General features: G+C 71.0%; 48 protein-coding genes (2 of these 48 running past the window's edge). 23 read left to right on the top strand and 25 right to left on the bottom strand.

The window, feature by feature from the left end; all coding sequences use genetic code 11:
• The 3 genes in view from ACYQ77_RS40485 to ACYQ77_RS40475 are tightly spaced (at most 9 nt apart) and all read left to right on the top strand, a layout consistent with a single transcriptional unit that may run on beyond the window.
• Window positions 1-1726, top strand: partial view of a hypothetical protein gene (locus ACYQ77_RS40485; protein WP_459722052.1) — the 3' portion only. The gene continues 89 nt to the left of window position 1, outside the view; only the last 1726 of its 1815 coding nucleotides appear in the window; its start codon lies beyond the left edge, outside the window; its stop codon occupies window positions 1724-1726.
• Between the two features lie 9 nt (window positions 1727-1735).
• On the top strand, window positions 1736-2107 hold the full coding sequence (locus ACYQ77_RS40480; protein WP_459722049.1) for a hypothetical protein: 372 nt from the start codon (window positions 1736-1738) through the stop codon (window positions 2105-2107).
• Window positions 2104-2859, top strand: coding sequence for an ESX secretion-associated protein EspG (locus ACYQ77_RS40475; RefSeq protein ID WP_459722047.1), 756 nt, complete (start codon window positions 2104-2106; stop codon window positions 2857-2859). Before ACYQ77_RS40480 ends, ACYQ77_RS40475 begins: the two co-directional genes overlap by 4 nt.
• Here ACYQ77_RS40475 and ACYQ77_RS40470 read toward each other — a convergent pair.
• On the bottom strand, window positions 2856-5207 hold the full coding sequence (locus ACYQ77_RS40470) for a polysaccharide lyase family 8 super-sandwich domain-containing protein (protein WP_459722044.1): 2352 nt from the start codon (window positions 5205-5207) through the stop codon (window positions 2856-2858). The genes ACYQ77_RS40475 and ACYQ77_RS40470 overlap by 4 nt on opposite strands.
• Before the next feature lie 221 nt (window positions 5208-5428).
• On the opposite strand from ACYQ77_RS40470, the gene ACYQ77_RS40465 reads away from it, so the two are divergent.
• Window positions 5429-5821: a hypothetical protein gene (locus ACYQ77_RS40465; protein ID WP_459722042.1), complete on the top strand. Its 393-nt coding sequence runs from the start codon at window positions 5429-5431 to the stop codon at window positions 5819-5821.
• On the opposite strand, the gene ACYQ77_RS40460 is transcribed toward ACYQ77_RS40465, so the two are convergent.
• The 7 genes from ACYQ77_RS40460 to ACYQ77_RS40430 form a co-directional block, all read right to left on the bottom strand.
• Window positions 5808-6830, bottom strand: coding sequence for an Lrp/AsnC family transcriptional regulator (locus tag ACYQ77_RS40460; protein ID WP_459722039.1), 1023 nt, complete (start codon window positions 6828-6830; stop codon window positions 5808-5810). The two genes, ACYQ77_RS40465 and ACYQ77_RS40460, sit on opposite strands and share 14 nt — an antisense overlap.
• Window positions 6827-7708, bottom strand: a complete 882-nt coding sequence (locus ACYQ77_RS40455; protein WP_459722037.1) for an alpha/beta fold hydrolase — start codon at window positions 7706-7708, stop codon at window positions 6827-6829. The genes ACYQ77_RS40460 and ACYQ77_RS40455 overlap by 4 nt, the downstream gene beginning before the upstream one ends.
• A 155-nt stretch (window positions 7709-7863) precedes the next feature.
• Window positions 7864-9042: a M24 family metallopeptidase gene (locus tag ACYQ77_RS40450; RefSeq protein ID WP_459722034.1), complete on the bottom strand. Its 1179-nt coding sequence runs from the start codon at window positions 9040-9042 to the stop codon at window positions 7864-7866.
• A complete protein-coding gene (locus ACYQ77_RS40445; RefSeq protein ID WP_459722080.1) occupies window positions 9039-9929 on the bottom strand; it encodes an ABC transporter permease in 891 nt (296 codons plus the stop codon). Before ACYQ77_RS40445 ends, ACYQ77_RS40450 begins: the two co-directional genes overlap by 4 nt.
• Window positions 9930-9931: 2 nt before the next feature.
• Window positions 9932-10897, bottom strand: a complete 966-nt coding sequence (locus ACYQ77_RS40440; RefSeq protein ID WP_459722031.1) for an ABC transporter permease — start codon at window positions 10895-10897, stop codon at window positions 9932-9934.
• 16 nt (window positions 10898-10913) lie between these two features.
• Window positions 10914-12527, bottom strand: a complete 1614-nt coding sequence (locus ACYQ77_RS40435; protein ID WP_459722028.1) for an ABC transporter substrate-binding protein — start codon at window positions 12525-12527, stop codon at window positions 10914-10916.
• On the bottom strand, window positions 12524-13732 hold the full coding sequence (locus ACYQ77_RS40430; RefSeq protein WP_459722025.1) for a dipeptidase: 1209 nt from the start codon (window positions 13730-13732) through the stop codon (window positions 12524-12526). The genes ACYQ77_RS40435 and ACYQ77_RS40430 overlap by 4 nt, the downstream gene beginning before the upstream one ends.
• 170 nt (window positions 13733-13902) lie before the next feature.
• Here ACYQ77_RS40430 and ACYQ77_RS40425 point away from each other — a divergent pair, with 170 nt between their 5' ends.
• Both ACYQ77_RS40425 and ACYQ77_RS40420 read left to right on the top strand, forming a co-directional pair.
• A complete protein-coding gene (locus tag ACYQ77_RS40425; RefSeq protein WP_459722022.1) occupies window positions 13903-14889 on the top strand; it encodes an ABC transporter ATP-binding protein in 987 nt (328 codons plus the stop codon).
• Window positions 14879-15856, top strand: coding sequence for an ABC transporter ATP-binding protein (locus ACYQ77_RS40420; RefSeq protein WP_459722020.1), 978 nt, complete (start codon window positions 14879-14881; stop codon window positions 15854-15856). Before ACYQ77_RS40425 ends, ACYQ77_RS40420 begins: the two co-directional genes overlap by 11 nt.
• Window positions 15857-16888: 1032 nt before the next feature.
• Here ACYQ77_RS40420 and ACYQ77_RS40415 read toward each other — a convergent pair.
• The gene (locus tag ACYQ77_RS40415) at window positions 16889-17263 is read right to left on the bottom strand and encodes a hypothetical protein (RefSeq protein WP_459722018.1); all 375 of its coding nucleotides are present in this window, start codon (window positions 17261-17263) and stop codon (window positions 16889-16891) included.
• Window positions 17264-17491: 228 nt separating this feature from the next.
• Here ACYQ77_RS40415 and ACYQ77_RS40410 point away from each other — a divergent pair, with 228 nt between their 5' ends.
• From ACYQ77_RS40410 to ACYQ77_RS40400, 3 genes are read left to right on the top strand one after another with little or no spacing between them, the layout of a single operon-like run.
• Entirely contained in the window at window positions 17492-18223 is a 732-nt protein-coding gene (locus ACYQ77_RS40410) for a hypothetical protein (protein ID WP_459722016.1), read from the top strand.
• A complete protein-coding gene (locus ACYQ77_RS40405; RefSeq protein ID WP_459722013.1) occupies window positions 18220-18624 on the top strand; it encodes a phage holin family protein in 405 nt (134 codons plus the stop codon). Before ACYQ77_RS40410 ends, ACYQ77_RS40405 begins: the two co-directional genes overlap by 4 nt.
• Window positions 18621-19229 carry a DUF3618 domain-containing protein gene (locus ACYQ77_RS40400; protein ID WP_459722011.1) on the top strand — a complete coding sequence of 203 codons (609 nt, stop codon included), beginning with the start codon at window positions 18621-18623 and terminating at the stop codon, window positions 19227-19229. Before ACYQ77_RS40405 ends, ACYQ77_RS40400 begins: the two co-directional genes overlap by 4 nt.
• Window positions 19230-19251: 22 nt before the next feature.
• Here ACYQ77_RS40400 and ACYQ77_RS40395 read toward each other — a convergent pair whose 3' ends face one another.
• The 6 genes from ACYQ77_RS40395 to ACYQ77_RS40370 all read right to left on the bottom strand — a co-directional run bounded on the left by ACYQ77_RS40395 (window position 19252) and on the right by ACYQ77_RS40370 (window position 28960).
• Complete coding sequence (locus ACYQ77_RS40395) at window positions 19252-20235, bottom strand: anti-sigma factor RsbA family regulatory protein (protein ID WP_459722008.1); 984 nt, start codon at window positions 20233-20235, stop codon at window positions 19252-19254.
• 65 nt (window positions 20236-20300) lie between these two features.
• Window positions 20301-20810 (bottom strand): hypothetical protein, encoded by a 510-nt coding sequence (locus ACYQ77_RS40390; RefSeq protein ID WP_459722006.1) that lies wholly within the window; start codon window positions 20808-20810, stop codon window positions 20301-20303.
• Window positions 20807-21448 (bottom strand): hypothetical protein, encoded by a 642-nt coding sequence (locus ACYQ77_RS40385; protein ID WP_459722003.1) that lies wholly within the window; start codon window positions 21446-21448, stop codon window positions 20807-20809. The genes ACYQ77_RS40390 and ACYQ77_RS40385 overlap by 4 nt, the downstream gene beginning before the upstream one ends.
• A 58-nt stretch (window positions 21449-21506) precedes the next feature.
• Window positions 21507-27233 carry a ThuA domain-containing protein gene (locus ACYQ77_RS40380; RefSeq protein ID WP_459722001.1) on the bottom strand — a complete coding sequence of 1909 codons (5727 nt, stop codon included), beginning with the start codon at window positions 27231-27233 and terminating at the stop codon, window positions 21507-21509.
• Between the two features lie 152 nt (window positions 27234-27385).
• Complete coding sequence (locus ACYQ77_RS40375) at window positions 27386-28639, bottom strand: ROK family protein (RefSeq protein ID WP_459721998.1); 1254 nt, start codon at window positions 28637-28639, stop codon at window positions 27386-27388.
• A gap of 135 nt (window positions 28640-28774) precedes the next feature.
• On the bottom strand, window positions 28775-28960 hold the full coding sequence (locus ACYQ77_RS40370; protein WP_459721995.1) for a PspC domain-containing protein: 186 nt from the start codon (window positions 28958-28960) through the stop codon (window positions 28775-28777).
• 218 nt (window positions 28961-29178) lie between these two features.
• Between ACYQ77_RS40370 and ACYQ77_RS40365 the strand changes: the two genes are divergently transcribed.
• A complete protein-coding gene (locus ACYQ77_RS40365; RefSeq protein ID WP_459721992.1) occupies window positions 29179-30096 on the top strand; it encodes a PfkB family carbohydrate kinase in 918 nt (305 codons plus the stop codon).
• On the opposite strand, the gene ACYQ77_RS40360 is transcribed toward ACYQ77_RS40365, so the two are convergent.
• On the bottom strand, window positions 30093-30302 hold the full coding sequence (locus ACYQ77_RS40360; protein WP_459721989.1) for a putative signal transducing protein: 210 nt from the start codon (window positions 30300-30302) through the stop codon (window positions 30093-30095). The two genes, ACYQ77_RS40365 and ACYQ77_RS40360, sit on opposite strands and share 4 nt — an antisense overlap.
• A gap of 182 nt (window positions 30303-30484) precedes the next feature.
• Here ACYQ77_RS40360 and ACYQ77_RS40355 point away from each other — a divergent pair, with 182 nt between their 5' ends.
• The 4 genes from ACYQ77_RS40355 to ACYQ77_RS40340 all read left to right on the top strand — a co-directional run bounded on the left by ACYQ77_RS40355 (window position 30485) and on the right by ACYQ77_RS40340 (window position 34269).
• Window positions 30485-31843, top strand: coding sequence for an NAD-dependent succinate-semialdehyde dehydrogenase (locus ACYQ77_RS40355; RefSeq protein ID WP_459721986.1), 1359 nt, complete (start codon window positions 30485-30487; stop codon window positions 31841-31843).
• A gap of 176 nt (window positions 31844-32019) precedes the next feature.
• The gene (locus tag ACYQ77_RS40350; protein ID WP_459721984.1) at window positions 32020-32709 is read left to right on the top strand and encodes a polysaccharide deacetylase family protein; all 690 of its coding nucleotides are present in this window, start codon (window positions 32020-32022) and stop codon (window positions 32707-32709) included.
• A gap of 5 nt (window positions 32710-32714) precedes the next feature.
• A complete protein-coding gene (locus ACYQ77_RS40345; RefSeq protein ID WP_459721981.1) occupies window positions 32715-33962 on the top strand; it encodes an SGNH/GDSL hydrolase family protein in 1248 nt (415 codons plus the stop codon).
• Between the two features lie 160 nt (window positions 33963-34122).
• A complete protein-coding gene (locus ACYQ77_RS40340) occupies window positions 34123-34269 on the top strand; it encodes a hypothetical protein (RefSeq protein WP_459721979.1) in 147 nt (48 codons plus the stop codon).
• Between the two features lie 776 nt (window positions 34270-35045).
• Here ACYQ77_RS40340 and ACYQ77_RS40335 read toward each other — a convergent pair.
• Entirely contained in the window at window positions 35046-36428 is a 1383-nt protein-coding gene (locus ACYQ77_RS40335; protein WP_459721977.1) for a glycosyl hydrolase family 18 protein, read from the bottom strand.
• A 332-nt stretch (window positions 36429-36760) separates the two neighbouring features.
• Here ACYQ77_RS40335 and ACYQ77_RS40330 point away from each other — a divergent pair, with 332 nt between their 5' ends.
• Entirely contained in the window at window positions 36761-38179 is a 1419-nt protein-coding gene (locus tag ACYQ77_RS40330) for a glycoside hydrolase family 28 protein (protein ID WP_459721974.1), read from the top strand.
• Here the strand turns inward: ACYQ77_RS40330 and ACYQ77_RS40325 are convergent.
• Genes ACYQ77_RS40325 through ACYQ77_RS40315 form a run of 3 tightly spaced genes read right to left on the bottom strand, consistent with a single transcriptional unit; the run spans window position 38176 to window position 39586 of the window.
• A complete protein-coding gene (locus tag ACYQ77_RS40325) occupies window positions 38176-38547 on the bottom strand; it encodes a VOC family protein (RefSeq protein WP_459721971.1) in 372 nt (123 codons plus the stop codon). The genes ACYQ77_RS40330 and ACYQ77_RS40325 overlap by 4 nt on opposite strands.
• Window positions 38544-38828, bottom strand: a complete 285-nt coding sequence (locus ACYQ77_RS40320) for a DUF1905 domain-containing protein (protein WP_459721969.1) — start codon at window positions 38826-38828, stop codon at window positions 38544-38546. Before ACYQ77_RS40320 ends, ACYQ77_RS40325 begins: the two co-directional genes overlap by 4 nt.
• Complete coding sequence (locus ACYQ77_RS40315) at window positions 38825-39586, bottom strand: ArsR/SmtB family transcription factor (protein WP_459721966.1); 762 nt, start codon at window positions 39584-39586, stop codon at window positions 38825-38827. The genes ACYQ77_RS40320 and ACYQ77_RS40315 overlap by 4 nt, the downstream gene beginning before the upstream one ends.
• Window positions 39587-40184: 598 nt before the next feature.
• Here ACYQ77_RS40315 and ypfJ point away from each other — a divergent pair.
• Both ypfJ and ACYQ77_RS40305 read left to right on the top strand, forming a co-directional pair.
• Window positions 40185-41078 carry a KPN_02809 family neutral zinc metallopeptidase gene (ypfJ, locus tag ACYQ77_RS40310; RefSeq protein WP_459721964.1) on the top strand — a complete coding sequence of 298 codons (894 nt, stop codon included), beginning with the start codon at window positions 40185-40187 and terminating at the stop codon, window positions 41076-41078.
• Window positions 41079-41208: 130 nt separating this feature from the next.
• A complete protein-coding gene (locus ACYQ77_RS40305) occupies window positions 41209-44808 on the top strand; it encodes a family 78 glycoside hydrolase catalytic domain (RefSeq protein WP_459721962.1) in 3600 nt (1199 codons plus the stop codon).
• On the opposite strand, the gene ACYQ77_RS40300 is transcribed toward ACYQ77_RS40305, so the two are convergent.
• Both ACYQ77_RS40300 and ACYQ77_RS40295 read right to left on the bottom strand, forming a co-directional pair.
• Window positions 44795-46066, bottom strand: coding sequence for an SGNH/GDSL hydrolase family protein (locus ACYQ77_RS40300; RefSeq protein WP_459721959.1), 1272 nt, complete (start codon window positions 46064-46066; stop codon window positions 44795-44797). The genes ACYQ77_RS40305 and ACYQ77_RS40300 overlap by 14 nt on opposite strands.
• Before the next feature lie 112 nt (window positions 46067-46178).
• A complete protein-coding gene (locus ACYQ77_RS40295; protein WP_459721957.1) occupies window positions 46179-46751 on the bottom strand; it encodes a TetR/AcrR family transcriptional regulator in 573 nt (190 codons plus the stop codon).
• A gap of 68 nt (window positions 46752-46819) precedes the next feature.
• Between ACYQ77_RS40295 and ACYQ77_RS40290 the strand changes: the two genes are divergently transcribed.
• Window positions 46820-47392 (top strand): dihydrofolate reductase family protein, encoded by a 573-nt coding sequence (locus ACYQ77_RS40290; protein ID WP_459721954.1) that lies wholly within the window; start codon window positions 46820-46822, stop codon window positions 47390-47392.
• A gap of 72 nt (window positions 47393-47464) precedes the next feature.
• Here the strand turns inward: ACYQ77_RS40290 and ACYQ77_RS40285 are convergent, their stop codons facing one another.
• Window positions 47465-48382, bottom strand: a complete 918-nt coding sequence (locus tag ACYQ77_RS40285) for an SDR family NAD(P)-dependent oxidoreductase (protein WP_459721952.1) — start codon at window positions 48380-48382, stop codon at window positions 47465-47467.
• A gap of 212 nt (window positions 48383-48594) precedes the next feature.
• Between ACYQ77_RS40285 and ACYQ77_RS40280 the strand changes: the two genes are divergently transcribed.
• From ACYQ77_RS40280 to ACYQ77_RS40265, 4 genes are all read left to right on the top strand, one after another.
• A complete protein-coding gene (locus ACYQ77_RS40280) occupies window positions 48595-49092 on the top strand; it encodes a mycothiol transferase (protein ID WP_459721950.1) in 498 nt (165 codons plus the stop codon).
• A 24-nt stretch (window positions 49093-49116) separates the two neighbouring features.
• Window positions 49117-49911: a tetratricopeptide repeat protein gene (locus ACYQ77_RS40275; protein ID WP_459721947.1), complete on the top strand. Its 795-nt coding sequence runs from the start codon at window positions 49117-49119 to the stop codon at window positions 49909-49911.
• 807 nt (window positions 49912-50718) lie between these two features.
• Window positions 50719-54402 carry a CARDB domain-containing protein gene (locus ACYQ77_RS40270; protein WP_459722077.1) on the top strand — a complete coding sequence of 1228 codons (3684 nt, stop codon included), beginning with the start codon at window positions 50719-50721 and terminating at the stop codon, window positions 54400-54402.
• 1020 nt (window positions 54403-55422) lie between these two features.
• Entirely contained in the window at window positions 55423-55989 is a 567-nt protein-coding gene (locus ACYQ77_RS40265) for a DUF4240 domain-containing protein (RefSeq protein WP_459721946.1), read from the top strand.
• Between the two features lie 15 nt (window positions 55990-56004).
• On the opposite strand, the gene ACYQ77_RS40260 is transcribed toward ACYQ77_RS40265, so the two are convergent.
• Window positions 56005-56565, bottom strand: coding sequence for a DinB family protein (locus ACYQ77_RS40260; protein ID WP_459721945.1), 561 nt, complete (start codon window positions 56563-56565; stop codon window positions 56005-56007).
• A 35-nt stretch (window positions 56566-56600) separates the two neighbouring features.
• On the bottom strand, window positions 56601-57011 hold the full coding sequence (locus ACYQ77_RS40255) for an STAS domain-containing protein (protein WP_459721942.1): 411 nt from the start codon (window positions 57009-57011) through the stop codon (window positions 56601-56603).
• A 336-nt stretch (window positions 57012-57347) separates the two neighbouring features.
• Here ACYQ77_RS40255 and ACYQ77_RS40250 point away from each other — a divergent pair, with 336 nt between their 5' ends.
• A protein-coding gene (locus tag ACYQ77_RS40250) for a winged helix-turn-helix domain-containing protein (protein ID WP_459721939.1) crosses the window boundary here: on the top strand, window positions 57348-57671 show its 5' portion. It continues 180 nt past the right edge of the window; the window shows 324 of its 504 coding nt (coding positions 1-324); the start codon lies at window positions 57348-57350; its stop codon lies beyond the right edge, outside the window.

Raw genomic sequence — 57671 nt, 5'->3', positions numbered from 1 at the left:
GGCGACGCTGCGCAGGGAGCTGACCCGGACGTGGCACGGCGTGTTCGGCTCCCCCACCATGCCGGGCGGCACCAACTGGAACGCGTACAGCCACGAGGAGCTGTACGCGATGGTCCACGACGGCGCGGACCCCGGCCAGGTCGGTGAGCAGGCCGCGGTGCTGGACGGCCTCGGCCGCGGCGCCGCGGAGGCCGCGGACGACCTGTCCGCCCGCCGCGGCCAGGTGGGCGAGGTCTGGGCGGGCCAGGCGTCGTCCGCGTTCGGCAGCACCCTCGGCGAGCACAGCGCGGGCGGCGCCGCCGTCGCGGAACACGCGGCGGCGCTGTCCGCCGCGGTCTTGCGGGCGTCGGAGGCGCTGAGCAGGGCACAGGCGACCATGCCGCACCCGGTGGACGTGGCCGCCGCGACCGCGTACGGCGCCGCGGCGCCGGGCCCGAACTTCGCGCTCGGCGCGGTCACCGGCGCCGGGGCGAGCTGGTTCGCCGCCTCACTCGCCGCCGCGAACAAGAAGGCGGAGGCCGTCGAGGTCATGCAGGCGTTCGAGGCGAGCCTCAACGCCGCCGACCCGCCGGACGCCCCCGCGAAGCTGCCGCCGGGCGTGCCGGGTGGTGTGCCGCTCCCCGCACCGCGCCCGGAGGTGGCCGCGGTGGCGGCGGCTGCGTCCATCCCCCGCCCGGCCACCCCGGCCAGGACGACCCGCGCCACCGCTGCCCGCCCGGCGGGCTCCACTCCTGCCCAGACCCGCGTGCCTGTTGGACGAGCCCCGGCCACCGCCACACGCGGCCTTGCTTCCGGCACACCCGCCCCGGCGACCACCACCCACGGCCCCGCAAACCCGGGCCCGACAGCCACACCCACGCCTGGCCAAGCCACCCTCGGCCCAGCCGCCACCCCCGGCCCGGCGAGCATCACCCACGGACCCGCAAACCCGGGCCAGGTGACCACCGCCACACTCGGCCAGGCAACGCCCGGCCCAGCCGCCACACCCGGCCAGGCGACCGCGTTCGGCTCCGCAAGCCGCGGCCTGGCTTCCGCCACCCGTGGCCAGGCAACCACCACCCACGGCACCGCAAACCCCGGTCCGGCAGCCACCCCCACACCCGGCCAAGCCACCCCCGGCCAAGCCGCCACCCCCGGCCCGGCAACCACGTTCGGCTCCGCAACCTCCGGCCTGGCTTCCGCCCCGCTCGGCCGGGCGACCGCGACCGCGGCCTTCTCCGCCACCCCCGGCCCAGCCGCCACACCCGGCCAGGCAACCCCCGGCCCGGCGACCACGTTCGGCTCCGCAAGTCCCGGCCTGGCTTCCGCCACCCCCGGCCCGGCGACCGCGACCGCGGCCTCCTCCGCCACACCCGGCACCGTCGGCACCGGCCAGAGTCCGGCCGGTGCCGCCCCCGTCGCCTCCCCCGCTGCCGTGGGAGGCGCCGCACCGATCGGCGCGCCGTCGGGCAGCGGTGCGCGTCGCGGGTCTGCCAGGCCGTCCGGGTGGGCGAGCGGGCCGGACGGGCGCGCGAGCGGGCGGCCCGTCGCCTGGCACGAGCTCACCGGCAGGGGCGGCGTCCCCGGTCTGCTGGCCGACGCCGACCACCGGCCCGCCCGCGCCGCCGCCACCGCCGTCCCCGTGAGCAGGCGCGAGGAGGACCGCGAGCACCACAACCGGATGCCGCGCGCCGACAAGCTGTTCGCCCTCGACGACACGACACCACCGCCCGTGATCGGGGCATAGGGAGCCACCATGTACGTCGACGACGAGGAAGACCCCGCCGGCACGAAGGGCGCGCTGGGCAGGACGGGCGCCGCCGTGTTCGTCAGTCCCTACGAGGTGGAGCGGCACGCCGACGAGCTGGTCCGGCTCGGCGAGCACCTGCACGAGCGGGTGCGTGCGGCCGACGTGCAGCCGCTGCGGATGGGCTCATCGCCGCCCGCGCTGTGGTTCGCGGCCAAGCTCGCGCGGCTCACCGGGCCGGAGGGCACCCCGGCCGTGTTGCGGGAATGGGCCGACGGACTCACCCGGCTGGGTGGCGAGACCCGGGCCGGCGCGGCCGACTACCGCACCACGGAGGGCGACAACGAGGGCACGTTCACCCGTCTCGGTGAGGCCAGGTGACCCGGTTCGGGCTCGTCGAGCTGGACCTGCTCGCCACCCACGCGGGCACCCCCATCCCGTACCCGCTGCGGGTGCCGTCGTTCGGCCGGGTGCCTGCGGAACGCGACGAGCTGTTCGCCGCCGCGGCCGAGGCGCTGCGGGTACGCGGTCTCGCCGGCGCCGACGGGCCCGCCGGGCTCGCCGCGGACCTCGTCGCCGCGCTGGCCAGGCGGCGCGGCACCGTGGACCTCGTGGTCCGCGGCCCCGGCGGCGAACGCGGCGCGGTCGCCATGGTCTACGGCAAGCACGCGGTGGTGTGCAAGCAGGACTTCGGCGGCGACCAGCTCGTCGACGTGCGGCGCATCCCGCTCAGCGCGGTGGCGTCCGCGCTGACCGCGCTCGTGCCGGACCTGGTCCCGGCGCCCGCCATGCCCGTCCGGCTGCCCGCGGCCGCCGCGCTCGTCACCGCGGGCCACCACCACGTGGTCGCCGAGCACGGTGGCGACCCCGAGGAGCTGGCGGCCCTGACCGACCTGGTCAGCGCCGTCGACGGCGGCGGCCAGCTCGGCGCGACCACGACCACCCGCGACGGCGGCGACGTCCGCGACACCCGCTCCGGCCGCGAGCTGTGCTGGCTCGACACCCCGTCCGGCCGGGTGCGCGTCACCACCCCGGCCGACGGCGAGGCGGACGGGTGGATCAGCGTGAACCCGTTGTCGCCCAGCACACTCCGCTCGGCCGCCGAGGACCTGGTCGAGGCGCTCCGCCGCTAGCGCAGGGTCGCGGTGAACGTGCGGCCGTACGCCTGGTGCGTCCGCACACGCACCAGCGTCCCACCGGGCACGTGCCGGACGGTCACGCCGTCGTCGGCGTCGGCAGGCCGCAGGCGGCCGCGCAGCAGCACCGACACCTCCGCACGCGCCATGGTCGGATCGGACACCGCCACCCGCACCCCGTCGCCGCGCCGCACGAGCACCGACGCGGGCCCGTGCACGGACAGCGGACCGGCGTGGTGCCAGCCGTCGGTGAACGCGTTGACACCCGTCAGCCCGAGGCCGCGGTGCGCGACCGCCTGCACGGCCGCGGTGTTCGCGAGCACCGCGAGCCCGTCGTAGGACCGCAGCCGCGCCTCCGACGCGTGCGGCACCAGCGCGTACGCGGCCGACGACGACCGCAACGTCACGCTCACCACCTGCTTCGTCACCGGGGTGTCCGGATTGGACACCCGGACGACCCGCCTGCTGCGGGTCACCGTGGCCCGCGCCACGTCCGGCCGCGCGGCGCACAGGAACACGTAGCCCACGGCGGCACCGGACGTCCGGTTCGCGTACCGCACCCAGCGGTCGGACGAGGTCACCACCACGTCGTCCGACGGCGCGGCCACCCGGCTGTCCACTGTGGTCACCGCGGCGCCGGGCAACCCCGCCGCCAGCACCACGACCTCGTCGTCGAACAGGAACCACGACTTGGTGGCCCGGACGTTCGGGTACGCGACGAAGTCGTCGGGCAGCAGCCCGGCCTGCTTGTCGGCGTACGGCACGTCGTCCGAGGTGACCATCCCGGCGATGCCGTACGGCCCGAGCGTCGCGCCGCCCGAGAACTCGTTGGTGCCGCGCGGGAAGTACACGTACTTGTTCTGCGACTCCGACGACGACGTGAACCCCGCGGCCGGGTTCTCGTACCAGAACCGCCCGTACAGCTCCGGCACCGTCTTCCGGTCCTCCGCCAGGACCGTCACACCGGAGAGCCGGTACGGCGACACGGTCGTGTAGTAGTCGACACCGAACGATGCCGACTGGTCCTGCCCCGACAGGTACAGGTAGTACGCGCCGTCGCCCTGGAACCAGGGCATCAGGTTCTCGCCGTTCATGTACTCGTACTTGCTGATCCGCGCCGAACTCCGCGCCAGCGCGAACGCCCAGCCCGGCCGCCGGTGCACGGTCCGGTCCATCGCGTTGAACGCCACCGACCGCGACGGCGGGTTGAGGTCGGCGGCGGGCACCGGCGAGGCGAGGACGTCGGCGTACCGGCGCACGCTCACCGGCGACACGAACGCCGCCGGGTCGATCGCCGCCGAGCGCAGGAACTTCACGTATCCCCGCAGCGGCGCGGGATCCGCCACGTAGTCGGCGAGGTCGACGATCGCCTCGACGATCGAGGTGACGTCGCCGTAGCCGGTCGTCGCGCGGGACACGGCCCGGCCCTTGACGACCTCCATCAGCCAGCCCTCGAAGATCAGCGGCGCGAACCCGTTCACCACCCAGCCGCGCACCGTCTCGACCAGTCCCGCGGCCCCGGCGTACGCGGTGCCGTCGAGGATCTTCACCGCCTGCACGACCCGCGACAGCAGCGCCCTGCCGTACGAACCGGTGTACGCGACGGAGTGGTGCTGGATGAACGACCCGTCGGCGTAGTACCCGTCGGTCACGCCGTGCTGGAGGTGGTACGGGTCGACGGTGGCGAACACGGTGCTCTGGTCGGCGACGGCCTTGGTCACCCGTGCCTCGTCGCCGAGCAGCGCGCCCTGCACGATCCGGTTCGTGGTGATGTCGGCGAGGTTCGCGCCGGTGTGGAACCGGGAACCGAGGTCGACGTCGCCGTCCGTGCCGTTGCGCAGGTAGGCGTCCATCGACGCGACGTACGCCGCCACGAGGTCGGCGGGGGCGTCCAGCAGCAGCAACGCCTTGCTGACGCTCGTGGAGATGCCGATCTCCCAGGTGAACCAGTTGCCGTAGTACCCGGCGGCCTGGTCGCCGTAGTGGCGCTGGTGCAGCCACGCGAGGCCGTCGAGCACCCGCTGCCGCACGGCGGCGTCACCGGCCAGCGGGGAGCCGGGCGCGCGGACGGCGAGCGCGATCTCGTACAGGTTCTGGAAAGCACGGTTGAGGTTCGCGTCGTCGGTGCCGAGCGGCAGGTTCGCGAACAGTTCCCCGTCGCCCGCGGCGTCCATGTCCGCGAGCCGTGCCCTGGCCGCCCGCACGATCGCGGCGAGCTTCGGGGCCACCTCGGGCCGCGCGTTCGACTCGACGGTGCCCGCGAAGACGTCGACGGTGTTCGCCTTCAGCCGGGCGAGGTCGGTGACCGGGTCGGCGCTCGCGGGCACCACGCGTGCCAGGAGCACGGCAGCGGGCACGATACTCAGCAACTGGCGACGCGACAGTTCCACGGTACCCCCGTTCACAGGCCGACATCCCCTGGATGATCGCGGGTCCGGCGTCCTCGATCAAGGGGTGTGCAACGCATCGGGGCAGCGGTGATAACAATCGGGACGTCGAGTCTTTGGTCCGTAGCGGAAGCACGTCACCAGGCGAAACACTGCGCACATCCATGAGATTCGAGGCGATGACCATGCGACTCTGGAATCCGCGGCGGACAGCGGAAGACCGCACCGCACACCACGTCCAGCGCGCCGCGCGGTGGCTCAACGAGCAGACGAAGGCGTTCGCGGGCCGGGCGCCGATCACCTCCGACATGATCGCCGACCTGGTCGTGATGGCGCAGCGGGGTGACCTGTCCCAGGTCACGGTCGACGGCTACCAGAACGGGACGACGGTCGCGACCTGGCTGGTGCGGGTCACGCCGTACGGCTACCACCCGCGGGGCCCGGCGACGCGGCTGGACGACGGCGTCCTGCGGTCGCTGCGGTACCGGGTGGTGCCGGCGCGGCTGGGCCGGGAACACCTCTACCGGCACCTGTTGCGCTGCAGCTGGACCGCGCCGGTCAGCCGTCGCTGACCGCGGCCCCCGGGCCGAGCACCAGCGCGTCCGCGTGGTGTTCGGCGAGTTGTTCGCGCCACCACGGGGTCTCGACGAAACCGCGTTTGAGCGACAGCAGCTCCACCGACGCGCTCCACCCGATCACGCCCGCCATCTTCGCGAGCGTGGCCGTGGTGAACTCGAACAGGCCGCGGGTCGACTCGGAGATCACCTCGCACAGCAACGAGTTCCCGTCGAGCGTGGCGCCGAGGTAGCGCACGGACGGGTGCCGCACCAGCGCGGCCGCGACCTCGTTGAGCTTCGACGGCTCGACGGTCACCCACATGAGGGTTTCCGCCTCCAGCCCGAGCGCCTGCGCGGGCACGATCGTGAACACGGCCGCGCACCGGTCGGAGATCATCCGCTCGAAGCGGCGGCGGACCGTGGACTCGTTGAGCTCCAACGCGTCCGCGAGGGTCTTGAAGCTCGCGCGGCCGTCGTCGCGCAGGTGGTCGAGGATCGCCCAGTCGACCTTGTCGAAGTGGTCCGGCGAGCACAGCGGCACCTCGGGCGGCAGCGCGTCGCGGTCGTCGAGCAGCTGCTTGTACCAGTCGTGCGACACCTTGTAGACGTGCAGCAGCAGGTCGCTGTACCACCGCTGCACGCCGTCGACCTGCTGCAGCTCCAGCATGGTCTTCGGGTAGCGGGTGGGCCCGGAGTTCACCACCAGCTCGATGCCGATGTCGTACGACCCGGTGATCAGCGACGCCCACCGCACGTCCGGGCGCGCGACCAGCTGCTCGGCCACGTCGAGCTGCGTGCCGGGGCGGCAGCCGATGCGGGTGAAGAACGTCTCCACCGGCCCGGTGCTGCCGAGGCTCGGCAGCACCGCGACCTTCAGGAGGTTGTCCGCCATGAGCTGCTGGGCACGCCGCGCCACGGTCGGCACCGACGTCTCGCACATCGCGGCGATCGACGTCCAGCTCGCCCGGCCGTCACCCTGCAACGCGACGATGATCTGCCGGTCGAGGTCGTCGAGGGGTCTCATGTAGCGACGTCCGCGAGGAACTCCCGCACCACCTTCGTCCACGCCTCGGCCTCCTCGATCTGCGGTGAGTGGCCCGACTTCTCGAACACGACCAGCCGCGAGCCGGGGATCAGACTAGCGATCGTCTCGCTGCACTCCACGGGCGTGATCCAGTCGGTGCGGCCGACGGTGATCAGCGTGGGCGCGGTGACCCGCGGCAGCACCGGCTTGAGGTCGTAGTCCGGGATGTTGACGCGGAACGCGTAGTTGTGCGCCTCGTAGCGGTACGGGGTGGCGGCGACCTTCTTCTCCACGGCGTCCGGGTCGTACACATAGTCGTACAGCGGCAGGATCTCCCGCCAGCAGTCACGCAGGTCGTCGTTGTCCCGCACGGTGCCGGCGAAGATCCGGTCGAGCTTCTCGCGGTCGATCGCCACGCGCGTGGTGGCGAGCGCGTTGGCGAGGGCCTTCTCCTCGTGCGAGTTGTCCGGCGAGGTGTCGCGCAGGACCATGGCCCGCACGCGGTCGGGGTAGCGGGTGGCGTACTCCATCGCCATGAAGCCGCCGTACGAGCCGCCCGCCATGATGATCTGCTCGGCGCCGACCCACTCGCGCAGCGCGTCGATGTCGGCGGCCCACTGCTCGTGGCTGAACGTGCCCTTGCCCTCGCTCTGCCCGGACCCGCGCGCGTCGAACACCACGACGCGGTAGGTGTCGGCGAGCCTGCCGAAGCTCGCACGCGGCTCGGCCCGCGACCCGAGCCCGGGCGCACCGTGGTGGGCGATCAGGACGGGCGCGCCCTCGGGCCCGAGCACCTCGACCGCCAGCCGGTTGCGGTTGATCTCCACCATGGTCGCCTCGGTGGTGGCGGCGGCGAACTCGGGCGACACGTCATTCACAGGGACTCCTCAGGGTTGTGTTGCGGATGGCACGTCCGGCTCCGGGCCGACCGCGGCCCGCGGTGCCGGGGGCGGTCGGGTACCGAGCGGTCCAGTGCCGAGCCGTCGGCGAGCGACGCCCAGTCCGGTTCGCCGGACGGCGGGACGCGTGTCCACTAGACGGGGATGACGCAGTCGTCGAGGCCGCGCGGGTACGCGGTGAGCGGGCGGGAACCGTCCTCGGTGACCAGCATGGAGTCCGAGATGCGGTAGCCCGCGTGGCCGGGGACGTAGATGCCGGGCTCGTTGGACACGATCATCCCGGGCTCGAGGACGGTCGCGTCGCCGTCCTCCAGCCACGGTGGCTCGTGCATGCCGAGGCCGATGCCGTGCCCCTGCCGGTGCCGCAGGTAACGCCCCAGCCCCGCCTCCTTGACGACCGACAGGCACGCCTCGTTGGCGGACCGGCACTCGGCGCCCGGCTTGATCGCGTGCCCGCCCACCTCCTGGGCCAGGCGGATGGTCTCGTGGTAGCGGCGCTGCTCGTCCGACGGCTCGCCGAGCACGAACGTGCGCTCCCCCTCGACGAACCGGCCGCCGACCGCGCAGCCGAGCGACAGCATGAACGTGTCGCCGGGCCGCAGCCGGTAACCGGACGGCAGGCCGTGCGGGTAGGACGAGTTCGCGCCCGCGTACACAAGCCCGCCCGCGAGGAACGACACCACGACGACGTCGGTGTGCTCGCCGTACATGGTCGACGTGCCGACGCGGCCGACGTGCGCGGCCAGCTCGGCCTCGCTGGGCAGCTCGGCGCCGGTGGCGAGCGCGTCGGTCACGAGCGCCACGCCCTCGGTCAGCATCACGTCGGTGATGCGCGCGGCCTCCTGGTGCAGCGCGATCTCCTCGGGTTCCTTGACGTACCTGGTGACCGTGACGATGTCCGTCGGCTCCAGGTCCACACCGGACAGCGCGGTGGCGGCGGCGTTGTACCGCGCGTAGGTCATCGCCGTGCTGTGGCCCGCGGTGCGCCGGGTCGAGCCGACGGCCTGCGCGAGCACCGCGAACGGCGGCACCACGCCCGGGTACTCGGGGTAGGCCACCAGGTCCGCGACCGCGTGCTGGGCCTCCGCGTGCTCGCGTTCCAGCTCGGGCAGCAGCAGGGTGGCGCGGCCGCCGACGGGCAGCCACACGGCCACCGGCCGTTCGCACGGGTGGTGGAAGAAGCCGGTCAGGTAAGCGACGTCCTCGGGGTCGTCGGTGAGGATCGCGTCGAAGCCGGCCTCGGAGGCGCGGGCCCGGACCCGGTCCTGCACGCGCTCGAAGAACGCCCGGTCGAGCCGTTGGGAGAAGGTCACTTGTTCCGCCTTGGGTTACGGGCGTCGTTGTACGCCGTGGACAGCAGTGTCGACGCCAGCACGAGCAGGAAGATCGCGAGCGACGGGAACATCGGCAGCCACCACGCGGTGGACATCGCGCCCGCCTGCTGCGCCTCGTAGAGGATCCGGCCCCACGACCACGTGTTCGGGTCGCCGAGGCCGAGGAACGCCAGGCCCGCCGCGGACAGCACCGCCCGCGAGGACGTGAGCACGACCGACACCAGCACCAGCGGCATCACCGCGGGCACCACGTGCCGCCGGATGATCCACACCGGCGAGCCGGTCATGAGCCGCGCGGCGTCCACGTAGGGCAGCCGCACGACCGAAAGCGCTTGCGAGCGCACCACCCTGGTCACCTCCGGCCACGAGAACGCGGCGATCACCAGGATGATCGTCATCGTGCTCGGGCCGACGAGCGCGGCGACGAGGATCATCAGCGGCAGGATCGGCAGCGACAGCGTCAGGTCGACGACCACGCTGATCACCGCGTCGATCCGGCGGAAGTACGCGCCGACGACGGCGAGCAGCGTGCCGAACACGATCGCGATCAGCGACGCCGCCGCGGCCACCAGGAGGCTCTGCTGCGCACCCCACACCACCTCGGCGAACACGTCGAGCCCGAGGCTGTCGGTGCCGAACCAGTGCGTGCCGGACGGCGGCGCGAGCACGGTGTCGCCGTAGCCGGACGGGTAGTCGGCGAGCAGTGGCGCCGCTGCCGCGACGACCACGAGCAGCACCAGCACGACCAGGGCGGCCATGCCGAGCGGCTCACGCCGGAACCGCCGCCAGGTGTTCTTCGCCGCGCTGGGCGGCGCGTCGACGGACACGGCCTCCGCCGCCTGCGCCTGCTGTGCGGGTGAGGTCATGGTCACGAGGCCGCCTTCACGCGTGGGTCGAGGATGCCGTAGGCGATGTCGGTGACCATGTTGACGGCCACCACGGTCACGGCGAGCAGCAGGAACGCGCCCTGCAGCACCGGGAAGTCCAGCTGTGTCACCGCTTCGTAGATGCCGCGGCCGATGCCCGGGTAGGCGTACACGGTCTCGATCAGCACCGCGCCACCGACCACGAACCCGAGCTGCAGACCGACGAGCGTGGTCGTGGGCAGCAGCGCGTTGCGCAGCGCGTGCTTCCACAGCACCCGCTTCGCGGGCAGCCCGTTGGCGTTCGCCAGCACCACGTAGTCCTCGCCGAGCGCGTCGATCAGCGACGACCGCATGGTCAGCACGTACGCGCCGAGCTGGGCGAACACCAGCGACAGGCACGGCAGCACGAGGTGCGAGAGCACCGACAGGTACCACTCGCCGCCGTACGTGCCGTCGGTGTACGCGCCGCCGATCGGGAACCAGTTGAGCTGCAGGCCCAGCACGTACAGCAGCAGGATCCCGAGGCTCGGCACGAACAACGACTGCCCGGTGACCGCGACGACCTGCACGCACCGGTCCCACAGCCCGCCGCGGCGGGACGCGGCGAGCACCCCGAGCGGGATGCCGACCGCGACCGTCACCAGCAGCGACGACCCCGCCAGCAGCAGCGTCCACGGCAGCCGTTCCATGAGGACGGTCGTGACGTCCGTGTTCTGGTGGAACGAGACACCGAGGTTGCCCTGCAGGAGCTGCCACAGGTACTTCACGTACTGGACGGGCAGCGACTCCTCGAGGCCGTACTCGGTGAGCAGGGCCGCCCGGGTCTCGCGCGTCATGTTCGGGTTCGCCACGGCCAGCACCGGGTCGCCCGGCAGCAGCCGGAGGAGCAGGAACGTGACCGTCACGGCGAACCAGATGGTGAGCAGGCCGCGGCCCACCCGCTTGAGCACGAACAAGAACAGCGACATCCGGGCGGCCCTCAGCTCACTGCGACTCGGACTTGGTCGCCGAGGCGACCGAGATCGGGTTGACGATGGACAACAGCTCGGACGGCTTCACGACGAACCCGCTCCAGTCGCTGCGGTGCGCCACGAACAGGTTCTGCGTGTACATGACGTTGTCGTACACGTTGTCCCGCACGATCTTCGCCGCCTGCCGCAGCAGCGGCTTCTGCGCGTCGCGCTCGAACGTGACCCGTGCCTGCTCGATCAGCGACGACAGCTGGGGATCGTCCACGTAGGAGTAGTTGATCGCACCACCCGGCAGGTAGGTCAGCGCCATGTTGGTCGCCGGGTCGTCCATGATCGCGAAGTTGCCGGCGTAGATGTCGAAGTCACCCGCGTCGGTCTTCGCCAGGTACGTGTTGCGCTCCAGGCCCTGCAGCTCGATCGTGACACCCGCCTTGGCCGCGCCGTCCTTGACGAGCGTCGCCCACTGGGTGGTCACCGGGTCCTGCAGCGAGTAGATCAGGCGGAACTTCAGCGATCCGTCCGTCTTGTACCCGGCCTCGGTCAGCAGCTGCTTCGACCTCTCCGGGTCGTACTCGTACTCCTCGATGGAGTCGTCGTGGAAGTCCTTCAGCACCGGCATGATCGGGCTCGACCCGGTCGACACGGCCTGGTCCTGCAGCACGACCTTGCGGATCGCGTTGTAGTCGACCGCGTGCGCGAGCGCCTGCCGGACCTCCTTCTTCGCCAGGTCGGGCTTTTTCATGTTGTAGGTCATGTGCGCGTAGCCGAGACCGGGGATCTCCTCGACCTTGATGCCCGGCGTGTTCTGCAGGCCCTTGACCTGGGCGGGCGGCAGCGAGTTCGCGATGACGTCCACGTCACCGTTCTTCAGGCCCAGGATCTCGGTGTTCACGTCCGGGTACACGCGGTAGACGACCTTCGCCGCCTTGGGCTTGCCGCCCTCGACCAGCGGGTAGTCGTCCACCCGCTCGAGGGTGTAGCTCTGCCCGCGCTGCACGTCGGTCAGCACGTACGGGCCCGCCGACACCCAGCCGCCGTTCTTGCCGTCGTTCGCGAAGGTCGCCACCGACCCGGCGGGCTCGAACACGTGCTGCGGCACGACGTTGCCCCAGAACCCGACCTCCGGGATGACCGTCGAGTCCGGCTTGGACAGCTTCACCTCGACCCGCGTGTCGGACACCGCGGTCGCCGACTCGAAGTTGGTCAGCTGGCCGTACAGCGTGCCCGCCGGCTTGTCCTTCTTCACCGCGTTGAGCGTGAACGCGACGTCCTTCGCGGTCAGCGGCGTGCCATCCGACCACTTCATGCCGGACCGGATCTCGTAGAACCCGGTGGTGTCGTCGACGTAACCCCACTTCTCGGCCAGCTCGGGCGCCTTCTCGCCGTCCGCGCCGATCGAGAGCAGGTGCGGGTACATCAGGTTGGTGATCCAGTAGTCGCTGCGGCTGTTGCCGACGAGCGGGTTGTAGTTGACCACGTCGGTCGTGGTCGCGATGGTGAGCGTGGCGTCGGTGACCGCCGCCCCGCCCCCACCGCCCTCGGTGGGGGCGCTCGGCGCGCAGGCCGCGAACGTGGCGACGGCGGCCGCGGCGGCGATCACCGCGGTCAGCCGTGTACGGGACGTCAAACCCAGACCTCCTTGAGGACTCGAAGCGTGTTACCCCCGATGACCTTGCGGATCTCGTCGTCGCTGTAGTCGTGCTTGACGAGCCAGCCGATGATGTTGAAGAAGCCCTCCGCCGGGTTCTCCAGGCCGTCGACGTACTCGACCTTGGGGAACTCGACGCCGCCGTGCGCCTGCCCGAGGGACAGGTTCGCGGCGAACGTGTCGTGCAGGCCGACGTGGTCGCCGAACAGGGTGTCCGGCCCGAAGCTCACGTGGTCGATGCCGACCAGGTCGACGCAGTAGGTGAAGTGGTCCATCACGGACTCGAGCGAGTGCCGCGGGTGGTCCTTCGACAGCGTCGTGTGCGGCGCCGCCTCGATGCCGATCACGCCGCCGCGCTCCGCGCACGCCTTGATCGTCTCGTCGTCCTTCATCCGGTTCGTCGGCCAGACGGTCCGCGACCCGGCGTGGGTGATGAACACCGGCACCTTCGACTTCTTGATCACGTCGAGCCCGGTGCGGTCGCCCGAGTGCGAGATGTCGATGGCGATGCCCAGCTTGTTCATCCGCTCCACGGCCCGGTCGCCGAGGTAGGTGAGGCCGCCGTCGCCGCGCTCCTTGAGGCCGCTGCCGAGCAGGTTGGCCTCGGAGTACGCGATGCCCATCTGCCGGACGCCGAAGCCGTACAGCACGTCGAGCCGGTCGATCTCGTTCTCGATCGGGGTCGCCGCCTCGAGCGCGAAGATGTGGGCGATCCGGCCTGTCTCGGCCGCGTACTCGATGTCCTTGACCGACTCGGCCTTGATGACGAAGTCCTGGTGGGCCAGGTCGGCCATCCGGACACCGAGGTCGAACAGCACGTCCTGGTACTTCCAGCCCGCGTCGGAGCTGATGCAGCAGGTGCCGTCCATGCCGTTGTCGAACACGGCGGTCAGGCCCGAGCGGGACAGGCCCTCGTAGCCCGTTGGTTCGCGGCCCTGGCGGATGTGCTCGCGCAGGTCGGTCATGTCCTCGGGGAACACCTGCACGTGCTCGTGCAGCGAGATCACCGTCTCCTCGGTGAGGAGCCGCCTGGTCCGCTCCTCCTGCTCTCCTGTCAGGCCGAGCCCCTCGTAGGCGGGCACCCGGCCGACCTGCTTGGCGTAGGTGAACCCTCGGTAGTCCTTCCCGGACTCCAGGTATTCGTAGGCCGTGTAGCCGGTGTAGCGGGAAGCGGGCTCCAGCACGCTGCCTCTCCTGTCTCCGCGTGGTGTGCGGTACCAGTTGACTGTCTCCTGTGGAATGCCGCAGAGTGTCATCAATATCCGGCATGCTTGTCAATGCATGTGTCAGAACCCGGCAGGATCGGTCACAAGATGAAACTTATCGGCAACACGCCGCATGTGAGGATGGAGCCGTGAACAGTCCTCCCCTGGCCCTGCGGGTCCGCGGCCTGTCTGTCTCGTTCCAGATGGACGCCGGTCCGGTCGAGGCCGTCCGGCACGTCGACCTCGACGTCCCCCGTGGACAGCTGGTCGCGCTGCTCGGCGAGTCCGGCTCCGGCAAGTCGGTGACCGCCCGTGCCGTGATGGGCCTCGCGGGTCCGGGCTCGACGGTCGCCGCCGACGAGATCACCGTCGCGGGCACCGACCTGCGCACCGCGTCGGCGCGGCAGCTCCGGGAGTTCCGCGGCACCCGGATGAGCCTCGTCCTGCAGGACGCACTGTCCGCGCTCAACCCGGTGCTCACCATCGGCGACCAGCTGGGCGAGCTGTTCCGGGTCCACAGTGGAGCGTCGAAGAAGGTGGCGCGCGCACGGGCCGCGGACCTGCTCGGCATGGTCGGGATCCCGGCACCTGCCGAGCGTGTGAACGACTACCCGCACCAGTTCTCCGGCGGCATGCGCCAGCGCATCCTGATCGCGATGGCCATCGCGCTGGAGCCGGAGCTGTTGATCGCCGACGAGCCGACCACCGCGCTCGACGTGACCGTGCAGGCGCAGATCCTGGACCTGCTCGCGTCGCTGCGGACCCAGCTCGACATGGGGGTCCTGCTGATCACCCACGACCTGGCGGTGGTCAGCGAGGTGGCCGACCACCTGGCCGTGATGTACGCGGGCCGGATCGTGGAGGCGGGCGACGCCGACACCGTCCTCTCGCGACCGTCCCACCCGTACACCGAGGCGCTGCTGCGGTCCGTGCCGCAGCTGGAACACCACGGCGCCGACCTGTTCACGATCCCCGGCTCGCCGCCGAACCCGGCACGCGTGCCGTCCGGGTGCCCGTTCCACCCGCGCTGCCACCGGGTCGTGGCGGCGTGTTCGACCGTGCGACCGGAACTGGTGCCGTTGGCGGGCCGCAGCGTGGCCTGCCACCAGTCGGAGGTGATGCTCGATGTCCGATGAGGTGCTGGTGGCGGACTCGCTGGTCCGCAGGTACTCGGTGGGGTCGATCCTGCGCCGCGGGCACGTGTCCGCTGTGGACGGCGTGAGCCTGTCGCTGCGGCGTGGCGAGGTGCTCGGCGTCGTCGGCGAGTCCGGGTGCGGCAAGTCGACCCTCGCGCGGATGCTGGTGGGCCTGGAACGCCCGGACGCCGGACGGCTGTACTACGACGGCACCGATGTCACGTCAGGTGCGCGCTCCCGGCTCCGCGGTGGCGTGCAGATGATCTTCCAGGACCCGTACGCGTCGCTCGATCCGCGGATGACGGTGCTCGACATCGTGGCGGAGCCGTTGGCCGCCACGGGCCAGGGCACGCGTGCGTCGCGCCGGTCGCGCGTGGCGTCGTTGCTCGAACTGGTCGGGTTGGCGCCGGAGCTGATGAACCGGTACCCGCACCAGTTCTCCGGCGGGCAGCGGCAGCGGATCGGGATCGCGCGTGCGCTGGCGCTGGACCCGGCGGTGCTGATCGCCGACGAGCCGGTGTCGGCACTGGACGTGTCGGTGCAGGCGCAGGTGATCAACCTGCTGGCGGACCTGCGGAAGCGGCTGGACGTCGCGATCGTGTTCATCGCGCACGACCTGTCTGTCGTGCGGCACCTCGCGGACCGGGTGGCGGTCATGTACCTCGGGCGGATCGCGGAGATCGGCGACACGTCGCGCATCTACGAGGCGCCCGCGAATCCGTACACGCAGGCGTTGCTGTCGGCGGTGCCGTCGTCGGACCGGGCCTCGCGGGGCCGGTTGGCTCGGCGGCGGGTGCTGAGCGGGGAGCCGCCCTCGCCCATCGATCCGCCTGGTGGGTGCCGGTTCAACCCGCGGTGTTGGCTGGCCCAGGATCGGTGCCGGGTCGAGGTGCCTTCGCTGCGGGAAGTGGATGGCCGGTTGACGGCTTGCCACTTCGCCGAGGAGGCGGAGGCCGTGGTGCTGTGAGGATGTGGACAACCCGTTGTCGGCCGGCCGGTTTTGTCGGTGGTGCTCGGTACGCTGGAGTTTGGGGGCCGGAGGCCGTTGCCTGTGGATGACTCGGGTTTTGTCGGTCCTCGTTGTCGGTGGTCTGCTCTAGGCTGGATGTCGGGGGGCCGGAGGCCGGGGTTGATCTTGCTGGCCTGTGGTTGGGTTGGTGTTTGCGCTGCTTGGGGTGGGGTGTGTTTGCGGTGCGGCTTGGGCTGGTCCCGGGGTTTTTCGTTCCGTGGTGTTCGGTGGTGGCGGCGGATTGTGCGGGCGGCGCACTCACGCGTCAAGGGCGCCTTCGGCGTCCGGCTTCGCCGGATTGCTGCGCAACCCTTGACCCGCGAGCCTCCGCCACCCTAAGCCAGGCCCTAACGGGCAGGCTGACGCCTGCCCGCCTCTCTGCCCGCCGCCACCACCGAACCAATACCGGGGTATCCCGCAGGTTCGGCTTCTCCACGGGACGGGTGTTGGCGCCTTTCGGCGCCGGACGGTTTCGCTGCCCTTCGGTCGGGTGGGCTTTGGCGCCTTTCGGCGCCGGGCGGCTTCGCCGCCGTTCGCTCGGATGGGCTTTAGCGCCTTCGGCGCAGGGCGGCTTCGCCGCCCTTACCACAGGGCGGGTCTTGGCACCTTTCCGCGGCGGACGGTTTCGCTGCCCTTCGGTCGAGTGGGCTTTGGCGCCTTTCGGCGCCGGGCAGCTTCGCCGCCCTCCACCCGGCAGGGCTTTGGCGCCTTCGGCGCAGAGCGGCTTCGCCGCCCTTACCACCGGGCGGGTCTTGGCACCTTTCCGCGGCGGACGGTTTCGCCGCCCTTCGGTCGGGTGAGCTTTGGCGCCTTTCGGCGCAGAGCGGCTTCGCCGCCTCCGCTCGGCAGGGCTTAGCGCCTTCGGCGCAGGGCGGCTTCGCCGCCCTTACCACCTGGCGGGCCTTGCTGCCTTCGGCGCAGAGCGGCTTCCGCTGTTGGTGAAGGGGGCCTTCATCAACGCCGCCGGTCGCTTCCCACTGCCGCCCTTGGTCAGGTGCAGGCCACTCGCAGGTCGTCCAGGCGTTCGGTGTTGCGCTGCACCCATCTCGCCACCACGCCGGCGTCGTCGAGGCGTTCCTTCTGCACCTGCAGGTACGAGTCGGCGAGTCCCAGCAGTGACGCCTTCACGTCCTCGTCCGCAACGTTGTCCGCCAGTTCGCGCAGTCTGCGTTCCTTGTCCTCCGCCCGCTGCTGCAGGCGCTCCTTGTCCACGAGCGGGTTGAGGTCCGCGAGGCCGAGCGCCTCCGCGCACACCGATGCCCGGTCGGCCACCGCCCCCGCTTCGTCCACCGCCTCGCCCACTTCCGCGCACCCGGCCACGACCAGCACAGTTGCGAGCGCCGCGCACGCTCCCCGGATCCCCATGCACAAAACTTAGCGGGCGCCGGTTTGCCCGTGTGGGTGAACGGGTAGCTCATCTGGTGTACCGGATCGGAAGCAGGGCCGTTCCGGTGTACTGAGGACCGGACCTGTCGGATGTGCCCTCGCGAGCCGACCGGGGTCCGGTCCTCCTTTATGTCCGCCGTAAAAACTGGCGGTTATCGATGTTCTGCCCGGGTATTCGTCGCTCTCCCGAAACTGTAGGAGAACGCGATGACAGATCAACGATCCATGACCGGGACGGCGCGCGACGAGGCCGCCGGGGTCGCGCGCACCGCTCAGCAGAGTGGCGGTCAGGTGGCGAGCACGGCGGGAGAGCAGGCATCGCGCGTCGCGTCCGAGGCCACGGCGCAGGCACGTGACCTGCTGAAGGAAGGCCGAGGTCAGCTCACCGAGCAGGCTCGGGAAGGGCAGCGGAAGGCGGCAGGCGGGCTGCGCACGCTGTCCGACCAGCTCCAGCAGATGGCCGAACGGTCCGAAGGGCAGGGCATGGCGCACGAGGTGGTGCGGCAGGCCGCCGACCGGACCCGCGGCGTGGCGTCCTGGCTCGAGGAGCGGGAACCGGGCGACCTGCTGGGCGAAGTCCGCCGGTTCGCGCGCCGCAAGCCAGGGCTGTTCCTCGCGGGCGCCGCGCTGGCAGGCGTCGTCGTCGGGCGTCTCACCAGGGGCATCGTCGACGCCGAGAAGTCGGGCGACGACTCGTCCGGCCAGGCGAACGGGCACCGCGCCCGGCACGCCGCGGACGTGAACGACAACCCGCCGATGGCCGCGCCGCCGCTGCCGGCCACTGAACCGGCGCCCGGCTACGGGACCGTCCCGTCGGCCGAGCCGACGCCCGGCTACAGCGCCATGCCGCCCGCGGAGACGGCACCGGGTTACGGCGCCGTGCCGCCGACACCGCCGCCGACGCCCGGGTACTCCACCCCGCCCGGGGAGCAGCGATGACCGACGAGACGAACCGGCCCGACGTGGCCGACGCCTCGGTCGGCGAACTGCTCGGCAACGTCTCCCGTGACCTGTCCACCCTGATGCGCCAGGAACTCCAGCTCGCCAAGGCGGAGTTCCGGGCCGAGGCCACCAAGGCGGGCAAGGGCGCGGCGATGATGGGCGGCGCCGGGATCGCGGGCCACATGGTGCTCCTGTTCCTGTCGTTCGCCGTGTGGTGGGCGCTCGCCAACGTGATGGACGAAGGCCTCGCGGCACTCATCGTCGCCGTCGTGTGGGCCGTCGCCGCCGCCGTGCTGTACGCGGCGGGCAGGCGCTCGTTCCGCGAGACCAACCCCACGCCGGAACGCACCGTCGAGACGCTCAAGCAGGTGCCCGACGCACTGAAAGGACAGTCATGACCCACCCCGACCCGGACCGGCTGCGCCGGGAGATCGAGTACACGCAACGGAACCTGAGCAGCGACGTCGACCTCCTCGCCGAGAAGGTCACGCCGAGCCGCATCGCCCAGCGGCGGGTCGACCGCGTCCGCGGCGCGATGGCGAGCGCACGGGACCGCGTCATGGGCACCGCGTCCGACGCGATGTCCACGACGCAGGACCGGGCGTCGTCGCTGACCAGCGACGCCAAGGAGAAGATCGGCGACGCGCCCGGTGCGGTGCGCCGCGGCACGGAAGGCAACCCGATCGCGGCCGGGCTCATCGCGTTCGGCGCGGGCTGGCTGCTCTCGACGCTGGCCCCGGCCAGCAGACCGGAGCGGAAACTCGCCGGGCAGACCGCGGACTGGGCCCGCGAGCACAGCGACGCGGTCACCGAGCAGCTCGGTCAGGCCGCCGACCAGGTGAAGGAGAACATCCGCGAACCGGCGCGGGAGGCCGTCGAGTCGGTGAAGTCGACCGCGGCCGACGCGGCGAGCACGGTCAAGGACGAGGCCCGCGGCGCCGCGGGTGACGTCACCGACCGCGCGCAGGAGGCGAAGTCCACGATCCAAGAAGAACGCCGGTAACCCTCGACCAGCCGGGGCGTGGTCAGCAGGCCGCGCCCCGGCCCCCTGCGCGGTGGTTCGGGTTGCCGCTGATCATGCGGACCGTGAAGCCCTCGTCGTCGACGCTCATCGACACGTGGTCGCACAGCTGGTGGGTCAGCCACAGCCCGAGGCCGCCGCTCGGCGCGTGCGCGGCGGCACGCAGGCCCGCGAACGGGTCGGCGGGGCCCTTGCCGCCGTCGGTCACGGTCACGACCACGCGGTCCGGGCCCGCCCAGTAGCGGACCACGATCGGTGCGGTGCCGTGGGTCAGCGCGTTGGTGACCGTCTCGGTGACCGCGATCCGCAGATCGCTCAGCGACTCGGCGGTCAGCACGCCGTCGCCCACGTCCGCGAGCACCGCCCGCGCCCGCGACGGGACCGGGTTCACCAGCTCCACCGCGGGCGCGGTGTGCTGCACCGGGTCCGGCGCCGGGGGCAGGTCGTAGCGCAGGAACTGGTGCGGCTCGACGTACGCCTCGTTCGGCAGGTGCGTGTCACCGGGTCCCGCGACGTGCGGGTGGGTGCGGGCCACGTCCGCGAGCACCTCGGGCGGGGTGGTCCGCTCGTCGTACGCGCACAGGCTCCACAGCGGGAACCGGGCGTAGACGTCGTTGGCCGCCGACTCGTAGCGGGCCCACCAGTCCCACGTCGCCCCGAGCGCCGCCGGCGGCAGCTCACCCACGACCCGGATCTGGTGCGCCCCGTCCGCCGTGTGCCGGGCGAACAGGTCGGAGTAGGCGCGGAGGGCGGCCGCCGGACGGGCGTACACCTCGCCGCCGGAGTGGTACACCACCGGGATGTCCGCGCCGACCGCCGCGCGGACGAGCGCGGTCTTCTCCTCCCCCAGCGCGACGATCGTGGGTTCCCCCGCGGCGACCCCGCCGAGCAGGAACGGGACGACGGCGGTCAGCAGCTCGTCGTCCGAGCCGTAGCGGAGCGCCTCGTGGAAGTACCCGGTGTGCCCGGCAGGCACCCCGGTCCTCATGAGCGATCCACGTGACGCACGCCGTCCAGGATGGCATCACGCGGCCACCCCGTGTTGACGAGGGCTCAGCCGACCCGCGCCAGACGGCGTCTGCGCAGGTAGAACGTGATCGCGAGGGCCACGACGGCGACCGCCACCGGCACCGCGACGAGCGTCACCGTGGACGTGCCGCTCGGCGCCGGGGTGCTCGCCGCGGCGGGCTGGGGCAGCTCCGCCGACTTCACCGTGATGGTCTTCGTCGCCGCGGACGGGTGGGTGGCGGTGACCGTCACCGTCCACTCGCCCAGCGGGAGCGGGTCCTGGCCCTGGTAGAACGCCTGCCCCTCGGTGGAGGCCCGCATCGTCACCGGGCCGACCACCTTCCCGTCGGTCGAGGAGACCGCCGTGTAGGTCATGCGGACCTCGCCCGGCACGGCGTGGCCGTCCTTGACGTAGGTGACCGTGGCCGTGACGCCCTGGCCGCCGTCGCTGCGGACGTCGAGCTGGATCGGGCCGCCGTGGGCCCACGCGGGAGCGGCGCCGAGCAGCACCGCCGCGAGCAGAGTGGCCGCGACCACCACGAGTCTGCGGATCATTTGTGTCCATGTCCTTCCGGTTCGCCGTCCGGGGTGAACGCCTCGCCACCCGGTTCGGACTGCAGGTACACGTGCTGGTGGCCGTAGCCCGCGTCCACGTTGATCTGGTCGAGCTGCGTCGCGCCGATCGACCAGGTCGTCACCGCGAGGTCGCGCTGGCGCGTCGCCAGGTCGTGGTCGCCCTTCCGGTGCGCCGCGACGGCGACGGCGAGCTGGTCGATCGCCGCCGTGAGGCTGCCGCGGGCCACGTTCGTGGCGGTCGTGCCCGACGGCGGGTCGTCGAACTCCCTGGCCGCGGCGTCGACGGTCCGCTGCCACGCGGCCCCGTCCCCGGTGTGGGACGCCAGCCCCTCGACGACGGGCTTGAGGTTGTCCGCGGTGGTGCGGGCCAGCTCGGTGAGCTCCTTGATCTGGACCTTGTCGCGGGCGGCGTCCGACGCGCGGATGTCCGCCGCCATCTGGGCTTCCTCGCTGGGCTTGCCGACGAGGTAGCCGCCGAAACCGAACACCACGGCGCCCACCACGAACGCCAGCACGGCGGGCAGGGCACGACGCCACAGCGGGGTGGCCTCCTGCTGCTCGCCGAGGCGGAACGACCGGGCGCGGCGCCGGGCGGGCGCCGTGGTGTTGCGGCTCATCTCGTTTCCTCCAGGTCATGGGCGGGGGCGCCCCAGGGCAGAGCACCCCCGCCATCGGTCAGGACAGCCGGGCGATCACGTCGTCGGTGTCCCGTGCCAGCACGTCCCGCACCTCGGCGACCTTGACCTTGGCGGGGTCGGTCGCGAGTGCCCGGAACTCGCGCAGCAACTTGATGGCCTTGGCGTCGTTGCCCTTCGCCTCGGCCTGCCGCGCCTGGGTCAGCTTCTCCTGCAGCGACTTCTGGGTGGCCTGGTTGATCCAGCCCACCGCCTTGAACCGGTCGACCAGGTTCGAGATGTCGCGGGTGGAGGTGCCCACGCCGAACGTCACCGTCTGGGCGGTGCGGTTGCCCGCGCCGTCGACGGCGGTGACCGTCAGCGTGTGCGTGCCGAGCGGCAGCGTGTACAGCGGCAGCAGCGCGCCGGAGCTGTACGCGTCACCGTCGAGCACACCGGTCAGCGTCTTGACCCCGGACGTCGGGTCCACGGCCTGCCAGCTGATCCGCAGGTCCTGGCTGTCGCCGTAGACCTGCCGGTCGGCGATGCCCGAGATCAGGACCGTCGGCGTGGTGCCGTCGATCTTGATCGTGGCCGCCTTCTCGGTCTCCACGTTGCCCGCCGCGTCCTTCGACCGGTACGCCACCTCGTGGGTGCCGTCCCCGGACACGTCGACCGGCTGCGTGTACTTCGTCCACGGGCCGCCGTCGAGCGAGTACTCGGTACTCACCACGCCGGACGCCGCGTCCGTCGCCGCCAGGGTCACCGGCACCGCGCCGTTGTTCCACCCGTTGTCGTTGGGTGGCGCGAACTGCGCGGTGGTCAGCGGCGCGGTCGCGTCGACCTTGACCGCGAGGGTCCCGGCCGTCTCGACGTTGCCCGCCTTGTCCACCGACCGGTACTGGACGGCGTGGTTCTTGTCCCCGCTCACCACGAACGGCGCGGTGTACGGGGTCCAGGCCCCACCATCCACTGTGTACTCGGTGCGGTCGACACCGCTGCCCTCGTCGGTGGCCGCCAGGGTCACCGTGACCGGTCCGGTGTACCAGCCGCTCGCCCCCGGCGCCGCCGGGTTCGTGGTCGCGGTGGTCTCCGGCGCGGTCTCGTCGGCCTGCTGTGCCCACGAGGCGTGGAAGTAGTCGAACTTCGCGGTCACCAGCTGGGGCGCGCTGGTCCCGAAGGCGAACAGCCCGACCTTGCCGTTCGCCACCGCCGCGTTGGTGACCGTCTGGGCCATGTCGGTCCAGGTGGCACCGTCAGCGGAGTAGGAACCCTGGTAGGTGTTCCCGGTCTTGGCGAGGCGGAGGTACCAGACACCCTGCGTCAGGTTGCCGACCGACGGCTGCGGGTCCTGCACCGCGTCACCGACCTCGCTGCGCAGCTCGATCCGCTTGGCCGTGGCGCTGTCGGCCACGACGTCCAGCTTCACGTAGTTCGCGTCGTCGGTGTACACGATCAGGCCGCCCTGCTGGTAGGACGCGTTGAGCGCACTGGCGTCGACCTTCGTCTCCACCGTCCAGTCCCCGGCGGGCGGGGTCTGCAGGGTGAAGTTCTTCGGGCCGGTGTTGTCGCCGCCGTAGATGTCACCCGGAGTGGTGTCGATCTCCAGGTTGCCACCGGTCACCCTGGTCTTCGTCGCGTCCGGCCGGATCACCGTCGTCCACCGGCAGCCGTCCAGGGCGGACCCGTCGAACTCGTCGTTCGGCGTGGCCGCGGTGGCGGTGTCGTCCGGCAGCAGCTGGAACCAGTCGAACGCGGCGTCGATGACCGGCCGGTTGCCCGTCCCGGACAGCGAGACCAGGCCGATGCGCGGGTTGGTGATGCCCGCGATCAGCTTGTCCGTCTGCGGCATGTTCGTCCAGGACAGACCATCGGCCGAGTACGACGCGGTGAGGCGGGTGCCGTCACTCGCCAGCCGCACGTACACGGTGTCCGGGTAGGCCGCGCCGAGGTTCGGCGTGTTGGACTCGGCCACCTCGTTGGGGACGCCGTTCTCCTCGCGGATGAACTGGAAGACGCGGGCGTTCGCGTCCGCGGTGCCGCGGCCCTCCAGGACCATCTTCGCGTAGTTGTTGTCGTCGCCGTAGAGGATCAGGCCTGCCTGCTGGTAGGCGTCCCGCGCGGTCAGCGACACCTTCGTCGTGGCCTGCCACGCCCCGCTGGGTGCGGGCTGGAGGACCAGGTTCGGCGTCGGGTTGCTGTTGTCCGTGCCGTAGATGTCGGTGTTGGACGTCGGGATGTGCAGCGCACCGTCCCGCACCGCGAGGTCCTGGTTCTGCCGGACCACGCTCCACCGGCCCGCGTCCAGCGCCGTGCCGGTGAAGTCGTCCGACTTCCCGGTCAGGCACGTGACGCTCGGGCTGTCGACGGTGATGTCGACGTGCTCGGTGGTCGCGGCGCCCCGCGAGTCGGTCACGGTGACCGACGCCGCGTAGTTGCCGGGTGCGGTGTAGGTGTACGACGCGTCCGGCGTGGTGGCCGTGGCGCCGTTCACGCCGAAGTTCCACTTGTACGTCAAGGGGTTGTCGCCCTCGGCGTCCGTGGCCTCCGAGTGGAACTCGACCGTCAGCGGCGCGGTGCCGCGGGTCGGCGTCGCCGTCGCGGTGACCACCGGGCGCTGGTTGTCCGTGACGCCCTTGCCGTTGAAGTCGACCCAGTTGACGTTGAACAGGCCACCGGTGTTGGTGGACCCGGACGGCCGCCGCGCGATGAAGTACAGCGGCGCGCTCTCCGTCGGCGGGTTGTCGAGCTGGAGCGTCACGTTCGTGAAGCTCTGCCAGTCACCCGTCACCGGCACGTCCACCGTGCCCACCAGCGTGCCGTCCGTGGCACCGGACCGCACCTCGATGCGGCCGCCGCCACCGTTGGACGCCACCCGGAACCCGATCGAGTCCACGGCGGACAGGTTCGCGGGGTCGAACGACCACCAGTCGCCGTCCTCGATGAACCCGATGTTGCGGAAGCCGCCCTGCGTGTCGGACGTGGTCTCCACCTGGACGCCGGGGTCACCGGTGCCCAGCCCGTCGGCCGTGCGGCCGGTGGCGGTGAAGAACTCGGCCTGCTTGTGCTTGGGCTGGAGGATGGCCTCCGCCCGGCCGGTCAGCGGCGCGGAGCCGCCTGCGCCACCCTTGTCGGTGTAGCTGGCCTCGAACACGGCGAACACGTTGTCGCTGGCGGAGTGCCCGGAGGACAACGACGTCTGCACGGTCCCGTCACACCCGGTGTACTGGTCCAGCGGGTGACCGTGCGTGTCGTGGCCGAGGATCGACTGCAGCTGGACGTCGTCGCAGTTGATCGTGCCCTCTTCGGGGTCGGTGACCGTGATGGTGAACTTCACCTGGTCACCCCAGTCGAAGAAACCACCGTCCGGCGGGAGGTTGAGGGTCACGGTCGGGGCCGTGTTGCCCACCACGATCGGCACGTTGGCCGTCGCCGTGCGCCCGTCGGCGTCGGTCACCGTCAGCGTGGCGCTGAAGTTCCCGTTCGCCGTGTAGGTGTACGACGGGTTGGCCGCGGTGGAGTCCGTGGTGCCGTCACCGGTGAAGTCCCACGCGAACGTGACCGGCGTGCCGTCCGGGTCGAGCGACCCGTCGCTGGAGAAGTTCACCGCGAGCGGCGCGACGCCGGACGTCTTGTCCGCCTTCGCCCGCGCGATCGGCGCCCGGTTGCCCTGCACGTAGTCGATGCGGTAGATGCCGGAGTCGGCGTTGTCGCCGCCGAAGCCGGAGCCCCACTCGATCATGTACAGCGCGCCGTCCGGACCGAACTTCATGTCCATCGGCTTGAGCATCGTGAACGTCTTGAGGATCTGGTTGATGTCGGTCAGCTGGCTGCCGTCCTCGTTCAGCTGGAACGAGTACAGCTTGTTCTGGTTCCACTCGGCGAAGATCGCCTTGCCGTCCCAGTACGCGGGCCACTTGCGGTCCGAGTTCAGGGCCTCGTCGTAGCGGTAGACCGGGCCCGCCATCGGCGCGCCGCCGCCACCCAGCTCGGGGAACGCGGGGTTGGCGGCGTAGTGGTAGTCGACCGTCGCCGCGATCGACGGCGGCAGGTTCGTCAGGCCGGTGTTGTTCGGCGAGTTGTTCACCGGGTTGGCGCAGTCGAACTTGGCGCCCGAGGTGTTCGTGGCGAAGTCGAAGTCGTTGTAGGGGACGTTGTTGCCGATGCAGTACGGCCAGCCGTAGTTGCCCGGCTTGTTGAGGATGTCCCACTCGACCGTGTTCTCCGGCCCCCGGTTCGCGTTCGCGCTGCTCGCGTCCGGCCCGTAGTTGGCGACCATCAGCTTGTGCGTCTTCGGGTCGATGCCCACGCGGAACGGGTTGCGGAAGCCCATGGCGTAGATCTCGGGCTTGGTCTTCGCGGTGCCCGGCGGGAACAGGTTCCCCGCCGGGATGGTGTAGGTCCCGTCGTCCTCCGGGTGGATCCGCAGGACCTTGCCGCGCAGGTCGTTGGTGTTGCCGGACGACTTCTGCGCGTCCCAGTCGGAACGGCCCGCCCGCTCGTCGATCGGCGTGTAGCCGTCGGAGTTGAACGGGTTGGTGTTGTCGCCGTTGGCGAGCCACAGGTCACCGGTCTCGTGGTCGAAGACCATGCCACCGCCGTGGTGGCAGCACTGCGACCGCTGGACCGGGATGTCCAGCACGATCTTCTCCGACGCCATGTCCAGCGTGGAGTCCGCCTTCACCGTGAACCGCGACAACCGGTCGACGTCCCCGCCGTTGGCGGGCGAGTGGTACAGGTAGATCCAGTTGTTGGTCGCGAAGTCCGGGTCCAGCGCGACGCCGAGCAGACCGGACTCGTTGGCGGTGAACACGTTGAGGTGCGCCGACGTGACCACCGAACCGTTCGGCTGGACGACCTTCACGTCACCGAGGCGGTCGATGTAGAACACGCGACCGTCGGGGGCGATGTCGAGCATCATCGGGTTCGACGTGTTGTCGTCGAGCGTGACCTTCTCGAAGCTCGCGTCCTGCGAGGCGGAGCAGTCCGCGGGGACCACGCCCGCCGCGGTCTGGATGCCGCCGAGCAGCAGCTTCAGGAAGTTCGGCTCGACGTAGCTCTCCTTGGTGTGGCCGAGGCCGGTGTACCAGGAGCGCCCGCCGTCGTAGTCCTGGCACCAGGTGATCGGGTGGTCGAAGCCCATCGACCCGCCGGTGTAGGTCTTCTCGTCCAGCGACGTGAGGACGTGGGCCGTGCCGCGCGGGTTCGTCTGGTAGTCGTACCACTCGTCGGTGCGGGTCCACTTGGCCGGCAGGCCCTCGGTCGACGGGTGCGCGGGGTCCTCCACCTTGACGGTGGCCTGCTGGATCGCCGGGTGCTGCTTGAAGTAGGCGCCCACGAGGCCGCCGTACCACTCCCACGCGTAGCCGGTGTCGGCCGCGGCGTGCACGCCGACGTACCCGCCGCCGTGCTGGATGTAGCGCTGGAACGCGTCCCGCTGGGACTGCTCGCCGACCGGCTCGCCCGTGGTCGACAGGAAGATCACCACGTTGTACTGCGCCAGGTTGGCGTCGGTGAACACCGAGGAGTCCTCGGTGGCGGTCACCTCGAAGTTGTGCTCCTGTCCCAGCTTCTGGATCGCGGCGATGCCGTCCGGGATGGAGTCGTGGCGGAAGCCGGTGGTCTTGGAGAAGACCAGGGCCTTGAAGGCCGGGTCAGCGGCGGCCGCCGCCGGCTCGGCCTGCGTTGCCGAGGCCATGGTGGTCACGACCGCGGTGGCGAGCGCGGCCGCCGCCAGCGGTCTGCCCGATCTGCGTAACCACGATCTCGCCCTGTTGGTCAGGGACATCTACTAACCTCCCAAGAGGTGCCCGAAAAACCGGGCGGGGTGTGACTGGCGTTGCTTCCCCGACAGGTGTGGATCTCCGTGTCCCTCCTTTCGTCCCGAGTGGTGCACCTGCCGTGGTGCGGGGCGCTGCCACGCCTCGCACCACGGCCCGATCAGGGCGTATGTCGCAGCGCGACGAGGGTGGGGTCGTCGAGGACCGCTTCGAGGGCGACGTGCGCGCCGCCGCGGGCCGCGGCCGTGAACCCGAGCGTGGAGAGCGCGACCTCGCACGCGTCCGGCGCGATCACGCGGGCGTGCAGTTCGGCCAGCATGGGCTCGAGCAGGTGGTCGCCGAGGCTCGCGAAGTACCCGCCGAGCACGAGCACCCTCGGGTTGAACACGTTGACCAGGATGGACGCGCCCAGTCCCAGCGCCTCGCCGACGAGCTTGAGCGCGTCGAGGGTCCTCGGGTCGCCTGCCCCGGCGCGGCCGGCGAGCATCGCCAGGCGCTGCTCGAGGTCCAGCGACGGGTCGCAGACGGGGTCGTCGGGGGTGGCGGCCATGCGCAGCAGCGCGGCGAGGCCGACCATGGTCTCCCAGCAGCCGCGGCGGCCGCAGCCGCACAGGTCGCCGCCGGGGTTGAGGGGCATGTGCCCGATCTCGCCGGAGAACCCGGCGGCGCCGCGCAGCAGGCGCCCGTCGACCATCACGCCGCCGCCGACGCCGGTCTCACCGGTGAGGTAGACGAGGTCGGCCGTGCCCGCGCGGCTGCCCATGGCGTACTCGCCGAGCGCGGCCAGGTTCGCGTCGTTGTCCACCTGGATGGCGAAGGCGGTGCGGTCGAGCCGCCGCCGCAGCCCGCCGACGACGTCGACGTTCTTCCAGTGCAGGTTGGGGGCGAAGGCGACCACGCCGTCGTCGGTGTCGACGAGCGCGGGGATGGCGAGCGTCATGCCGACGGCCGTGATGTCCTGCTCGTCGCAGGCGGCGAGCGCGCGGATGGCCAGTGCGGTGACCGCGTCCAGCACGGCCTCGGGCGGCAGCGCCTGCACGTCGAGCGCGACCCGGTGCTCGAACACGACGGTGTCGGTCAGGTCGAGGACGACCGCGGTCACGTAGTCGACGTTGATCTCCACGCCGATGCCGCCGATGCCGCGCCCGTCCAGCTCGACGGCCTGCCCGGGCCGCCCGACGGACCCGCCGCGCTCGACGACGCCCTCGCGGACCAGGCCGCGGTCGATCAGCTCCGCGACCAGGCTCGACACGGTGCCCCGGTTCAGCCCGGTCTCCACCGCGATGCGGGCACGGCTGCGCGGGCCTGCGTCCCGCACGTGGCGGAGCACGAGCGCCAGGTTGCTCCGGCGCATGGTGACCTGGTCGGCCGGTTGCCGCCCGGTCGTGCGCCCGGCTGGTCGTGACGCGTTCACAAGGCAGCACCGCCCCGCTAATTTGTCCGTTAGCCGGACAAATTAAGGCGGTGTGAAATCGGCCGTCAACGGTTTACACGGAAGTTTCGTCCACCTGCCCCGGGTGGCCGCGTGGTGGTTGGGCCGAACGGCCGATCAGTAGGACCGTTTGGGCATGAGCGCCCACAGGATCAGGTAGCCGATGAACTGCGGCCCCGGCAGCACGCACGACACGACGAACAGCAGCCGCACCCGGCCGACGGGCCAGCCGAACCGCTCCGCGAGCCCGGCACAGACGCCGGCGATCATCTTCTTGTTCTGGGGTCTGGTCAACGTGGTCATGACTCCACGGTCCCCCGCCGGGCGCCACCCCGCATGGTGGAGAACCCTGAGATCACCCCTGGATGTCGCACCCCGGGTCCGGCGAGTCCTGCGACCTGGCCGGTGTACCCCACCTTGCGCGGTCGTGATCTCCCTTTCCCTTGGCTGGCTTGGATTCCCCGCGGCTGGCCGGACGCCTGCCCGGTTGCCGGTCCGCCACCGGTGGTACCCCGGTCGGCATGGATGCGGCTGACCAGGTTCTCGTGGTCGGGCAGGTGGCCCGCGACCTCGTGTTGCGCGTCGACGAGGTGCCCGGCCCCCGCGAGGCCGTGCCCGCGCGGCAGCGGCTGGAGACGCTCGGCGGCAAGGGCGCCAACCAGGCGGTGGGCCTCGCCCAGCTGGGGGTGCCCGTCGCGCTGCTCGGCGTGGTCGGCGACGACCCCGTCGGCGACGACCTGCTGTCCAGAGCCCGGGCCGACGGCATCGACGTCACCCCGGTCGTGCGCCGCCACAGCGCCCGCACCGGGCTGATCGTCAGCCTCCTCGACACCGACGGGAGCTGGCGTTACGTCGAGGACCTGCCCGACCCCGTCCTGCTCACCGAGGACGACGTCCTCGACGCGCACCGCCCCGCCCGCTGCACCGTCGTCCAGCTGCAGCAACCGCCTGCCGCCGTGCTGGCCGCGGTCCGGCAGGCCGCCGGGCTCGTCGTGCTGGAGGGCGCGCCCGCCGACGACGGGCGGCGGGAGGAGATCCTGGCCCGCGCGCACGTGCTGCGCGCCGACGCCAAGGAGGCCGGGCTGCTGACCGGCATCGAGCCCGCCGACCCCGAGACCGCCCTGCGCGCGGCTCGCGACGTGCAGCGCGACCACGACCTGGCACTGGTCGCGTTCGGCTACGACGGCGGGGACGTGTTCGTCTGGCGCGGCGGCTCCCTCGTCGCCACGCACGGTGGCGCGAAGGTCGTCGACACCACCGGTGCGGGTGACGCGCTCACCGCGGGCTTGACGACGGTGCTGGTACGTGGTGGCGAGCCGGAAGAGGCCGTCGAGCTGGGCGTCGCCGCGGCGGCCGCGACCGTCGAGCACGCAGGCGGCCGTCCGCGACTCACCCCGTCACGGCTGCGGCACTTCCTGCGCCGCGCCCACGTGCACTAGGCGTCGACACCCGCGTCGGCGAGCAGTTCGCGGGCCTCGTCGAGCCGGTCCTCGGCCACCAGCACGCGGTTGGTGACGGCGTTGATGGACCCGTCGATCACACTCATGTGCGAGTCGGCGACCGTGTGGGCGATCTTCGCGTCCGCGAGCAACGACGCCGCGAACGAGATCAGCACCGGGTCGTTGGACCTGAGCAGCTCGATCATGGCCGCCCCCTTCTCTCTGGTCGTCAGCCTAGTCCGCACGCCGACCGGAACCCGCCGTCGTCGTGGGCAGCGTCACCGCGGCGGCGATCTCGTCCCACCAGATGACATGCAGTGTATACAGTATTCTGTCTGGAATGTAGGCTGGACGCGGACCGTGTCGTAGAGGAAAGGCCCGCGCTTCCATGTACACAGTCACCAACCCGGCGACCGGCGAGCTGATCGAGGAGATCGAGAACGCGAGCGACGAGGAGGTGCGGGCCGCGATCGACCGCGTGCACAGCGCCTACCCCGCGTGGCGGGCCCGGTCGGTCGCCGAGCGCGCGAAGATCGTCTCCCGGGCGGCAGAGCTGTTCGCGGAGCGGTCCGACGAGCTGGCCGCGATCATGACCCTCGAGATGGGCAAGCGGATCAACGAGGGCCGCGGCGAGGTCGGCATCGTGGTCGACATCTTCAACTACTACGCGGACAACGCCGCGACGCTGCTCGCCGACGAGCCCATGACGGTCACGACCGGCGACGCGGTGATCGTGAAGCAGCCGATCGGCGCCCTGCTCGGCGTGATGCCGTGGAACTTCCCCTGCTACCAGGTCGCCCGTTTCGTCGCGCCGAACCTGGTGCTGGGCAACACGATCCTGCTCAAGCACGCGTCCATCTGCCCGCGCTCGGCGCGGGCGATCGCCGACGTCCTGCACGACGCGGGCGTGCCGGCGGACGTCTACGTCAACACGTTCGCGTCCAGCCGCCAGATCCCGGCCGTGCTGGCGGACCCGCGGATCATGGGCGTGTCGCTGACCGGCAGCGAACCCGCGGGCATCTCGGTCGCCACCGAGGCGGGCAAGCACCTGAAGAAGACGGTGCTGGAGCTGGGCGGCTCCGACCCGCTGATCGTGCTCGACGCCGCCGACCTCGACGAGACGGTGAAGCAGACCGCGACCGCGCGCATGCGCAACTGCGGCCAGTCGTGCAACGCGCCAAAGCGGATGATCGTGCTGGCCGAGCTGTACGACGACTTCGTCGACAAGCTGACCAAGCACGTCGCCGACTACTTCCAGCCCGGCGACCCCGCCGACCCGGCGACGAAGCTGCCGCCGCTCGCGTCGGCCGCCGCCGCCGACGAGGTGGCCGGGCAGGTGCGCAAAGCCGTCGAGCAGGGCGCGACGCTGCGGACCGGCGGCAAGCGGATCGAGCCGGGCGCGTACCTGGAGGCCACCGTGCTGACCGACGTCACGCGCGAGATGGACGCCTACTACGAGGAGATCTTCGGCCCGGTGGTGGTCGTGTTCCGGGCGCGGGACGAGGAGCACGCGATCGAGCTCGCCAACGACTCGCCGTTCGGGCTCGGCGCGAGCGTGTGGGGCACCGACCCCGCGCGGCTGCGCCGCGTGGCCGAACGGATCGAAGCGGGAATGGTGTACGTCAACCGCGCGGGCGGCTCGTCGGCGGACCTCCCGTTCGGCGGCATCAAGCGGTCCGGCATCGGCCGCGAGCTCGGCCCGGCCGGCATCGAGGAGTTCATGAACAAGAAGGCGATCCGCCTGTAGCCGGACGCGACCCGGGAACGGGCCGGAGCACGCGCTCCGGCCCGTTTTTCATGCGCCGAAAATTTCGGTCCCCTCACCTCGTGATTGACAACGTCCGTCGAATATCTCTACATTCAATTCCGGAATTGTTTCGAAACTTCCGGAATTCGTCATGCTGCGATAGACGGGAGCACGGTGTGTCCGCCGCACGAACCCTCGGTCTTCTCCTCGTTCCCCTGCTGGCGGCCGGCGTGACCCCCGCCGCGGCCGAGCGACATGCCCCGCCCACCCCGGTCGTCGTGGACTCGACGCGCGACGGCGGCCAGTCCGTCGCCCTCACGTTCGACGACGGACCTGACCCGGCGAACACGCCCGCGCTGCTGAAACTGTTGCGGCGCAACCACGTCCGGGCGGTCTTCTGCCTGTGGGGCGAGCACGCGCGGCAGTACCCGTCGCTGGTGCGCCAGATCGTGTCCGACGGCCACGTCCTGTGCAACCACTCGCTGAACCACGACGACCTGTCGACGTGGACGCCGGAGGCGATCCGCGCGGACCTCGAGGCGACGAACGCGGCGATCCGCGCGGCGGTGCCGTGGGCGCGGATCCCGTACTTCCGCGCACCGTACGGGGCCTGGGGCCAGACCCCGGAGGTCGCCGCCGCGATGGGCATGCAACCGCTCGGGTGGCGCCTGGCGATCGGCGACTGGGAGCCGCCCGGCACCGACGTGCTCGTCGACCGCATCCTGACGGGCGTCAGCCCGGGCGCGGTGGTCCTGCTGCACGACGGCGGCGGTGACCGCACGCAGACCGTCGAGGCGGTGGCCGCCGTCATCCCGCGGCTGCGCTCGGACGGCTGGCACTTCTCGCTCCCCGCCCGGCGCGGGTGATCACCGTGGGACGCAACAGAATCGTCGCCGTCCTGGCGGGCCTCGCGGTCCTGCTGACCGGCGCCACGACGGCCGACGCGACGCCGCCGTCGCACTGGGTGGGCACGTGGGCGAGCGTCCCGACGCGAACCCCGGCGACCGCGACCCCGGTGCTCGCCGACGAGACGATCCGGCAGGTCGTGCACACCAGCGTGGCAGGCAGCGAGCTGCGGCTGCGCCTGACCAACGAGTTCGGCACCACGGCGCTGACCATCGGCGCCGTGCACGTGGCCCGCCGCGCCGGCACGACGGGCACGGCCATCGACCCGCGGACCGACCGCACGGTCACGTTCGGCGGTGTGCGCTCCCCGACGATCCCGGCGGGCGCACCGCTGCTGAGCGACCCGGTGCGCCTTCCGTTGCCTGCGCGGTCGGATCTCGTGGTGAGCATCCACCTGCCGCGCGAGACCCCCGTGACGTCACTGCACAACTTCGCGTACCAGGAGAACGTGGTCGCGGCGGGGGATGTCACGGACGACCGCGTCGTCACCGGCCGCACGGTCACGGCGTGGTACTTCCTGTCGGCCGTCAGCGTCCGCACAACGGACCGCGCCGCGGACGCGGTGGTGGCGTTCGGCGACTCGATCACCAACGGTTTCGAGACGGACATCGGCGCCAACCACCGGTGGCCGGACCTGCTGGCGAACCGGTTGCGGGACAAGGGGGTGCTGAACCTCGGCGTGGCGGGCAACCGCCTGCTGCGCGACCCGAACCCGCCCCCGGGCAGCGACGCGGTGAACTACGCGGCGTTCTTCGGGGAGAGCGCGCTCCGCAGGTTTGACCGGGACGTGCTGGCACAACCGGGCGTGGCACACGTGATCGTGCTGCTTGGTGTCAACGACCTGGGCCACCCCGGCACGGCAGCGCCCGCGGACGAGGTCGTCACGGCCGGGGAGATCATCAACGCCCACCGCCAACTGATCGCCCGCGCCCACGCCGCGGACATCCACGTCGTGGGCGGCACGATCCTGCCGTTCAAGGACGACCTGCTGGGCTTCTACTCACCGCGGAACGAAGCCAAACGCCAGGCGGTCAACCACTGGATCCGCACGAGCGGCGAATACGACGCGGTGATCGACTTCGACGCGGCACTCCGCGACCCGGCCGACCCAGCCCGCCTGCGGCCGACGTACGACAGCGGCGACCACCTGCACCCCAACGACGCGGGCATGGCAGCCATGGCAGCGGCAATCCCGTTGCGACTGCTGAACTGAATCGTTCTTGTAATCGTGACCGAAAGCATTGCACGCACAGCGATTCCTGTCGCTACCGTTCACCACAACGACAAAACGGTGAACGGGGGCCGCGATCATGAGCGCAGAACCGGAAAACGAGAAAGCACCCATCCGCCATGACAACGGGAAACTGCTGATCATGTTGGCGGACCGGGTACTGGGCAGCACCGCCCAGACGTTCCGGCTGACGTTCGTGCTCGTGGTGGTGGCGACGGTGCTCGTCGCGCTGATCAAGGCGGTGCCGTGGGATCACCTCGACGGGTTGCTGCCATGGGACCACCGCTGACCCGCCCGCGGGGGCGGCCTCCGGCCCCGGTTGCCAGCCTCTCATGGAGGACCGACAAAAGGGCCGGGTGTGGGCCGGGTTGTCCACAACGCACCACGTTGTCCACAACCCGGCCCGCACCACCGAAAACTGTCCGTGCCCGCCGGTAAGCTGGATTCCGGGGGCCGGAGGCCGCCCGCACTCCGGGCAAGCCCACCATCAGATCGGCCCACCATCAGATCGGCCCACCATGAGACGGGTCCGCCATGAGTCAGGCCCACTGCCAGGCAGACCTACCCTTCGGCAGCCCTGCTCTCCGGCAGACCCACTCGTTCGGCACGCCCACCATCAGCCAGGTTCACCATCAGGCAGCCCGCTCTCCAGCAAGCCATCGTCGGGCAAGCCCACCATCAGACAGGCCCACCACGAGACGGGCTCACCATGAGCCAGGCCCACTGCCAGACAGACGTACCCTCCGGCAGGCCACCATCAACCAGGTTCACCACCAGGCAGGCCGACCATCAGACAGGCCATCGCCAGACAGGCTTCCGCCAGGCCAGCCCACCAGCAGGCAGACCCATCGCCGGACAGCCTCCCCTCCGGCATGCCCGCCGTCAGACGCGCGCACCTCCAACAGGCCCACCTCCAGCGCCCATCGGGCAGGCCCATCATCAGGCCTCCCACCGTCCAGCAGGCCCGTTCAGCAGCCCCGTCCAGCAAGCCCCGTTCGGTGTGCGCCGCCATCAGCCAGGCACACCATGAGACTCACGGTCAGAAGCCCGCCATCAGGCCCACCGTCAGGACGGGAGTCGCCACACCTGGTTGGTGCCGCCGAAGCAGTCCCAGATCTGCAGCCGCGTACCGTCGGCGGAACTCGGGCCCGTCGCGTCCAGGCAGCGGCCGGACGCGGGGTTCCGCAGCGTCCCGTTCGACTGTGCCTGCCACTGCTGCGCACCCGTCCCGTTGCAGTCGTACAACTGCACGACCGTCCCGTTGGCGGTGCCCGCCGCCGCGACGTCCATGCACTTGCCCAGCGCTCGCAACGTGCCGTCGGAGCCGACGGTCCAGTTCTGGGCGTTCGTGCCGTTGCACGTCCACAGCTGGATCGCCGTCCCGTTGGCGGAGTTGGCGCCCGCGACGTCGACGCACTTGCCGCCGATGCCGGTGATCGGGCCGGTGCGGCCGGCCGGCGGGTTGCCGCCACCGGTGGCGACCTCGTAGATCGCACTGACCAGTGACGTGCTGCCGCTCGTGTCCTGCGACAGCTCCCAGTTCATGATGCCGCCCGCGTTCGCCATCGCCCACTGGGTCTTGCGCTTGATCGTCGGGATGCCGTTGTAGCACTGCTGCGCACCGCTCACCGTGGCACAGTCGCGGTTCGCGTTCGCCGGGTCCATCGCCACGAGCTGGCTGTACGTGTAGTAGCCCGGCCGGCTGTAGAACGGCACGCCCAGCACGGTCTTGCTCGCCGGCAGGCCGCGGCCCTTCCAGTAGTTCGCCGACTGGATGGACCAGTCGTAGTTCGCGTGCGGGCTGCCGCCGTCGTAGGCCATGATGTTGAGCCAGTCGACGTAGCCGAACACCGGGGTCTGCACGCCCTCTGCGGTGCCGCCGCCGGAGACGACGGCCGCGGTGAGCAGCTTGCCCCGGCTGTGCATGGCCGACGACAGCTGCTGCATCAGCGCGGTGAAGTTGTTTCCTGAACTACCCGCATCTGGGTATTCCCAGTCTATGTCAACCCCGTCGAGGTTGTACTGGTTCACCACGTTGACGACGCTGTTGACGAACGTGGTGCGCGCGGTGGCGTTGCCGGCGAGCGCCTCGAACGCGGAGTCGTTGCCGTCGTTCCAGCCGCCGATCGCCAGCGACACCTTGACGTTGTTGCTGTGCCCCAGGCTCACCAGCGACGACAGCTTGCCCGGGTCGGGGATGGCCTGCAGCGTGCCGTTCGAGTTCGGCAGCGCGAAGGCGTAGTTGATGTGCGTCAGCTTGTTGTACTGGATGCTGTTCACACTCCCGGACCACGACGGCATGTAGCCGACGCTCCGGAATCCGTTGGGCAGCACGGCAGCCGCCGCCGGTGACGCGGCGACCACCGCCAGCCCGGTGGCGACGGTCGCCAGGGCCAGCCCGGCGGCACCCCACCGGCGACTTCGCCGGGGCAGGTCAGAGTTGGGCATGGGCGTTCCTTCCAAGGCAGGGAGAAGGGTGACGCTTTCGCGGAACCGGTTCCGGCCCAGTGAACATCGAATCTCTCCCGGCCGTCAATAGTGGACCGCAAATTGGTTCAACCACATCGTCGAACAGCTCCGCACAGGACCGAACATGCCGAGGCAAGCCCTTTCTCGACGCACAGCGCCGGACGACCGGGCTCGTTCGACACCGGGTTCGACTCGTTCGACGGGAGTTCCGGCCAGATTTCCGGGATTATCCGGTGCCATTGCGCAGCACTCCGGGAATGCGGTACTACCGATTTCCGCGCGAATTTCGCCGAGAATTCCGGAGGTGCGCGATGTCAGCTCGTTGGTCTCGCCGGTCGTTCCTCAGAACCGCCGCGGCCGGCACCGTCCTGGGCGCAGCGGCGCTCAGGCAAACGCTTGCTTCAGCGGATCCGGCCGACCCGTGGGCGCGGGCGGACGACATCGCGCGGTGCGTCCGGCCGCCGCGATTTCCCCGCCGCTACTTCCCCGTCACGCGATTCGGCGCGAAGGGTGACGGCGTCACCGATTGCACGATCGCATTCGCGCGGGCGGTGCGTGCCTGCGCGCACGCGGGCGGCGGACACGTCGTCGTGCCCGCGGGCCGGTACCTGACCGGGCCGATCCACCTGCGCAGCGGCGTCGACCTGCACGTGACCGCCGGGGCGACGATCGCGTTCAGCCAGGACCCGGCCCGCTACCTGCCCGCCGTGTTCACCCGCTGGGAGGGCACGGAGCTGTACAACTACTCACCCCTCATCTACGCCTTCGAGCAGCGCGGCATCGCGGTCACCGGCACCGGCACGCTCGACGGGCAGGCCGACAACGCGCACTGGTGGCCGTGGAAGGGCAACGCCGACTACGGCTGGCGGCCGGGCGACCCGCACCAGGGCCCGGCACGCAGCCGCCTGCAGGCGATGGCGGAGGAGGGTGTCCCCGTCGCACGACGGGTCTTCGGCGACGGCGACTACCTGCGGCCGAGCTTCGTCCAGCCGTACCGGTGCCGGGACGTGCTCGTCGAGGGCGTCACCATCGTCAACTCCCCCATGTGGGAGGTCCACCCGGTGCTGAGCCGCAACGTGCTGGTGCGGGACGTGACCGTGGTGACCCACGGCCCGAACAACGACGGCTGCAACCCCGAGTCCAGCAAGGACGTGGTGATCCGCGGCTGCACCTTCGACACCGGCGACGACTGCGTCGCGATCAAGTCGGGCCGCAACGCCGACGGCCGCCGGGTCGGCGTGCCGAGCGAACGGATCCTCGTCGAGGACTGCGACTTCGCCGCGGGCCACGGCGGGGTGACCATCGGCAGCGAGATGTCCGGCGGCGTCCGGGACGTGTACGCGCGGAACCTGCGGCTGAGCAGCCCGAACCTGGACACCGCGCTGCGCTTCAAGACGAACTCGGTGCGCGGCGGCTTCATCCACGACGTCCACGCACGCGACCTCACGGTCGGCACGGTCGGGCAGGCCGTGATCACCATCGACTTCTACTACGAGGAGGGCCCTGGCCACGGCTTCAACCCCGACGTCACCGGCATCAGCGTCGAGAACATGACCGTCGCGCAGGCGGGCCGCGCGCTCAACCTGCGCGGCTACCCGGACGACCCGGTGGGCGCCGTCGCGCTGACGAACGTCGACTTCCAGCGCACCACGCAGCCGTCGATCGTGGAGAACGTGTCGGGGCTGGCGCTGACCGACGTCTTCGAGAACGGCGCGCCCATGCGGGTCTAGGACTCGGTGATGGAGAAGGCGTTGCCGTCGGGGTCGCGGAAGGCGAACATCGGCGGCACGCCGGGCCAGGTGAGGACCTCGTCGGTGTCGACACCGGCTGCGGTGAGTGCGGCGTGTGCCGCGGCCGCGTCGTCGGTGGTGAACCGGATCATGATCGGCCCGCGGGTGACGTCGGCGGGCGCCTGGTCCAGCGTGACGACGACGCCGTCGTCGGTGCCGGGCGCGAGTTCGATCCACCGCCCGGTCGGGATCGGCCCGTCGCGCAGCACGGTGAAGCCGAGCGTGCCGACGTAGAACCGCAGCGCCTGCTCCTGGTCGGTGACCGGCACGCTGACGGTCCTGATGCCGGTGATGACGTTCGCGCTCATCGGGCGATCCGCTCGTCGAGGGTGACCGTGACGGTGTCGCCGGCCTGCTTGCCGATGCGAGCACGGACGTCGGCGGCGAACGCGAGCTTGTGCGTGCCGTCACCGAGCGCCATGAACGAGCCCTGGAACGGCTCGCCCTCGACGCGGCCGCGCACCTTCACCAGGCCGCGGGTGCCGAAGAACTCGGCGGAGCCGGGCATCACGACGTAGGTCCAGCCGCCCTTGCTGGGGCTCTTGAGCAGTGTCGCCGTGAACGTCTTGTCGAGTTTCGTACCGGTCATGATGGTTCGCCTCCGTACATGAGTGAGCCCGGCGTGGTGAGTTCCGTGCCGGTTTCCAGCCAGGTCTTGAGGCCGGAGAGGATCATCGGCCAGCCGCCGTAGAGGTGGTCGTCCGCGTCGGCGGGCAGCTGGTCGTGCCGCACGAGGAGCCGGCAGCTGTCGCCGACCTGCTCGATCTCCCAGGTCACCCGGCTGGTGCCCTGGGCGGCGATGTCGTCGTCCCAGATGGCGTGGTAGGTCTGCACGAGCCGCCGGGGCGGGTCCACCTCGAGGTTCTCGCCCTCGATCAACCCACCGGCCCCGTCGTGGCTGACCCGGTAGGGCGAGCCGGCGGTCCAGTCGGACTCGACGCGCGCGCCGAACTGGAACCGCGCCCGCGTCGCGGGATCGGTGATCGCCTCCCACAGCCGCTGCGGCGTCGTGCGGATGAAGATCTCGAACACCTTCTCCACGCCTGCCTCCAGATGTCGTTTCAGATCGACGAGGCCGGCGGCCCACGTCTCGGTGTACTTGCTGACCCAGCGGTCGTGGACGAGGCGGATCGGCACGGGGTTCAGGAAGTGCAACTTCTCCCGGCCCCGCCGATCGGCCACGACGAGCCCCGCCTCCTCGAGCAGGCGAAGGTGCTTGGCCACCGCGACCCGCGTCATCGCGAACCGGCTGGCCAACGCGTTGAGCGACTGCCCATCACGCCGGAACAGCTCATCGAGCAACTCCCTGCGCGTCGGATCCGCCAACGCCTTGAACACCAGTTCCACCCCACGAGAATAGGAAACCAAATGGTTTCATGTCAACCTCCGAGGAGCAGCAACAGACACGACAACCGAAACCGAGCGCAGCTCACCAAACGAGGACTGCCTGCCTGCCATCCCGTCGACCTGGCGAAGCCCGATCACACCGGGTCAAGGGGGCCCGAAACCCAAAGCACCACGTGCCCAAAGCCGCCGGGCCCCCTTGACGCGGTGTGATAGCCCTCCGGGAGGTCGACGGGATGGCAGGCAGACCACTCAACAGCAGTCCTTGCCAACCCAGCCCCGTGCAAGACCCCCTGCCATCCCGGAGACCAGCCCGTCCGGCGAGGACCCCCCGGAGGGAAACCCACCACAAGGCCAACCACAAAACCCGGGACACGCAAACCGCCACAGCCGGCGCTGACCTGCGGAAACCGCAAGAAAACCGCGGCCCCAGCACGTACGGGCAGCCCCCACCACTCCCGGGGGCACCCCGCTGTCCAGTCTACCGGTGTCCACCGACAGGGGGACGGATGTCGATCTTGCCTGTGGACAACCGATCCACCTGTGGACAACTCATGGCCCGCGTCGTGCCGAGGTCTGGCTCGCGTGCGAGCATTTGTTGGTGAGATTCAACGAAGGCGCGGACCTCGACACGTCACAGGTCACCGACCAGCGTGGGATGGGCGGGCGCATCGCCGCGGGTGGCGGCGGGCTCGGCATCCTCGGACTCGTCATCTACTTCGTGATCTCCCAGTTCGGCGGGGGTGGCGGCACGGCACTGCCGCCGGGGTTCGGCGACATCGGCCAGGGCGAGCAGGTGGGCTCGTCGTCGCTGGCCGAGCGGTGCAAGACGGGCGCCGACGCCAACCGGGACGCCGACTGCCGCGCGGTCGCGTTCATCAACTCGATCCAGAGCTTCTGGACCGGCCGCCTCGACGGGTACCAGGAGGCGGAGACGAACTTCTTCTCCGGCGGCGTGCAGACCGGCGGTTGCGGCAACGCGACGTCGGCGACCGGGCCGTTCTATTGCCCCGCCGACGCCGAGGTGTACATCGACCTCACGTTCTTCCAGGAGCTGCACGACAAGTTCGGCGCGCAGGGCGGGCCGTTCGTCGAGGGGTACGTGCTCGCGCACGAGTACGGCCACCACGTGCAGAACCTGCTCGGCACGTCCCGCCGCGTCGGCAGCGACACCGGGCCCACGTCGGGTTCGGTGCGGCTCGAGCTGCAGGCCGACTGCTACGCGGGCGCGTGGGCCAACCACGCGACCACCACACCGACCGAGGGCGGCGAGCCGCTGATCACCGAGGTGACGCGGGACGACATCGCCGCCGCGCTCGACGCCGCGTCCCGCATCGGCGACGACTACATCCAGAAGGAGCTGGGCGGCGGGTCCGTCGACACGACCCAGTTCACGCACGGTTCCTCGGCGCAGCGGCAGAAGTGGTACACGATCGGCTACGAGACCGGCGACCCGAACCGCTGCGACACGTTCGCCACCAACGACCTCGGCTGAGGTGCCCTGAAAAACGGTTAGCCCGTCCGGCCGTTGCCTGGCTGTGACGGCGTGGTTACAGTGGGATCCACCCGGGTTGTGAAACGTTTAAATCCCCTGCCACGTCGGTTCGCTCGCTGGGAGCCCTGCCATGCCCCGGAACAGCCGCCGCTCACTCGTCACCGTCCTCGTCACGACCCTCGTCCTCGCCGTGGTCGGCGTGCCGCCCGCGGCCGCCGCGCCGCCCGACCTCGCAGGCGCGCACTGGATCTGGTTCCCCGAGGGGGACCCGCGCGTGTCCGCCCCCGAAGGGCACCGCTTCTTCCGCACCACCTTCACCGTCGCCGAGGGCGCTGTCGCCGACGGCACCCTCGTGGTCACCGGCGACGACACCGTCGACGTGTGGCTCAACGGCACACCGCTCGCCGGTTCCCCGCGCCGCGACCACTCCTGGCGCCAGTCGATCGCCGTCGACCTGCGGCCCGCGCTGCGGCCCGGCGCCAACACGGTCGCGATCGCGGTGCGCAACACGTCCACCTCCCCCGCCGGGCTGATCGGCCGCGCCCGGATCACCACCGCGGGCGGCACGACCGACGTCGTCACCGGCGCCGGCTGGCAGACGAGCCGGACCGCGCCCGCGGACTGGAACCAGGGCACCTGGGTGGCCGCGCAGGACCTCGGCGCCTACGGGATCGCCCCGTGGCACCAGGACGTCGCCGCCCCGCAGAACGACGTCTCACCGCTGGTGGCCACGCACGGCACGGTCGAGCACCGCACCGACCCGCTCGGCGTCGACGCCGCGAAACCCCGTTTCGGCTGGCAGCTCACGGCGTCCGCGCCGCAGCAACGCCAGGCCGCCTACCAGCTCACGGTGTCCGGCCCGGGCGGCACGGTCTGGGACAGCGGCCGCGTCGTCTCCGGCACCCGCGCCGACGTCACCTACGGCGGCCCCGCGCTCGCCCCGCTCACCCGCTACACCTGGCGCGTCCGGGTGTGGGACGGCCAGGGCCGGGCGGGCGACTGGAGCCCGGTGTACGCGTTCGAGACCGCGCCCGCCGCGTGGACCGCCGCGTTCATCGGGCAGGAACCGGTCGCGCCCGGCCTGTCCGGCGCGAGCTGGATCTGGTACCCGGAGGGCGATCCGGTCGCGGGGGTGCCACCCGCGACCCGCTACTTCCGGCGCACGGTCGACGTCCCCGCGGCGGCGAGGGCCACCCTCGTGATCACCGGTGACGACACCGCGGACGTGTGGGTGAACGGCACGCAGGTCAGCACGTCGCCGCGGGTGACGGACTCGTGGAAGACCGCGGCGGTGGCCGAGGTGCCGCTGTCGGCGGGCGCCAACGTGCTCGCGGTGCGCGCGGAGAACACCACGCAGTCCCCCGCCGGGGTGGTCGGCGTGCTGTCCGTCCAGGGTGGACAGAAGGTCGTCACCGACGGCGCGTGGAGGGCGAGCCAGACCGGTCCGTCCGGCTGGGAGCGGCCGGGGTTCGACGACAGCGCGTGGCCCGCCGCGCGTGCGCTCGCGGCGTACGGCACCGGTCCGTGGGGCGCGAACGTGCGGGTCACGCAGCCGGCAACGTTGCTGCGCAAGGCGTTCACCGTCACGAAGCCGGTCGCGCGGGCTCGCCTGATGACGACCGCGCTCGGCCTGCACGAGACCCGGCTCAACGGTCAGAAGGTCGGCGCCGACGTGCTCGCGCCGGGCTGGACCGACTACCGCAAACGCTTGCAGTACAAGGTGTACGACGTGACCGGCGCGATCAGGCAGGGCGCGAACGCGCTCGGCGCGTGGCTCGGCAACGGCTGGTACTCCGGCAGCCTCGGGTTCGCGGGCAGCCAGTACTACGGCACGCGGCCGTGGTACTCGGCGCGGCTCGTGCTCACCCACACCGACGGCACGACGTCGGTCGTCGGCACCGACGAGACGTGGAAGGTCGCCACGAGCCCGATCCGCGCCGACGACCTCTACCACGGCGAGACCTACGACGCGCGGCTCGCGGTGTCCGGGTGGGACGGTGCGGGCTTCGACGACAGCACGTGGGCGGCGCCTGCCGTCCGCACGGATCCGCCGCCGAACATGGTGTCCCAGGTGGACAACGGGGTGACCGTGCAGCAGGAGTTCCGGCCGGTGCGGATCACCCAGCCGAAGCCGGGCGCGTGGGTGTTCGACCTCGGCCAGAACTTCACCGGCTGGAACCGGCTCGTGGTGCGCGGCCCGGCGGGCACGACCGTCACCATGCGGCACGCGGAGGTGCTCAACCCCGACGGCACGATCTACACGGCGAACCTGCGTGCCGCGCAGGTCACCGACCGGTACACCCTCAGGGGCACCGGCGGCGTGGAGACGTGGGAGCCGCGGTTCACCGTGCACGGCTACCGGTACGTGGAGGTCACCGGCCTCGCGGAGACGCCGACCGCCGACACGGTCACCGGCCGCGCGGCGTGGGCGTCCGGCGGGCAGCCGGGCACGCTGACCACGTCGAACCCGCTCGTGAACCAGTTGCAGCACAACATCGTCTGGGGCACGCGGTCCAACATGCTGTCGATCCCGACCGACTGCCCGCAGCGCGACGAGCGGCTCGGGTGGACCGGCGACATCGCGATCTTCGCGGGCACGTCCACGTTCAACCTGGCCGCGCACACCTTCCTCGCGAAGTTCGCCGACGACCTCGTCGACGCGCAGCGCGCGGACGGCGCCTTCACCGACGTGGCGCCCGCGGTGATCGACGGCGCCGGCCACGCGGGCTGGGGCGACGCGGGCGTGATCGTGCCGTACACGCTGTGGCAGCGCTACGGCGACACGGACGTGATCGACGAGCACTTCGCGGCCATGGCGAAGTGGGTGGACTACCTGCGTGCCACGTCCGGCGCGGACCTGATCCGGGACCAGTGGACGTTCGGGGACTGGCTCAACGTCAACGACAACACCCCGCAGGACGTGCTGTCGACGGCGTTCTTCTCCTGGTCGGCGCGCCTGGTGTCCCGCATGGCGGCGGCGACGGGACGCACGTCCGAGGCCGCGTCCTACGGCAGGCTGGCCGACGACGTGGCGGCCGCGTTCACCAGCCGGTTCGCCCGCGCCGACGGCACGATCGGGTCGAACTCGCAGACCGGGTACGTGGTGGCGCTGGCGTTCGGGTTGCTGCCGCCGTCGCTGCGGCAGCCGGCCGCGGACCGGCTGGCGGCGAAGGTCGCGTCGGCCGGCGGGCACCTGTCGGTGGGCTTCCTCGGGGTGGAGAACCTGCTGCCGGTGCTGGCCGAGCACGGGCACGCCGACACCGCGTACGAGATCCTGCTGCAGCCGGACTTCCCCGGCTGGGGCTACATGAACAGCCGCGGCGCGACGACGATCTGGGAGCGGTGGGACGGCATCCGCCCGGACGGCTCGTTCAACGACCCCGGCATGAACTCGTTCAACCACTACGGCATGGGCTCGGTCGGCGACTTCCTGTACCGGCAGGTGGCGGGGCTCGCCCCGGCCAGTCCCGGGTACGGGTCGCTGCTGATCGCCCCGCGCCCCGGCGGCGGCCTCACGTCGGCGAGCGCGGAGTACGAGACCCCGCACGGGACGGCGACGAGCGCGTGGTCCACGTCGGGCGGCACGCTGACGCTGCGGGTGACGGTGCCCGCGGGCACGTGGGCGACGGTCCGCGTCCCCGGCACGGTCCGGTCGTACCCACCGGAGGCGGTCCCGACCGAGGGTGGTTTCTACGTACCGAGCGGGAGTTACGTGTTCACCGCCGCGTGAACAACCTGGCCGGGACCGCGTCCGCGAGGGCGCGGTACCCGGCCGGGTCGAGGTGCAGGTGGTCGCCGGTGTCGTAGGCGGCAAGCAGCCGCCTCGGCGCCGCCGGGTCGCGGGCGACGCGGTCGAAGTCGATCACGGCGTCGAACACGCGGCTCGTGCGGATCCAGTGGTTGACGGTCTGCCGCGCGGCCTCGCGGTACCCCGCCGGATCGTCGTAGGAGGTGTTGCCACCGAACGGGGTGATCGTCGCGCCGTACACGTCGATGCCCTGGGCGTGCGCGCGGACCACGATCTGTTCGTACGCCGCGATCAGGTCGGCCGCCACCTGTTGCTGCGCCTCCTGCGTGGCCGCCGCGGTGCCGATGTCGTTGACGCCCTCGAACACGATGAGCCACTCGACGCCGCTCTGCGCGAGGACGTCCCGGTCGAGCCGGGCGAGCGCGTTGGGGCCGAGGCCGTCGTTGAGCACGCGGTTGCCGCCCGCGGCCTGGTTCAGCACGGCGACGTGGCGGACGCGGTCGGCGAACCGGTCCGGCCACCGGTCGTTGCCGTTGGTGGTGGAGCCCCGGCCGTCGGTCAGCGAGTCGCCGAGCATGACCACGCCCGCCGTGCCGCGCGCGGCGAGCACCTCGACGCCGGACAGGAAGTACCAGTGGTCCGCCGGGGTCGCGCCCGGCAGGTCGTCGTCCGCGACGTGGTCGCCTGCCAGGAGGTGCGACGTGGTCCGGGAGCCCGGGTGCGACGTGATGTCGTTCGACGCCTGCCCGTTCCGCAGGTGGACGGTGACGGTCAGGTTGGTGCGCGGTGCGAGCGGGAAGGCCAGCGGGTCCGACACCACCTGTGCGCCGACGGGAATCGTCGTCGAGGCACGGCCGTGGAAGCGCACCGCCCGCGTCGTGCCCGGTTCGACGGCCGCCACCCCGGCACGGCCGCCCGCGGGCAGGGCCACCGTCGCGGCGGTGATCGGCAGCGCGGCGCCGCCGAAAGCGTTGGAGAACCGCAGGCGCAGGTTCGGTCCGCCGACGGTCACGCGCACGGTCTGCCGCAACGTCGTGTCCGCCATGACGAGTCCGTCCTGCGTGAACGGTGGCGGCGGCATGTTCCCGGGTTCGGTCAACTGCGGCATGGCCGTCCACGTGTTGACCCAGTTCCCCGCGGCGACCGGCGAGCCCGCCGCCTGACCGCCAACCCCTTGCACCGCAACGACGAGCGCGGCCACCAGCACCGCGACGAGACCGACCACGACGCGCCCGCGCATGCGCCCTCCCGGATTCCGAAATTTTCGAAAAACGCACCGGTTTACGCGAAAACGTTAAAGCACGCCGCAATTTCGGGTCAACAAAAAGAATTCCGGAACTTTCGGAATTCCGTCAGCCCGCGAGCACTCGCCGGACCGCCTCGTCGATCAGGTCGTGGGTCTCCTGCGGGGTGAAGATGTCCGGCAGCGTCAGCCGCTCCACGATGAGCCAGTTCAGCGCGAGGTACAGCAGCACCACCGAGGTCGAGTCCCCCGGCAGGCCCGAGGTCGCGTGGTGGCTGATGTTGGCGTCGATGTCCTCGCGGATCCGCCTGGTGAGCACCGCGCGCAGCTCCGGCCGCCGGGTGGCCTCCAGCCGCAGTTCCAGCAGCGCGAGGTAGCCGGAGTTGAACGCCGACACCCGGTCCACCAGCTCGTGCATGAGCTCGGCGTAACGGGCCTGGTCCTGCACCCCCTCCCTGCTGCGGGCCATGGTGGCCTCGTCGGGCAGCAGCCGCTCGTAGATGCGCCCGCCGACTTGGGTGAACAGGTCGTCGCGGCTGGCGAAGTAGTTCGACGCGGTACCCGTCGGCACCCCGGCCTCCGCGTCGACCGCCCGGAACGTCAGTCCGCGCGCCCCCTCCCTGGCCAGTACCTCGATGGCGGCGTCGATCAACGCTCGCCGCCGCTCCGGGTTGCTCCGCACTTGACACCACTCCACTTGTAGTACTACTTTCAAACCACTTCATCCATAGTACTACGTCTGGAGTTCGGTTGCGCAAGCTCGTGTACTACATCGGCGTCTCCCTCGACGGCTACATCGCGGGTCCCGGCGGCGAGTTCGACTTCTACCCGGTGTCGGACCAGATGTCCGCGTGGATCAACGCCCGCTACCCGGAGACGCTCCCGACCCACGTCCGCAAGCTCGTCGGCCTCGAGGACGCGCCCAACAAGACCTTCGACACGCTGGTGATGGGGCGCGGCACCTACGAACCCGCGCTGGCCGTGCCGACGACCAGCCCGTACGCGCACCTGCGCCAGTACGTCGTGTCGAGCACCCTGACGGTCGACGACCCGTCCGTCGAGGTGGTGCCCGGCGACCCGGTCGGCCTGGTGCGGCGGCTCAAGGAAGAGGACACCGGCATGGACATCTACCTGTGCGGCGGCGGCAGGCTCGCCGGCGCGCTGCTCGGGGAGATCGACGAGATCATCCTCAAGAGCTACCCGGTGCTCGCGGGCGACGGCATCCCCGTGGTCGCGGGCGGGTTCGACCCCACCCTGTTCACGCCCACCCACCGGGAGACGTTCGCCAACGGCACGCAGGTCACCTGGCTCACGAGGAGGTAGCGGACCGGCTCGTCGAGGCGGGCTCGTACGAGGCGCGGCCGGCCGGCGACGTCCAGCCCCGGTCACCGCCGGTCAGTTCTCGCCGACGGCGGCCCGATCGTCGAAGTCCGCGGGCACGTGCGCGGGTTCCAGCCACTCCCGCAGCGTCGGCGGCAGCCGCTTCTCGAGCCCGTACGGCTCCAGGTGCGCGGCGAACACCTCGTCGAACGCCCGCTCGATGCTCTCGTCGTCCCAGTTGTCGCGTTCCAGCACGGGTGCCTTGAAGTACGGCTGGCCCACGATGTGCAGCTGCGGCCCGTTGCACCGGATCACCTGCCCGGTCACGCCCAGCGAGCGGTCGCCGAGCAGGAACGTCACCAGCGGCGCGACCCGTTCCGGGGTGCGGTCGGGCGGGCAGTTGCGCAGCGACCGCTCGCAGCCGAGCACCATGCGGGTGCGGGCCAGCGGGCACACCGCGTTGACGCGGATGCCCGCGACCTCCAGGTCCAGCGCCCACGAGTAGGTCAGCGACGCGACCGCGCCCTTGGTGGCGGCGTAGGTGCCGCGGGCCCGCTGCCCGAGTAACGCGCCGGAGGAGATGTTGACGATCGACCCGGCGCGCCCCATGACCCGCATCGCCGCGAGTCCGGTGTAGATGACGCCGAGGAGGTTGACCTCGACCAGTTCCTTCACCAGGCGGGTGTCCTCGTCCCAGGGCAGCACCGCGTAGTTCAGCCCGGCGTTGTTGACGAGCCCGTCGAGCCTGCCGTACTCGGTGACGCACAGGTCGACGAGCGCCTGCGCCTGGTCCGCGTCGGCCACCGAGTGGCCGCTCACGACCGCGGCGCCGCCGTCGGCGGTGATCAGCGCGGCGGTCTCGCGTGCGAGGCCCTCGTCGACGTCGTTGACCACGACCGCCGCGCCCGCCGCGGCCGCGTGCCGCGCGAACGCCCGCCCCAGTCCCTGCCCGGCCCCGGTCACCACCACTGCTCGCCCGTCCAACGACGTCATCGTCCGCTCCCCACGGTCACACCCGCCACACGCCTTCAGTCTCCATCCGGGACGGGCGCACCGCCGCTGCCCTCGACAGGAGGTCGGATCGGTGCGGCCAACGAACACAGGGCACTTCGGCAGGGCCTTACGTCCCGGCGTAACGCCAAGCGGTAACCGGAGTGCGACGACCGGCCATGTGGGCCGGTCACGGACGGCGTAACGTCGTTCACGTGACGAGTGCGGAGTTGCTCACCGACGCGTTCGGACGGATCAAGGAGGTCGTCCACAGCGCCGTCGAGGGGCTCACGGAAGACCAGCTCACCCACCGGCCGGGGCCGGAGGCCAACTCGATCGCCTGGCTGGTGTGGCACCTGACCCGCATCCAGGACGATCACGTCGCGGACGTCGCGGGCACCGAGCAGACCTGGCCCGGGTGGGCCGAGCGGTTCGGGCTGCCCTTCGGCCCGCGCGACACCGGCTACGGCCACGACGCCGCGGCCGTCGGCAAGGTGCGGGTGCCCGCGGAACTGCTCCTCGGCTACCACGACGCGACCTGCGCGCGGACCGTCGAGTACGTTGCCGGTGTCACCGACGATGATCTCCAGCGCATCGTGGACGAGCGCTGGGACCCGCCGGTGACCTTGGGGGTCCGGCTGGTGAGCGTCGTCTCCGACGACCTGCAGCACGCCGGGCAGGCCGCGTACGTGCGCGGTCTGCTGCCCCGCTAGGCAGCCGGACTGGGGCGGGTGAGCATGGGACGCGGTCGACGCTGGCGCAGGAAGCGCCAGGACTGGCTCACACGGGACCTGGACAACGCCGAGTTCACGCTGCGCCTGACGCGGTGGCTCGCGGCCCGCTGGTCCCGCCACGACTTCGACGTCGGTTCGGTGCTGCTCGACTACGCGCGCAGGCTGACCGAGGCGGGCCGCCGCGAGGAGGCGCTGGCCGCGCTCGACGAGTCGATCCAGATCGGCAACCGGCACATCCAGGACAAGCCGCTGCGGTACGCGCCGAACATGGCGGCCGCGCTGCTGACCAAGGCGCACCTGCTCGCCGACCTCAACCGCGTCGAGGAGGCGCTGTCGTCGGTGACCGGGGCCGTCGACATCTTCCGCACCCTCGTGCCGACCGACCCGGAACGCTTCGAGCCCGTGCTGTTCGCCGCGCTCACGTCGCTCGGGTTCTGGCGCCACCAGCGCGGTGACCTGGACGCGGCGCTGCCCGCGTTCCGCGACGCCGCCGCGCTGGCACCGAAGCTGCCGTCGTCCCGCGACGGCGACCGGGCGATGGCGCTGCACAACTACGGGGCCGTGCTGCACAAGCTGGGGCGCTCCGAGGAGGGCGTCCCGTTCATCGAGCAGGCGGTCGAGATCCGGCGGCGGCTCGTCAAGGAGGACCGGGGGCGGTACGAGCGGGATCTCGTGTTGTCGCTGCGCAACCTCGAGCAGGCGTTGTCCGCCGTGGGACGGTACGTGGAGGCCATCGAGATCGTCGACGAGCTGTCGGCGAGGTCGACGTCCGACAGCGACCAGGGGCCGGTCGGGTAGTCGCGCGTGCCGCTTCGGTGTCCCGCCCGATCCATGTGCTGGGCTTGTCGGGTTTGCCTGGGTTTTCCCTCCGGGGGGTCCTCGCCGGACGGGCTGGTCTCCGGGATGGCGGGGGTTTGGTCTCGGGCTGGGTTGGCAAGGACTGGTGTCCGTTGTCTGCCTGCCATCCCGTCGACCTCCCGGAGGGCTATCACACCGCGTCAAGGGGGCCCGGCGGCTTGGGCATGTGGGCGCGTCGTGCTTCGGGCCCCCTTGACACGGCGTGATCGGGCTTCGCCAGGTCGACGGGATGGCAAGCACCCTCACGGGGGTGATGGGGGCTTCGCCCCGCTTCGCGGGGCCGGGCGCGCAGCGCCCGGCATGCCGGGATCGGCATCCTCATTCCGTCGGGATCCTCATTCCGTCGGGATCCTCGTTCCGGGGTCGAGATCCTCATGCCGGAGTCGAGATCCTCATGCCGGAGTCGGGATCCTCGTTCCAGGCTCGGGATTCCTCATGCCAGAGTCGGGATTCCTCATGCTGGGGTCGGCGTCCTGGGGTCGGCTCACACCGCTCGCGCGCGCGATGGCAACCCCCACCCGATCCCGGGGGCCACCCGCCATGCCAGTCTACCGGTACCCACCGACATTTTTCGGGGTTTGCCGCGAGCTGTGGACAACTGACCCTGCTGTGGACAACTCGACGGAGGCGTAGTCGCGAATTTTCTTCTTTGAGTCAGGTTCTTGCGTGTTGTCTACTCGCTGTTGCATGCTGCTTACAGCTCTGGCCACCCTGCTGTCTCAAAGAAGAGAAGACGCCATGACACGTATGCGCCTGCATCGGCTCGTGGCCGGTGCCCTCGTGGTGGGGCTCTCGATCGTCGGGATCTCCGCCGCCACCGGTGGGCCGCCCACCTCACCCGTCCCCCAGCCCAGGCCGGTCGCGCTCGCGGACGTGCCCCTGACCCGTTCCGTCTCGGCCAGCAGCGCGCTGCCCGGCTACCCCGTCGCCAACGCGGTCGACGGGAACCAGGCCAGCTACTGGGAATCGGCCAACAACGCGTTTCCCCAGTGGATCCAGGCCGATCTCGGGGCCTCGAAAACACTGTCGCGGATCGTGCTGAAACTGCCCGCCACCTGGGAGTCCCGGACGCAGACGCTCGCCGTGCGCGGGAGTGACAACGGGACTTCCTTCACCGACCTCGCCGCCGCCAAGGGGTATCTCTTCTCCCCCAGCGCCAACACCGTCACGATCCCCGTGAGCGGCTCCGCCCGGTACGTCCGCCTCGACATCACCGCCAACACCCAGTGGCCCGCCGCCCAGCTCAGCGAGTTCGAGCTGTACGGGCCCGACGCCGGCGACACGCAGCCGCCGTCCGCGCCCGGCAACCTCGCGCTGACCGAGCCCGGCGCCGGGCAGATCCGGCTCGACTGGTCCGCCGCCACCGACAACGTCGGCGTCACCGGGTACACCGTCTACCGCGACGGCGCCGCCGTCACGACCGTCACCGGCACCTCGTTCACCGAGACGCGGCCCGCGGGGACGCGGATCGAGTACTTCGTGCGGGCTCGGGACGCGGCGGGCAACCTCTCCGCCGACAGCAACCACGTCGTGCGGGCCGGGCCCATCGCAGGCGCCAACCTGGCGCAGGGCAAGCCGATCGAGGCGTCCTCGACGGTCCACACGTTCGTCGCCAGCAACGCCAACGACGGCAGCACCGCTACGTACTGGGAGTCCGCCGCCGGCTACCCGAACACGCTCACCGTGAAGCTCGGCGCCAACGCCGACCTCGAGCAGGTCGTCGTGAAGCTCAACCCCGACCCGATCTGGGGCGCGCGCACGCAGAACATCGAGGTCCTCGGCCGTGACCAGGGCGCGTCCGGGTTCACCTCACTGAAGGCACGCGCCGACTACCGCTTCGACCCGGCCGCCAACCAGAACAGCGTGACCATCCCGGTCAGCGGGCGGGCCGCGGACGTGCGGCTGCAGTTCTTCGCCAACAGCGGCGCGCCCGGCGGGCAGGTCGCCGAGTTCCAGGTCATCGGCACGCCCGCGCCCAACCCCGACCTCGTCGTCACCGGCACGTCCTGGACGCCGGCGAACCCGACGGAGACCAGCCAGATCGCGGTCTCGGCCACCGTGCGGAACTCCGGTTCCGCGGCGTCCGGCGCCACCACCGTGAACGTCAGCCTCGGCGGCACCGTCGTCGGCAACGCGAACGTCGGCGCGCTCGCCGCGGGCGCCTCCACCACGGTCACCGTCAACGCGGGCACCCGGCCGCAGGGCAGCTACACCGTCGCCGCGACCGTCGACCCGGCCAACACCGTCCTCGAGCAGAACGACACCAACAACACGTACACCTCGCCGACGCCGCTCGTGATCGCGCAGGCGCCCGGGCCCGACCTGCAGGTCACCGGCATCACGTCGAACCCGCCGAACCCGGCGGTCGGCGCCGCCGTGTCGTTCACGGTCGCCGTCAACAACCGTGGCACGAGCAGTGCGGGCGCCTCGGTGACGCGGCTGACCGTCGGCGGCACCACGCTCACCACTAGCACGGGTGCGATCGCGGCGGGCGCCACGGCGAACGTCGCGATGACCGGCACGTGGACCGCCACCAACGGCGGCGCCACCCTCACCGCGACGGCCGACGCGACGAACACGGTCGCGGAGACCAACGAGTCCAACAACACGCTGTCCCGCGCGATCGTGGTGGGCCGCGGCGCGGCCGCCCCGTACGTCGAGTACGAGGCGGAAGCCGCGCAGTACCAGGGCCAGCTCGTCGAGGCCGACCCGCTGCGCACGTTCGGGCACACCAACTTCGGCACCGAGTCGTCGGGCCGCAAGTCGGTGCGGCTGACCAGCCAGGGCCAGTACGTGGAGTTCACGTCGACGAACCAGGCCAACTCGATCGTCGTGCGCAACTCGATCCCCGACGCCCCCGGCGGCGGTGGCATCGACGCGACGATCAGCCTCTACGTCAACGGCGCGTTCGCGCAGAAGCTGACGCTGTCGTCGAAGCACAGCTGGCTGTACGGCACCACCGACGACCCCGAGGGCCTGACGAACACGCCGCAGGGCGACGCGCGGCGGCTGTTCGACGAGTCGCACGCGCTGCTGTCGCAGTCCTACCCGCCGGGCACCAAGTTCCGGCTGCAGCGCGACAGCGGGGACACCGCGTCGTTCTACATCATCGACCTGATCGACCTCGAGCAGGTCGCCGACCCGCTGCCCAAGCCCGCGAACTGCACGTCGATCACCGAGTACGGCGCCGTGCCGAACGACGGCAACGACGACACGGCGGCCATCCAGCGCGCGGTGACCGACGACCAGAACGGCGTCATCAGCTGCGTGTGGATCCCGGCCGGGCAGTGGCGGCAGGAGCAGAAGATCCTGACCGACGACCCGACCGTGCCCAACGGCGGCGGCCAGTACAACCAGGTCGGCATCTCCAACGTGACCATCCGCGGTGCGGGCATGTGGCACTCGCAGCTGTACACGCTGACCCAGCCGCAGAACGCGGGCGGCATCAACCACCCGCACGAGGGCAACTTCGGGTTCGACATCGACAAGAACACCCAGATCTCCGACATCGCGATCTTCGGTTCCGGCCGGATCCGCGGCGGTGACGGCGGCGCCGAGGGCGGCGTCGGCCTCAACGGGCGGTTCGGCACGGGCACGCGGATCTCGAACGTGTGGATCGAGCACGCGAACGTCGGCGTGTGGGTCGGCCGCGACTACAGCAACAAGCCGGAGCTGTGGGGCCCGGCCGACGGGCTGGAGTTCAGCGGCATGCGGATCCGCAACACCTACGCGGACGGCATCAACCTCACCAACGGGTCGCGGAACTCGAAGGTGTTCAACTCGTCGTTCCGCACCACCGGGGACGACGCGCTGGCCGTGTGGGCGAACCAGTACGTCAAGGACCCGTCGGTGGACATCGCGCACGACAACGTGTTCACCAACAACACGATCCAGCTGCCGTGGCGCGCCAACGGGATCGCCATCTACGGCGGTTACGGCAACAAGATCGAGAACAACCTCATCTCCGACACGATGAACTACCCGGGCATCATGCTCGCGACCGACCACGACCCGCTGCCGTTCTCCGGTCAGACGCTGATCGCGAACAACGCGCTGTACCGGTGTGGCGGCGTGTTCTGGGGCGAGCAGCAGAAGTTCGGGGCGATCACGTTCTTCGCACAGGGCAAGGACATCCCCGGGGTGACCCTGCGCGACACCGAGATCCACGACTCGACCTACGACGGCATCCAGTTCAAGACGGGTGGCGGCACCGTGCCGAACGTGGCGATCACGAACGTGAAGATCGACAAGTCGAACAACGGCGCGGGCATCCTCGCCATGGCGGGCGCCCGGGGCAGCGCGAACCTGACGAACGTCACGATCACCGCCTCGGCGACGGGCAACATCGTCGTCGAGCCGGGGTCGCAGTTCGTCATCACGGGTGGCCAGGTCCCGGCGGTGGTGGCGACCAACCGCCGCGGCACCAGGTAGCGAGCTCCCGTGCCGGGGTGGGCGGCAAGCCGCCCCGGCACGGGGTTCCACCGGCCGGTTCGCCCGGTCACGCCCTGTGTGCGGCTGGTGCCGGGTCGATCCAGCGCACGGCCACCGCTCGAACGGGCAGCCCCGACCCGGGAAGCAACGCTTGCTCGTCGGACCGCTCGGCCGCCTGAGTGCTCCGGGCTCACCGCGGGGCCCGGAGCAGGTCGCGCGCCGGGTCACTGGTCCGCGTGCTCGACGAGGCTCCCGCCCTGTGGGCGGCTGCCACCCGGTTGACCCAGCAACACAGCCACCCCCCCCGAACAGAGAAGCCCCGACCCGAGAAGCACGCGACCGACAGTCACCATCCGCACGCGCGGCCCAGAACCCGAACAGCACGCGCATCCGGTCACCGACCGCCTGCCCGACGAGCTTCGCCGCCGCGCGCGACCGGTACCCGATCGACCCCGGCATCACAGCCACCCACCCGAACCCGAGAAGCGCGCCACCAACACACACCCATCCCCACGCGGGCCACACTCACCACCCAGACCCCCAACACCACGCCCATCCGGTCACCGATCGCCTGCCGACGAGCTTCGCCGTTGCGCGCGGCGGGTGCCGGATGACCCAGCACCCCGAACAGAGAAGCCCCGACCCGAGAAGCACGCGACCGGCACTCACCATCCGCACGCGCGGCCCAGAACCCGAACAGCACGGGCATCCGGTCACCGATCACCTGTCGACGAGCTTCGCGGACGCGCGTGACCGGTACCCGATCGACCCCGGCAACACAGCCACCGGCCCGAACCCGAGAAGCACGCCGGAAACACACACCCATCCCCACGCGCACCACGTCCACCACGCTCACTACCCAGACCCCCAACCCCACACGCATCCGGTCCCCGATCGTCTGCCCGACGAGCTTCGCCGTCGCGCGCGGCCGGTACCGGATGACCCGAGGACGGCGGGCTCGACGAGGTCGAGTCGGTGGTTCTCGTCGGGTAGTGGTGCCTCGGACCATAGGATCCGATCATGGATCTGGACACCTGGTGGGGTGTGATCGAACGCGCACGCACCGCGGTCGGTGAGCGTGCGGGCGACCGGGACTTCCCGGACGACCCGCTGCCCGACGCGGTCACCGAGGAACTCGCCACGTTCACCCCCGCCGAGCTGGTCGACTGGTACGTGCGTTACGTCCAGCTGACCGACTCCGCGTACCGGTACCCGCTGTGGGGTGCCGCCTACCTGATCGAGGGCGGCTGCGGCGACGACGGGTTCATGGACTTCCGCGACGGGCTCATGCTGCAGGGCCGCGAGGTGTTCACCCGTGCGGTCGCCGACCCGGACTCGCTGGCCGACCTGCCCGTGGTGCGCAGGATGGCCGAGGACAAGGGCTGGCTCGGCTTCGAGTCGCTCAGCTACCTCGTGGGGGACGCGTACGAGCGGGTGCGGGGCGACGCGGAGCCGCTGGACGACGCCCTCGCCAAGGCCATCGACAACCGGACCCGCCCCGACAAGGCGACGGGCCACAGCTGGGACGGCGAGGACGACGAGGCGAACCGCAGGCACCTGCCCCGGCTCGCCGAGCTGTTCCGCTGACCGGTCGGGCGTGGCTCATTTGAAGTGGTCGGCTGCCTCCTGCACTCGTGCGATGTGCTTGTCCCACCACGCGGCGTCACCCATGTCCTCGTGGTCCTTGCCCGCGCGACCGTCGATCATCTCGCGGACGATGTCGGCGTGCCCCGCGTGCTGGGCGGTCTCGGCGACCACGCGCACGAGGAGGTGACCGAGCGTCGTCGCACGGCGTTCCTCCGGCCACCACGGGACCGAGGCCGGCGCGTCGAGACCGAGCCGCTCCAGGCTCTCGTCGGTGTGCTGCCACGCCCGGCGGTAGAACCCGACGATGTAGTCGCGGCTCTCCCCGGGTAACGCCCACATGTCCGCGCTGTCCCAGATCGTCTCGTCGCTCCACGGCATCGGCACCGGCGCGGGGCGGCCGACGCACTCGCCGAGGTAGCCGAACTCGATGCCGGCCAGGTGCTTGACGAGGCCGAGCAGGTTCGTCGCGGTCGGCGTCATCGGCCGGCGGACGTCGTACTCCGACAGGCCGTCGAGCGATCGCAGCAGGGCTTCACGGCTCTGCCGCAGGTAGTGGTGCAGGTCGGTGGCAATCATGCGAGCAGGCTAGGACGGACCACCGACAAAAACGGCTAGCGAGGGGACCCGGCAAGCTCCGGTTCGACGTTCAACACCCGATCGAGTGCCGTCATCGCGAGCGGGCGGGTCACGGCGCGGCCGCTCGCGCGGATCCGGAGCGAGGTGCCGAGCTCCTCGCAGCGCTCGTGGTGCCTCAGCAGCACCGCCAGCCCGGCCGAACCGAGGAAGGTGAGGCCGGTCAGGTCGAGCACCACCGGCGCGGGCGGGACGACGACCGCCTCCGCCTGGTCGAGTTGTGCGGACAGGCGCGGCGCGGTCAGCATGTCGAGCTCACCGCCCGCCTGAACCACCACCGAGAGGTTGTCCACGGTCCGCTGCACCCACAACAACGAGTCGAGATCGGTCACGGCGGCCTCCCACTGTCGGCACAGGGCAGACGGTCGAGCATAGTCGAGGTCCACCACCGGCGCGAGTCTCGTTTGCCGTGGTGGGCTCGATTCCGAAGCGGATTCGCGAACATCACCCGTACGGAGGAAGATCCCGGCGCGGGCGCAACGCGGTGTTGGTCCACATCGGACGATGACGGGCGCGTGCCAGTGCCGATTCACGTGCACAAGCCCGTCCACGCCGTGGAATCGCGCATACGGGCCATTGACACGGGCGGGCGATCCAGGTCCCATGGACGGCGTGCCCCAGGTCGCGCTCACGAGGCGGCGCCACGTGGACTTCGCCATCGTGGCGGCCCAGGGCTGTGCCGGTTCGCCCCGCCAGCCCGTTGCCGACCCCAGTGAGGTGCACCCGTGTTCCTGCCGACCCCGACCATCGTCGTCCACCTGAACATCGAGCTGCCGAGGAACCCCGACACGCTCGCCGCGCTCTCCGACCTGCTGCACTCGGTCGCCGAACTGCCCGGCGTCGCGGTCACCCAGCACGCCGTGCCGGAGCTGCCCTACCCTCGTTCGTCCACATCGGACAGCGCGGACGAGCGGCTGCGGATCGTGCCGCACTCGCGGACCGTGCTGCGCGACGACGTGCCGGTGCCGCTGACCAGGCTCGAGTTCGACCTGCTGCTCTACCTCACGCAGCGCCCCAAACGGGTGCTGCCCAGGCGCGTGCTGATGGCC

Source organism: Actinophytocola sp. KF-1 (assembly GCF_054661535.1).
The sequence above is the reverse complement of the archived record's forward strand: the minus strand, read 5'-3'. Positions and strand labels throughout refer to the sequence as shown.

Coding starts and splice junctions, on each gene's coding strand:
- ACYQ77_RS40480 (WP_459722049.1), top strand. CDS start 1,736: ATGTACGTCGACGACGAGGAAGACCCCGCCGGCACGAAGGGCGCGCTG.
- ACYQ77_RS40465 (WP_459722042.1), top strand. CDS start 5,429: ATGACCATGCGACTCTGGAATCCGCGGCGGACAGCGGAAGACCGCACC.
- ACYQ77_RS40460 (WP_459722039.1), bottom strand. CDS start 6,830: ATGAGACCCCTCGACGACCTCGACCGGCAGATCATCGTCGCGTTGCAG.
- ACYQ77_RS40445 (WP_459722080.1), bottom strand. CDS start 9,929: ATGACCTCACCCGCACAGCAGGCGCAGGCGGCGGAGGCCGTGTCCGTC.
- ACYQ77_RS40440 (WP_459722031.1), bottom strand. CDS start 10,897: ATGTCGCTGTTCTTGTTCGTGCTCAAGCGGGTGGGCCGCGGCCTGCTC.
- ACYQ77_RS40420 (WP_459722020.1), top strand. CDS start 14,879: ATGTCCGATGAGGTGCTGGTGGCGGACTCGCTGGTCCGCAGGTACTCG.
- ACYQ77_RS40415 (WP_459722018.1), bottom strand. CDS start 17,263: ATGGGGATCCGGGGAGCGTGCGCGGCGCTCGCAACTGTGCTGGTCGTG.
- ACYQ77_RS40410 (WP_459722016.1), top strand. CDS start 17,492: ATGACAGATCAACGATCCATGACCGGGACGGCGCGCGACGAGGCCGCC.
- ACYQ77_RS40405 (WP_459722013.1), top strand. CDS start 18,220: ATGACCGACGAGACGAACCGGCCCGACGTGGCCGACGCCTCGGTCGGC.
- ACYQ77_RS40400 (WP_459722011.1), top strand. CDS start 18,621: ATGACCCACCCCGACCCGGACCGGCTGCGCCGGGAGATCGAGTACACG.
- ACYQ77_RS40395 (WP_459722008.1), bottom strand. CDS start 20,235: ATGAGGACCGGGGTGCCTGCCGGGCACACCGGGTACTTCCACGAGGCG.
- ACYQ77_RS40390 (WP_459722006.1), bottom strand. CDS start 20,810: ATGATCCGCAGACTCGTGGTGGTCGCGGCCACTCTGCTCGCGGCGGTG.
- ACYQ77_RS40385 (WP_459722003.1), bottom strand. CDS start 21,448: ATGAGCCGCAACACCACGGCGCCCGCCCGGCGCCGCGCCCGGTCGTTC.
- ACYQ77_RS40380 (WP_459722001.1), bottom strand. CDS start 27,233: ATGTCCCTGACCAACAGGGCGAGATCGTGGTTACGCAGATCGGGCAGA.
- ACYQ77_RS40370 (WP_459721995.1), bottom strand. CDS start 28,960: ATGACCACGTTGACCAGACCCCAGAACAAGAAGATGATCGCCGGCGTC.
- ACYQ77_RS40365 (WP_459721992.1), top strand. CDS start 29,179: ATGGATGCGGCTGACCAGGTTCTCGTGGTCGGGCAGGTGGCCCGCGAC.
- ACYQ77_RS40360 (WP_459721989.1), bottom strand. CDS start 30,302: ATGATCGAGCTGCTCAGGTCCAACGACCCGGTGCTGATCTCGTTCGCG.
- ACYQ77_RS40355 (WP_459721986.1), top strand. CDS start 30,485: ATGTACACAGTCACCAACCCGGCGACCGGCGAGCTGATCGAGGAGATC.
- ACYQ77_RS40340 (WP_459721979.1), top strand. CDS start 34,123: ATGTTGGCGGACCGGGTACTGGGCAGCACCGCCCAGACGTTCCGGCTG.
- ACYQ77_RS40335 (WP_459721977.1), bottom strand. CDS start 36,428: ATGCCCAACTCTGACCTGCCCCGGCGAAGTCGCCGGTGGGGTGCCGCC.
- ACYQ77_RS40330 (WP_459721974.1), top strand. CDS start 36,761: ATGTCAGCTCGTTGGTCTCGCCGGTCGTTCCTCAGAACCGCCGCGGCC.
- ACYQ77_RS40325 (WP_459721971.1), bottom strand. CDS start 38,547: ATGAGCGCGAACGTCATCACCGGCATCAGGACCGTCAGCGTGCCGGTC.
- ACYQ77_RS40320 (WP_459721969.1), bottom strand. CDS start 38,828: ATGACCGGTACGAAACTCGACAAGACGTTCACGGCGACACTGCTCAAG.
- ACYQ77_RS40305 (WP_459721962.1), top strand. CDS start 41,209: ATGCCCCGGAACAGCCGCCGCTCACTCGTCACCGTCCTCGTCACGACC.
- ACYQ77_RS40300 (WP_459721959.1), bottom strand. CDS start 46,066: ATGCGCGGGCGCGTCGTGGTCGGTCTCGTCGCGGTGCTGGTGGCCGCG.
- ACYQ77_RS40285 (WP_459721952.1), bottom strand. CDS start 48,382: ATGACGTCGTTGGACGGGCGAGCAGTGGTGGTGACCGGGGCCGGGCAG.
- ACYQ77_RS40275 (WP_459721947.1), top strand. CDS start 49,117: ATGGGACGCGGTCGACGCTGGCGCAGGAAGCGCCAGGACTGGCTCACA.
- ACYQ77_RS40270 (WP_459722077.1), top strand. CDS start 50,719: ATGCGCCTGCATCGGCTCGTGGCCGGTGCCCTCGTGGTGGGGCTCTCG.
- ACYQ77_RS40265 (WP_459721946.1), top strand. CDS start 55,423: ATGGATCTGGACACCTGGTGGGGTGTGATCGAACGCGCACGCACCGCG.
- ACYQ77_RS40260 (WP_459721945.1), bottom strand. CDS start 56,565: ATGATTGCCACCGACCTGCACCACTACCTGCGGCAGAGCCGTGAAGCC.